Raw genomic sequence first — 57,671 nt, 5'->3', positions numbered from 1 at the left:
GGCGGACCCCGGAGATCCGGAGGCGCTGGCGGCGCACTTCGACAGCGGCGACCACAAGCATCCCGGTGACGAGGGGTACCGGGCGATGGCCGAGGCGGTGGATCTCGCGGCGCTGTGACGGGCGCCGAGGGTACGGGGAGGAGCCGGGGAAGGGCAGGAGTGGGGGCGGCGGCCGCCCCGACCGGTCAATCGGCCGCCGCCACCCCGGATGTTACCCATGAGTCACTTGCTCGGCCATGATCTGCTCGCCGGGCGGGGTGAGGTGTGCGTCACGCCGGACGAGCGCCGCGTAACGGCCGTCGGCGGCGAGCAGTTCGTCGTGGGTGCCGCGTTCGGCGATCCGGCCGGCGTCCAGGACGACGATCTGGTCGGCGTCGCGGACGGTGGAGAGGCGGTGCGCGATGGTGAGGGTGGTGCGGCCGGCGGACAGTTCGTCGATGGCCTGCTGGACGGCGTGCTCGGTGCGGGTGTCCAGGGCACTGGTCGCCTCGTCGAGGACGAGCACCGGCGGGTCGCGCAGGATGGTGCGGGCGATGGCCAGGCGCTGCTTCTCGCCGCCGGAGAAGCGGTAGCCGCGCTCGCCGACGAGGGTGTCGTAGCCGTCGGGGAGGGCGGCGATGTGGTCGTGGATCTGGGCGGCCTTGGCGGCGCGGTGGATCTCGTCGTCGGTGGCGTCGGGTTTGGCGAAGCGCAGGTTGTCGGCGACCGAGGCGTGGAAGAGGTAGGTCTCCTGGGAGACCACGCCGACGGCGTGGGCGAGGGTGTCGAAGTCCAGGTCGCGGACGTCCGTGCCGTCGAGGGTGACCCGGCCTTCGGTGACGTCGTAGAGGCGCGGAACGAGGTAGCTGAGGGTGCTCTTGCCGCTGCCGGTGGGGCCGACGACGGCGAGGCTGCCGCCGGCGGGGACGGTCAGGTCGATGCCGTCGAGGGTGGGCGCGGCGTCCGGGTCGTAGCGGAACCGCACGTTCTCGAAGCGGATCTCGCCGCGCGGCGCCGGGATGCGGACCGGGTCGGCGGGTTCGGTGATGGCGACCGGCAGGTCGAGGTATTCGAAGATGCGCTGGAAGAGCGCGAGTGAGGTCTGCATCTGGACGCCGGTGGACAGCAGGGAGACGGTGGGGCGCAGCAGGCCCTGCTGGAGGGAGACGAAGGCGACCAGGGTGCCTATGGAGAAGACCGGTCCGCCCAGTTGGAGGACGAGGCCGGCGGCCCAGTAGATGAGGGCGGGCATGGCGGCCATGACGATGCCGATGGTGGCCATCCGCCAGCGGCCGGCCATGTTGGCGCGGACCTCCAGGTCGACCAGGCGCTCGGACTCGTCGGCGAAGTTCCTGGTGAGGGAGTCGGCGCGGCCCATGGTGCGGCCGAGCAGGATGCCGCTGACCGAGAGGGATTCGGTGACCATCGCGGACATCGCGGCCATCTGCTTCTGCCGCTGGGTGGTGATCTTCTTGCGTTCGTTGCCGACCCGGCGGCTGATCCAGACGAAGAGCGGGAGCAGCAGGAGGGAGACGACGGTCAGCCGCCAGTCGAGGGCGAGCATGGCGCAGACGGTGGCGATGACCGAGGTGAGGTTGGAGACCAGGGAGGTGGCGGTGGAGGTGACCGTGGCCTGCATGCCGCCGATGTCGTTGGCGATCCGGGACTGGACCTCGCCGGTGCGGGTGCGGGTGAAGAACGCCAGGGGCATCCGCTGGAGCTTGGCGTAGACGGCGGTGCGCAGGTCGTGCATGACGCGCTGGCCGACGGTGGTGGACAGCAGGGTCTGCAGGACGCCGAAGACGCTGGTGGTGACGGCGGTGGCGATCATGCCGAGGGCGAGCAGGGTGAGCAGTCCGGTGCGGCGGCCGGGGATGGCGACGTCGAGGACCTCGCGCAGGAGGAACGGCGAGGCCACGGAGACCAGGGAGGAGGCGCCGACGAGCAGCCCGACGAGGGCGAGCCGGCCGCGGTAGGGGCGGAAGAGGGTGAGGATCCGCCGGAGCTGGACCGGTGCGTCGGGGTCCTTGGGGGGCGGTGTCCATTGGGGTTCGTCGCGGTGCATGGGCTCCTACGAGGGGTGCGGGACAGCGGGATTTCACTGAGCCTAGCTCATTGTTACCTATACTCACAATGAACCAGGTCCTGATACTCTCGGGGCATGCCCTCCCCTGAGCCGACGGTCAGCAGCAACCTCGCCGAACAACTGGTGCGGCTGACCCGCCGGATGCACCGCGCGCAGAAGCGCCACCTGGCGCACCTGGACATCGCCTTCACCCCCGCCCAGTCCCGGGTGCTGCGGATCGTGGACCACTACCGCGACACCCCGCCGCGGATGGCGGACCTCGCCCAGCGGCTGGAGGTCGTCCCGCGGGCGGTGACGACCCTGGTGGACGCCCTGGAGGCGAACGGCGCGGTCCGCCGGGTACCGGATCCGGCCAACCGGCGCGTGGTGCGCATCGAGCTGACCGACACCGGCCGGTCCACGCTGCGCGCGTTGCGCAGCGCGCGCCGGGCCGCCGCGGAGGAGATCCTGGCTCCGCTGACCCCCGATCAGCGCGAGTTGCTCGGGGGCCTGCTGTCCACCCTGGTCGACGGGCCGGGTGACCCGCACTGACCTGACGCCCCCTCATCCGGAGGAGTGCCCGCCATGCCCTTGCTGGAGCCGAAGCCCGGGGCCCTGCGGCCCACCGCCGGCGGCCGGCCGGCGCCCGACCGGGTGGCCGGCCACCTGGCGGCCGGCACCCCCGAGCCGCTGCGCGGTGACCTCATCGCGCTGCTCGGCCCGGAGAAGGTCCTGCACACCGTCTCCGACCTGGTGCGCTACGCCTCCGACGCCAGCCCGTACCGCTTCGTCCCGCAGGTCGTGGTGGTGGCCGAGGACGTCGACGACATCGCGGCGGTCTTCTCCTACGCCCACGGCAAGGGCCGGAAAGTGGTCTTCCGGGCCGCCGGCACCTCCCTCAACGGCCAGGCGCAGGGCGAGGACATCCTCGTCGACGTGCGGCGGCACTGGACCGGGATCGAGGTGCTCGTCGGCGGCGCCCGGGCCCGGATCCGGCCGGGGACGACCGTACTGCGGGCCAACGCGGCCCTGGCCCGGTACGGCCGGCTGCTCGGCCCCGACCCGGCCAGCGCGATCGCCTGCACCCTGGGCGGGGTGGTCGCCAACAACGCCTCCGGCATGACGGCCGGCACCACCCGCAACTCCTACCGGACCCTGGCGTCGGCCACCGTCGTCCTGCCGTCCGGCACGATCGTGGACACCGCGGACCCGGACGCCGACGCGGAGCTGGCGCGGGCCGAACCGGCGCTCTGCGCGGGCCTGTTGGCGCTCAAGGCGGAGATCGAGGCGGATGCCGCGCTGGCGGCCCGGATCCGCGCCAAGTACGCGATCAAGAACACCAACGGCTACCGCCTGGACGCCTTCCTCGACGGTGCCACGCCGGTGGCGATCCTGCGCGGGCTGATGGTCGGCTCCGAGGGCACCCTGGGCTTCCTCGCCGAGACGGTCTTCGACACCCTGCCACTGGACCGGCACACCGCCGGCGCGCTGCTGTTCTTCCGCACGCTCGGCGCCGCGGCCGCGGCCGTACCGCACTTCACCGCGGCCGGCGCGCGGGCGGTGGAGCTGATGGACGGCAACACCCTGCGGGCGTCGGTGCGGGTGGCCGGGGTGCCGGCGGACTGGGCGTCGCTGCCCAAGGAGACCACGGCGCTGCTGGTCGAGTTCCGGGCCCCCGACGAGGCCGCACTGCGGGGGTACGAGGAGGCCGCGGCCCGGGTGCTGGCCGGGCTGGAACCGGTCGCACCGGTCGCCTCCGTCACCAACGCCTTCACCCGGGACCCGCACGTCCTCGGCGGCTACTGGAAGGCCCGCAAGGCGTTCGTGACCGCGGTCGGCGGCTCCCGGCCCGCCGGGACGACGCTGATCACCGAGGACTTCGCGGTGCCGCCGGCGCGGCTGGCCGAGGCGTGTGCGGCACTGCTGGAGCTCCAGGCCCGGCACGGCTTCGACGCCGCGGTCGCCGGCCACGCCGCCCACGGCAATCTGCACTTCCTGCTCGCCTTCGACGCGGCCGAACCGGACGACGTGGCGCGCTACGCGGCGTTCATGACGGACTTCTGCCGGCTGACCGTCGAGCGCTTCGACGGCTCGCTGAAGGCCGAGCACGCCACCGGCCGCAACATCGCCCCGTTCCTGGAGCTCGAATGGGGGCCGCGGGCCACGGAGTTGATGTGGCGGATCAAGGAACTCTTCGATCCGGCCGGCATCCTCGCCCCGCGCGTCCTGCTCGACCGCGACCCGCGGGCACATCTGCGGGGCTTGAAGACCATCCCGCGCATCGAGGCGCTCGCCGACCCGTGCATCGAATGCGGCTTCTGCGAACCGACCTGCCCCAGCAAGGACCTCACCACCACGCCCCGGCAACGGATCGTGCTGCGCCGCGAGATGCTCCGCCAGCCGGCCGGATCGCCGGTCACCGGCGCGCTGCTGGACTCCTACGGCTACGACGCGGTGGACACCTGCGCCGGCGACTCGACCTGCATGCTCGACTGCCCGGTGGGCATCGACACCGGCCGGCTGATGAAGGACTTCCGGCACCGGCGACACTCCCCGCGCGAGGAGCGGCTCGCCGAGCGGACCGCGCGGCGGTTCGGGGCGGTCGAGCGGGCGGCGCGGCTGGCGGTGGCGGCCGCGGACCGGATCGGCGACCGGCCAGCCGCCGCGCTGACCCGGGCCGCCCGCCGGGCCGTGCGGCCCGACCTGGTGCCCGAGTGGCTGCCGCGGCTCCCCGGCCCGGCGGCCCGCCGGCTGCCGGTGACGCGGCGGGCCGGCGCGGCCGCGGTCTACTACCCGGCCTGCGTGAACCGGATCTTCAAAGAGCCCGCGGGGCACCGGGGGCCGTCGCTGCCCGAGGCGGTGGTGGCGGTGTCCGGGCGGGCCGGCCGGCCGGTGTGGATCCCCGGGGACGCACCCGGGACGTGCTGCGCCACGATCTGGCACTCCAAGGGCTATGAGCGCGGCACGGCGGTGATGGCCAACCGCATCGTCGAGGCGGCCTGGGGCTGGACCGCCGGCGGGCTGCTGCCCCTGGTGGTGGACGCGTCCTCCTGCACGCTGGGCCTGGCCCGTGAGGTCGTGCCGTATCTGACGCCGGAGAACCGCGCGCTGCACGCGGAGCTCACCGTCGTCGACTCGGTCGTCTGGGCCGCCGAGGAGCTGCTGCCGCGTCTGACCGTCCGGCGGACGACCGGTTCCGCGGTGCTCCATCCCACCTGCTCCATGCGGCACTTGGGGGACGAGGCGCAGCTGCGGCGGGTCGCCGAGGCGTGTGCGCGGGAGGTGGTGGTGCCGGACGACGCGGGGTGCTGCGCGTTCGCCGGGGACCGCGGGATGCTGCACCGGGAACTGACCGGGGCGGCCACCGCGAAGGAGGCCGCGGAGGTCACCGCGCGCCCCTTCGACCTGCATCTGTCGGCGAACCGGATGTGCGAGATCGGCATGGACCTGGCCACGGAGGGCCGAGGCTACTGCTCGGCCCTCCTGGCCCTGGAGCGGGCGACCCGCCCGGACTGACCGCGTCAGCCGCCGACGTGCAGCGCCACCGCGCTCCTGGCGGGCACGGTGACCTGCGCTTTCCCGTCGTCGCCGACGGTGACCGTGTGCCCGTAGCAGGAGGACGGCGCGGCGTGCACCACGTCGCAGTACGTCCCGGCGGGCAGGGAGGTCGCGAAGGTCCGGGTCAGCGCGGCGTCCCCGTTGTTGAGGGCGACGAAGCCCTTGCCGCTACGGGCGAAGGCGAGGGCGCTGCCGCCGTCGTCCCACCAGTTCGTCAGCCCGGCCGAGCCCACCGCGTTGCGGAAGCCGACCATGCCGGTGATCTCCCGCTTGGCGTGCTCGTCGGTCCAGCCGGTGGTGCCGCTGGGCGGTCCGGCGTCCTTGTCGGTCCACTCGTAGCCGGAGTAGACGTTCGGTGAGCCGTAGGGGAAGGCGAGCATGAAGACGTTGGCGAGGGTGTAGGCGGCGCCGTCCTTGTAGGTGAGCGTGGCGCCGTTGCGTTCGGTGTCCCAGTTGTCGACGAAGGTGCGGGCCTTGTCGCTGCCGAGCTTGCCGTCCGCGACGGACTTCAGCTGGGCGATGTTGCCGCTCTGGAAGGCGCTCTTGAGGTGGGCGCCGTAGCGGAATTCGTCGACGTCGCCGATGCCGGTGTACTCGTCGGGCTGCACCGCCTCGCCGGCGCCGTAGATGACCTCCTGCACCCAGAAGCCGGGGTCCTTCATCTTGCCCTTGACGGCGGCCAGGTCGGTGGCGGAGAGGTGTTTGGCGGCGTCGATCCGGAAGCCGTCCACGCCCAGCGACCGCAGGTCGTCGAGGTACTTGGCGAGGGTGGTGCGGACGTAGTCGCTGCCGGTGTCGAGGTCGGCGAGGCCGACCAGTTCGCAGGTCTGGACGTCGTCGCGGTTGGTGTAGTCGGAGATGCTCTTCCGGCAGCCGTGGAAGTCCTGGTCCTGGTAGAAGCCGGGGTAGTTGTACTTGCTGTACCGGGTGCCGCCGGTGCCGGTGCCGGATCCGGCGGCCATGTGATTGACGACCGCGTCGGCGATGACCTTGACGCCGGCGGCGTGGCAGGCGCCGACCATCGAGGCGAAGGCCTCACGGTCGCCGAGCCGGCCGGCGATCTTGTAGCTGACGGGCTGGTACGAGGTCCACCACTGCCCGCCCTGGATGTGCTCGGAGGCCGGGGAGACCTCCACGAAGCCGTAACCGGCCGGGCCCAGTTGCTCGGTGCAGGCCTTGGCGACGTCCACGTACTTGCGCTCGAAGAGCGTGGCGGTGACGGTCTTCTGACCGGGCGGGGTGGCCTGGGAGGACCACGGCGCGACGGTGGCCAGGCCGACCGCGGCCACTACTCCGGCGAGCGTCCCGCCCAGCACTCGGGAACGATGCTGCATCTTGCGGCTCCTTCGTCATGGGGCACGGCCGTGCCGTACCGCGCCCACGAGAGCAGCCACGCGCCAGGCCGCCATGGGGGGTTGTCCGGTACCGGAGCCTGCCGTTCATGTCATTAACACGTCAAGGCTTTCTGCAAGACATTTCATCGAGTTGCGAAAGATGCTGGCGGCGGCTTCCGCGCCTTTGCGGAGCCACCCGGCCCTCTTGTGCCTCCGCCCGCCGGCCGACAAGGTCCTGACCGAGGTTCACGTATGCCCCGGCGCACCACCGATCCCTGGAGGACCGATGAACGAGGCACGATCGCAGAACCACGACCACGACCACAGCCACGACTTGGCCGGACCGAGCCGCCGTTCCGTCCTGTGGACCGCCGGTGCGGCGGGCGCGGGACTGGGGCTGGGCGGGCTGACGGGGCCTCAGGCCGCGGCGGCCACACCGGGCGCGGCCGGCGCCTCGAACGGTGCCGGCGCAACGCCGGAGGCCAAGGGCAGAACCATGATCGGGGTACCGTTCGAGCGGCGCTCCACCGTCCGCGTCGGCATCGTCGGCCTCGGCAACCGCGGCGGCAGCATGATCGATCTGTTCCTGGCGATGCCCGGCGCACAGGTGGTCGCCCTGTGCGACCCGGTGAAGGAGAAGACCGCCCGGGCCGCCAAGAAGGTCACCACCGCGGGGCAGCCCGCACCCGCCGTCTACACCAACGGCGACCATGACTTCGAGCAGCTCTGCAAGCGCGGGGACGTCGACTTCGTCTATGTGGCCACGCCCTGGGACTGGCACTTCGAGATGGCGAAGACGGCGATGCAGAACGGCAAGCACGTCGGTGTGGAGTGCCCGATCGCGCTCCGCCTGGAGCAGCTGTGGGAACTCGTCGACCTCTCCGAACGCACCCGCAGACACTGCATGCAGCTGGAGAACTGCTGTTACGGCAAGAACGAGATGCGGGTGCTGCGGATGGCGCACGCCGGACTGTTCGGCGAGCTGCTGCACGGCGCGGGGGCGTACATCCACGATCTGCGCGGCCTGATGTTCGACCCCAAGTACTACGAGGGTCCCTGGCGCCGGCTCTGGCACACCCGGTTGCGCGGCGACCTCTACCCCAACCACGGCTTCGGCCCGGTCGCCAACTACATGGACCTCAACCGCGGTGACCGCGCGGTGCGCATCTCCAGCATGGGCTCCCCGGCCCGCGGACTCGCCGCGTACCGCAAGGAGCACATGCCGGCGGACGACCCCAGCTGGAAGGAGTCGTACATCGAGAGCGACCGGACGGTCAGCCTCGTGCAGACCGCCAAGGGACGGGTGATCCGGCTGGAGCACGACGTCTCCACCCCGCACCCGTACAGCAGGATCAACAGTCTCGGCGGCACCAAGGGCCTCTTCGAGGACTACCCGGAGCGGATCTATCTGGAGCCGGACCAGAACAACGACGAGTGGGGCGACTTCGGCACGTACGCGCAGTGGGACCACTGGCTCTGGAAGGAGCACGCCAACCCGCCCGGCGGCCACGGCGGTATGGACTACATGCTGGTCTTCCGGCTGATCCAGTGCATGCGGCTGGGCCTGGTGCCGGACTTCGACGTCTACGACGCGGCGACCTGGACGGCGCCGGTGCCGCTGAGCGACCGCTCCATCAAGGCGAACGGCGCGCCGCAGGAGATCCCGGACTTCACCCGCGGACTGTGGAAGAAGGCCCGGCCGGGGATGGACTCGGAGAAACCGGAGGAGTAGGCCCGGCCGACCCACCGGCCCACCGACCCACGACCCACGACCCACCGGCCCGGCGGAACGGGTGTCCGCCGGGCCGTCCGGCTCAGGTGTCGTGCGTGCTCGGCGCGGCTTCGGCGGGCTGCGTGACGTCGCCGGGCCGGGTGGGGCTGGCCGTTTCGGTGGGCCGGGCGGACTGCGCGGGCTGCTCGCCGTTCAGGACCCGCTTGGCCGTCACCCGGTCCAGTGCGCCCTCCCAGCGGGAGACCGCGAACACCGCGACGCAGTTGCCGAGGAGATTCGTCGCCACCCGCATCGAGTCCATGATCCGGTCGACGCCGAGCAGCAGAGCGACCGCCGCGGCCGGGATGACGCCCAGCGCGGAGGCGGTCGCGGACAGCGCGAGGAACGCCGAACCCGGTACGCCCGCCATGCCCTTGCTGGTCAGCATGAGCACCAGCACCACGGTGATCTGCTGCCCCCACGACAGGTCGACGCCGATGGCCTGGGCGATGAAGAGGGTGCCGATGGAGAGGTAGATCGAGGCACCGTCGAGGTTGAACGAGTAGCCGGTCGGCAGCACCAGGCCCACCGCGTCGTCCCGGCAGCCCGCGGCCCGCAGCTTCTGCATCATCCGCGGCATCACGGTCTCGCTGGACCCGGTGCCCAGCGCCAGCAGCAGTTCCTCGCGGGTGTAGCGGACGAACTTCCAGAGGCTGAGCCCGGTGACGGCCTTCAGCGCCAGGCCGAGGAACACGAGGAAGGCCAGAGCGACGCCGTAGCAGACCGCGATCAGCTTGCCGTAGGTGGACATCGCGCCCAGGCCGTACTCACCGACGAGGTGGGCGGTGGCACCGAGGACCGCGAGCGGGGCGAGCTTCATGAGGTAGCCGACGATGGTGAACACGACCTCCTGGGCCTGTTCGATCAGCGGCAGCAGCTGTGGCACCTTCTCCCGGCCGAGGTGCAGCAACGCGGCGCCCACCAGGCAGGCCAGCACCAGGACCTGGAGCAGCGAGTTCTCGGCGAACGCGCCGACCGCGCTGTTGGGGAGCGATTCCAGGACGAACTGGGCGGCGGACGGCAGATGTCCGCCGCCCGTCTTGGCATCCACCGAGCCCTTGTCCAGGGACGCGGGGTCGACGTGCATCCCGGCGCCGGGCGCGACGACGTTGCCCGCCAGCAGGCCGACGACGAGGGCGATGCTGGTGGCCGCCTCGAACCAGATCAGCGCCTTGACGCCGATGCGGCCGAAGGCCCGCAGATCGCCCGCCTTGGTGATGCCGGCGACGACGACGCAGAAGACCAGCGGCGCGATCATCGCCTTGATCAGCCGGACGAAGCCGTCCCCGAGCGGCTGGAGTGCCGATCCAGCCTGCGGCCACAACCGGCCGACGACGACACCGAGGACAAGGGCGACGAGTACCTGCACGAACAGGCTGGTGCGCAGCAGACGGCCTGCGCGGCGGACGAAAGGTGCGGTGGCGTGCGGCACGGGCACTCCTCCATGGACGAATTTTGTTATGCGGAAGTGGACTTCCGTGATCCGTCACTATGGCCGCTTGGTGTTCCGCACGAAAGAGCTCGCTGCAACTTCCGGGAAAATCTTGGAGCTTGACCCAAGGCGGAACGCCCGGCCGTACGCAATACCGCACGGCCCGTACGCACTTGGGCGGGAGCGACGGCAGCGCCCGCTTCCTCCTGCGGTGCCGCACTCGTCCCCCCGTAACGGCTCAGGGCCGATACCGGGCGGTACCGCTTCCCCGACGGACGGCTCTCAGGCCGCCAGATGCGCCGCGTCCCCCATGACCACCACGGGCCGGCGCGCCGGGTCGAGGGCGCGCAGCAGCGTCTGCATCGCGGACTTCGAGACGCTCACGCAGGCGGAGGTGCCGCTGCCGTGGTCGAGGTGCAGCCAGACCCCGCCGCCCTTGGACTGCCCCTGGGGGCGGGTCGGGTCCAGCGGCGAGGCGCCCTTCACCCGGTTGTAGTTGATCGCGATGACGTAATCGAAGTCATGGCGGGTGTTCTTGGACCAGTACGACGGCGGAGTGAAGGCGGTGGAGTGGGTGTAGGGCAGCTTGGCGCCCGGGTTCGCGAGCACCCCGCCCGCGTCGGTCAGCGTGAACACCCCGACCGGGCTGCGCTTGTCGTCCTCATGGTGGTCCGTCGTCCAGCCGCGCCGGCCGTTGTGCGCCGGCCAGCTGCCTTTGCGGTCCCAGCCCTTGGGGCCCTTCTCGTACAGGACGAGGGTGGCATCGGCGGAGTCCGCCGCCTTGCCGTAGACCGCCACGACCTGACCGGAGCCGGCGGGGATGCGGGACCGGAGGGCGGTGCCGATGCCGGGGATGTTCTTGAGGTGGGTGGTGGCCGACGCGCCGCGGGCCGGGCCGCCGGGGCGCTCCCCCTTGCCCGCCCCGTCGTCCTTGCCGTCCTGACCGCCCCCGCCACAGCCGGCCAGAAGGACCAGTCCCGCCGCGGCCACCGCCGCCCTCCGCATCACACCGCCCGCACGTCGCATGCCCCCATGGTCGCACCACGCGACTGACGTCCGTTCAGCGCCCGCCGCATCGGCGAGCCGCGCCGGACGATTGTCCTGAACACGCGGTCGCAGCGGAAAAATCGATTGAAACCAGCCCACTCCCCGGGCCAGTCTTCCCACACCTTCACCGTCAACGAGACGGGCAACGAGACCGGCAACGAGACCGTTCCGAGGGGCATTTCGCCTGCCGGAAGGGGGCCGCGCGCGCCGGGGCCGAAAACGGCGCGCCCCCCTCCTCGACCGCCCCACCACGACTTCCGCGACCTCGACCACCCCTCGACCACCACTCGACCACTACTTCCGCGACGTCCACGGCTTCCACGGCCTCCATGACTTCCGCGGCTTCCGCGGCCTCCCGCGGTCCCGCGGCTTCCACGGCTTCCACGACTTCCACGGCCGCTCGGCCGCTCGGCCGCTCGGCCACTCCGCCACGACTACTTCGCCTGGGGCATCATGCAGATCCGCGACCTTCCGCATCCCGACCCCGGCGTCCCCGACGTCCGTACGGGCGGTAGCTTCCTCCGCTGGCTCTACAAACAGCAGCTGGGCGGCCAGTTGAAGGCCCTCGCCTGGGGCCTGGTGAACTTCGGCGCCATCGCCTCCTTCCCGCTGCCGGTGGGCATGGCCGTACAGGCCGCGGTCGACCGCGACGGCGGCCGGCTGGCACTGTCCGGCGGGCTGATCCTGGTCCTCGGTGCGCTGATCGCGCTGGGCGGCACCATGCTGCACCGCGCCGCGGTCACCAACTGGATCACTGCCGTCGCCCGGATGCAGCAGTTGCTCGCCCGCAAGACCACGGAGCTGGGTTCGGCCATGACCCGGCAGGTGGCGGCCGGTGAGATCGTCGCCGTCAGCACCGGTGACCTGGAGAAGATCGGCTGGTTCGTCGAGACGATCTCCCGGTTCGGTGCGGCCGCGGTCACCGCGGTCGCGGTCGCGGCCGCCCTGCTCGTCCGGGAACCTCACCTCGGCATCCTGGTGGCGCTCGGCGTCCCCCTCCTGGCGCTGGCCGTACTGCCGTTGTTGCCGCCCGCCGCCCGGCGGGCCGACGCCCAACGCGAGATGGCCGGCCGGGCCACCGAACTCGCCTCCGACACCGTCGCCGGCCTGCGCGTCCTGCGCGGCATCGGCGGCGAGGAGCTCTTCCTCGGCCGCTACCGCGCGGCCTCCCAGGAGGTGCGGCAGGCCGCCGTCCGCAGCGCCCGGATGTGGTCACTGATCGCGGCCCTCCAGGTCGTGCTGCCGGGTCTGCTGCTGATCGCGGTGGTCTGGTACGGCACCCGGCTCGCCCTCGACGGCACGGTCGCGGTCGGCGAACTCGTCATGATCTACAGCGCGGTCACGTTCCTGCTGCTGCCGCTCCGGCACTTCGAAGAGATCGCCCAGGCGCTGTCCTTCGCCCGGCCGTCGGCCCGGCGCACCGCCCGGGTCCTGGCCCAGCACCGGCCGTCCGGCGGACGGAACGGAGACAACCCGGCTCTGCCCAGCGGGGATCTGTACGACCCGGTCAGCGGCCTGACCGCACCGGCCGGCCGGCTGACCGCGGTGGTCTGCGGCGACCCGGACACGGCCGGCCGACTCGCGGAACGGCTGGGCGGTCATGCCTATGGGGGCTGGGCGGGCAGTGCGGAGCCTGCGGGCCATGCGGTCCCCAGAGACTGTGCGAGCCCTGCGGACCATGTGGACTGTGCGGTACCTGCGCAGGGCGACGGGCTCCACAGCGTGTGTGCTGGAGACGGCGCAGACGGCGGGCGCGGTGGAGACGGCGTGCGCGGTGGAGACGGGGCGCGCGGCGGAGATGGCGCGCGCGGCGGCGAGGTTGACGGAGAGGGCACGCACCGCGGCGCGAGTGGCGGTGCGGGGCAGGGCCTGCCGTCGGTCACCCTGGGCGGCCGCCCACTGGACGACCTGCCGCGCGACGCCGCCCGCAGGGCCGTACTCGTACAGGACAAGGACCCGATGCTGCTCTCCGGCACCCTCGGTGAGCTGCTCGACGTGCCGTCCTCCGGGCGGCTGGCCGCCGATGAGGCACTCACCGCCGCCCAGTGCGGCGATGTGCTGACCGCCTTGGCGCAGGCCTCGCTCGACGACTCCGGGGACCCGATGCGCACTCACATCACCGAGCGCGGCCGGTCACTCTCCGGCGGCCAACGGCAGCGGCTGGCACTGGCCAGGTCGCTGGTCACCGACCCGGAGGTGCTGGTGCTCGACGAGCCGACCAGCGCCGTGGACGCGCACACCGAGGCCCGGATCGCCGACGGCCTGCGGAAGGTCCGGACCGGCCGTACGACGGTCGTACTGACCTCCAGCCCGCTGCTCCTGGACCGCGCCGACCAGGTCGCGTTCCTCCACGAAGGCAAGGTCGTCGCCGAGGCCCCCCACCGCGAACTGCTCCACAGCCACCCCGCCTACCGCGCCGTCGTCACCCGGGAGCCAGAACCCGAAGCCGTGGGGGAGACGGAACCCAACGCCGCTCGGGGGACGGAAGCCGAGGCTGCTCGGGTGGCGGAACCCGAAGCCGTGCGGGAGACGGAAGCCGAAGCCGCTCCGGCCCCGGAACCCGAAGTAACGCCGCATACGGACCCGGCCCCAGAAGCAACCCGGGACCAGGACCCCGAACGCGTACTGACGACCGCTCAGGTCGACGAGACCGCGTGATCAAGTTCGATCGAGATCGAGGAGACCCCATGATCGGCCTGGCGCCGCCGGAGCACGATCCGGACGCCCCGCAGACGCTCACCACCCTGCCCGTGGGCTCCCCGGCGACGGTACGGAGCTACGTCGCCGAGCTGATCCGCCGGCACGGCCGGGAGTTCACCGTGCTGGTCGCCGTCAACGCCGCCGCGGTGATCGCCTCGATGGCCGGGCCGTACCTGCTGGGCGGGGTCGTCGAGAAGCTCTCCGCGGGCGATCGCCACCTCCAACTCGGCCGCACCATCGCCCTCTTCGCCCTCGCCCTGATCCTGCAGACGGTGTTCGTCCGCATGGTCCGGCTGCGCGGTGCGATGCTCGGCGAGCGGATGCTGGCGGACCTGCGCGAGGACTTCCTCGTACGGTCCGTGGCGCTGCCGCCGGGCGTCCTGGAACGGGCCGGCACCGGCGATCTGCTGTCCCGGATCACCACGGACATCGACCGGCTCTCCAGCGCGATGCGCGAGGCCGTGCCGCAGCTGTCGATCGGTGTGGTGTGGGTGGCCCTGCTGCTGGGCGGGCTGACCGTGACCGCCCCGCCGCTCGCGCTGTCCGTGCTGATCGCGCTGCCCCTGCTGGTCGTCGGCTGCCGCTGGTACTTCAAGCGGGCGCCGTCCGCCTACCGTTCTGAGGCAGCGGGGTACGCGGCGGTGTCCGCCGTCCTCACCGAGTCCGTGGACGCCGGCCGCACGATCGAGGCGCACCGCCTGGGCGCCCGCCGCATCGCCCTCTCCGAGCGCCGGATCCGCGAATGGACCCAGTGGGAGCGCTACACCCTCTTCCTGAGGTCGGTGCTCTTCCCGGTCGTCGACCTGACGCACGTGGTGCTGCTGGGCGCGGTACTGCTGCTCGGCGGGGCAATGGTGATGCAGGGCTGGCTCACGCCGGGCCAGCTGACGACCGGTGCGCTGCTCGCCCAGATGATGATCGATCCCGTGGGCATGATCCTGCGCTGGTACGACGAGTTGCAGGTGGCTCAGGTGTCCATCGCCCGGCTCGTCGGCGTCCGGGAGATCGAACCCGAGACGGCGGACGCGGAGCGGCTGCCCGACGGCCGCGATGTGCACGCCGATGACGTGAGCTTCGGCTACCGCACCGGCGTCGACGTCCTGCGCGAGGTCTCCCTGCGGATCCGTCCCGGCAGCCGCCTGGCCCTGGTCGGCCCGTCCGGTGCCGGCAAGTCGACGCTGGGCCGGCTGCTCGCGGGGATCTACGGGCCCCGGACGGGCAGCGTGACGCTGGGCGGTGCGGAGCTCTCCGCGATGCCCGCCGAGCGGGTCCGCGAGCATGTCGCACTGGTCAATCAGGAACACCACGTCTTCGTCGGGACGCTGCGCGACAACCTGCTGCTCGCCCGCGCCGACGCCGGTGACGCCGAACTGTGGGCAGCCCTGCGCGCGGTGGACGCGGATGGCTGGGCCCGGGCCCTGGACACGGGCCTGGATACCGAGGTCGGCTCGGGCGGCCACACCCTGACCCCCGCACAGTCCCAACAGATCGCCCTGGCCCGTCTCGTCCTGGCCGACCCGCACACCCTGGTGCTCGACGAGGCCACCTCACTCCTCGACCCACGGGCCGCCCGCCACCTGGAGCGCTCACTGGGCAAAGTGCTGGACGGCCGCACGGTCGTGGCCATCGCCCACCGCCTGCACACCGCCCACGACGCCGATGTGATCGCCGTGGTCGAGAACGGCCGCATCAGCGAACTCGGCACCCACCACGAACTGGTCACCGCAAACGGCCCGTACGCGGCACTGTGGCGATCTTGGCACGGAACGGATAGCTGACGGGTGGTGAAGGGGGAGGGGGAGGGGGAGGGACGGGGCGGTGGGGCGGGTGAGGCCCTGGGGCCGGTGGGACGGGTGAGGCACTGGGGTTGGTGGGACGGGTGAGGCTCTGAGGTTGGTGAGACAGGTGGGGCACAGGGACGGGCGGGGCACTGGAGCCGGTGGGACACGCGAGACGGGCGGGGCACTGGGGCCGGCGGGACAGGCGGGCCGCCCGGCCTCACTCACGGCCCTCACCACCCGGCGGCAACCCGGACCACTCCCCCGCTTCTTCTCCCCCCGCCCCGCCCCCACCCTCCACCCCCACTCCGCCGCACTCAGATGAAGCCGAGTGCCCCCAACCCGCCGAGTCCGCCCAGGAGCATGAACACCGGCATCAGCACCTTCAGTTCCACCCAGCTGCCCGCCTTGAACCGCATGGCCTTGGGCGGGCCGAGCGGGTACCAGCGCTTCCGGCCGATCGGGATCGGCCACAGGATGGGGCAGCCGGACACGGTCAACGCATCGCCGATGTCATGGACCAGCGCACCGAGCACGATCGGCAGGCCCAGCCAGAGGTACTGCTGGCCGGGTTCGGTGAACAGCCAGTGCGCGCCGTTGCCCGGCTGGTCGAGGATGCCGGCCAGGATCCAGGCCGAGGCCGCGCCGAGCAGCCACACCAGCACATCGCTGGAGACCCGGGCGGCCCGCCACAGCAGTCCCTCGATCGCGAGCACCATGTGGACGAAGAGGATGCCGAGCACCGCCCAGCGCCCGCCCCGCATCGCCAGCAGCGCCATGCCGCCGCCGACCAGCACGGCCCACACCCAGGTGTGGGTCAACGTGCGGTGCCCGCCGGAGCGGTTGGCGTCGCCGCGCATCTTGGTCGCCTTGTAGACGGCGTGCGAGATGTTGTCGACGACCTCGCACACCATCCGCGAGAGCGGCCCGAAGGCCCGCGAGATGGTCGCGGACTTGTGGTCGAGGTCCGGGGCGAGCGCCGCTCCGGCACAGATCAGGGCCCCGCAGACGAGCACCGGCCAGGGCATCGGATGTCCCGCGGCTGCGGCCGCCGCGCCCACCCCCAGCCAGGCCGCCGCCCCGGACAGCGAGTGCGCCGGTCCCATCATGGTTGTTCCCCACCCCTTGTTGTCGCCTTGTTGTCGTTGTCCGTGCTCGGTTTCGCCGGCGTTCGGCCCACGCCTCGTGCCCGGCTCACGCCTCGTGCCCAGCTCGTGCCTCGTGCCCGGCACACCTCACCGCGCCCGGCCCGTACGTGGTGCCAGGCCCGTACGGCGTACCCGGCACACCTCCCGCGCCCGGCGCGTACGTCGCACCCGGCAGGTCCGTCATGCCCGGTACAGCCGTCGCGCCCGGCTACTACGTCGCGCTCGTCGGTGGGTCGTACCCGGTCGGTATGTCGCGTCCGGCACGCTCACCGTCCGCGCTGCTGACGTCGGGTCGGCGACTCAGCGTAGCGGGAGATGATCTCCGTCCGGAGGCGGGGCCCGCCCGGCGACCGGCCCGGGGGGAACAACCACGGAAGACGACCGCGGAAGACGACCGCAGAGGACGACCGCGGAAGACGACCGCGGAAGACGACCGCAGAGGATGGCTACAACGGACGACCACGGGCAGTGCCCAGCCGCCTCCCGGACGGCGGGCCGCGGCGCCCTCTGCGCACGGCCCCAGAGGACGGCCACCCCTTACGGAAGGTGAGCGGACGGTGCCGGACCGTCCATGGGGGGTTCAGTTGATCTCCGTATGGGTTACCGGTTCCCTGATCCGGGGTGAAGACAGGCAGTATGGGGGCGTGACCCTCATCGATCATCTGCCGAACGACGCCGACCCCGATGCCCTCTTCGAAGCCTTTTCGGGCTGGGCCGAGCAGCAGGGGATCTCGCTCTACCCTGCCCAGGAGGAGGCGCTGATCGAGGTGGTCTCGGGGGCGAACGTGATCCTGTCCACCCCCACCGGCTCCGGGAAGAGCTTGGTGGCGGCCGGCGCGCACTTCACCGCCCTCGCCCATGATCAGGTCACCTTCTACACCGCCCCGATCAAGGCGCTGGTGTCGGAGAAGTTCTTCGATCTGTGCAAGCTCTTCGGCACCGAGAACGTCGGCATGCTCACCGGCGATGCGTCGGTGAACGCCGACGCCCCGGTCATCTGCTGCACCGCCGAGGTCCTCGCCTCGATAGCGCTGCGGGACGGCAAGGACGCCGACATCGGCCAGGTCGTGATGGACGAGTTCCATTTCTATGCCGAGCCGGACCGCGGCTGGGCCTGGCAGATTCCGCTGCTCGAACTGCCGCAGGCGCAGTTCGTGCTGATGTCGGCGACGCTCGGCGACATGTCGCGGTTCGAGGAGGACCTCAGCCGGCGCACCGGGCGGCCGACGTCGGTGGTGCGCTCGGCGACCCGGCCGGTGCCGCTGTCGTACGAGTACCGCACCACCGCCCTGACGGAGACGCTCACCGAGCTGCTGGAGACCCGCCAGTCCCCCGTCTACATCGTGCACTTCACGCAGGCCGCCGCCGTGGAGCGGGCGCAGGCCCTGATGAGCATCAACATGTGCACCCGGGCGGAGAAGGATCAGATCGCCGAGCTGATCGGCAACTTCCGGTTCACCACGAAGTTCGGCAGGAACCTGTCGCGGTATGTGCGCCACGGCATCGGCGTCCACCACGCCGGAATGCTGCCGAAGTACCGCCGGCTGGTGGAGAAGCTCGCCCAGGCGGGCCTGCTGAAGGTCATCTGCGGAACGGACACCCTCGGCGTCGGCGTCAACGTGCCCATCCGGACGGTGCTGTTCACGGCACTGACCAAGTACGACGGATCGCGGGTGCGGACGCTGCGGGCGCGGGAGTTCCACCAGATCGCGGGCCGGGCCGGGCGGGCCGGCTTCGACACCGCCGGCTTCGTCGTGGCGCAGGCGCCCGAGCACGTCGTGGAGAACGAGAAGGCGCTGGCGAAGGCGGGCGACGATCCGAAGAAGCGGCGCAAGGTGGTCCGCAAGAAGGCGCCGGAGGGTTTCGTCAACTGGGGCGAGAACACCTTCGAGAAGCTGATCGCGTCCGATCCGGAGCCGCTGACCTCGCGCTTCCGGGTGACCCACGCGATGCTGCTGTCGGTGATCGCCCGCCCGGGCAATGCCTTCGAGGGGATGCGCAAGCTGCTCGAGGACAACCACGAGCCGCGCAAGAACCAGCTGCGGCACATCCGGCGGGCCATCGCGATCTACCGGTCGCTGCTGGACGGCGGAATCGTCGAGCGGCTGGACGAGCCGGACGCGGAGGGCCGGATCGTCCGGCTGACCGTGGATCTGCAGCAGGACTTCGCGCTCAACCAGCCGCTGTCGACGTTCGCACTGGCCGCCTTCGACCTGCTCGACCCGGAGTCGCCGTCCTACGCGTTGGACATGGTGTCGGTCGTGGAGTCCACGCTGGACGATCCGCGGCAGATCCTGGCCGCGCAGCAGAACAAGGCGCGCGGCGAGGCGGTGGCCCAGATGAAGGCCGACGGCGTCGAGTACGAAGAGCGCATGGAACGGCTCATGGACGTCGAGTACCCCAAGCCGCTGGAGGAGCTGCTCTTCCACGCCTACGGGCTGTACCGCAAGAGCCACCCCTGGGTGGGCGACCACCCGCTGTCCCCGAAGTCGGTCATCCGCGACATGTACGAACGCGCCATGACCTTCACGGAATTCACCTCCTACTACGAGCTGGCGCGCACCGAAGGCATCGTGCTGCGGTACCTGGCGAGCGCCTTCAAGGCGCTGGACCACACCGTCCCGGACGATCTGAAGTCGGAGGACTTCCAGGACATCATCGCCTGGCTGGGCGAGATGGTGCGGCAGGTGGACTCCAGCCTGCTGGACGAGTGGGAGCAGCTGGCCAACCCGGAGGAGGAGACGGCGGACCAGGCCCAGGAGCGGGCGGATCAGGTCCGGCCGGTCACGGCCAACGCGCGGGCCTTCCGGGTGCTGGTGCGCAATGCGATGTTCCGGCGGGTGGAACTGGCGGCGCTGGACAAGGTCGAGGAACTCGGCGAGATGGACGCCGAGTCGGGCTGGGACGCGGACGCCTGGGGCGAGGCGATGGACGCCTACTGGGAGGAGTACGAGGACCTGGGCACCGGCCCGGACGCGCGCGGCCCGAAACTCCTGCAGATCGAGGAGGACGCCGAGCACGGGCTGTGGAAGGTGCGGCAGACTTTCGCCGACCCGAACGGTGATCACGACTGGGGCATCTCCGCCGAGGTGGATCTGGCCGCCTCGGACGAGGAGGGGCGCGCGGTCGTGCGGGTCACGGACGTGGGTCAGTTGTGAGGCGACGGCTTCGCCCGAGGCCGCCGGGGCATGCGAGGGAGGGCCATCGGCCATGACCAATCCTGCGGAGAGGCTCGTCGACCTGCTGGATCTCGAACGGATCGAGGTGAACATCTTCCGCGGCCGCAGTCCGCAGGAGAGCCTCCAGCGGGTCTTCGGCGGACAGGTCGCGGGCCAGGCGCTGGTCGCCGCCGGGCGGACCACCGACGGTGACCGCCCGGTGCACTCGCTCCATGCGTACTTCCTGCGCCCGGGCCGGCCCGGGGTACCGATCGTGTACCAGGTCGAGCGGGTGCGTGACGGGCGTTCCTTCACCACGCGCCGGGTGGTCGCGGTCCAAGAGGGACGCACGATCTTCAATCTGACCGCCTCCTTCCACAAGCCGGAGCCCGGCTTCGAACATCAGTTGCCTATGCGCCGTGCGGTGCCCGACCCGGAGGGCCTCCCGACGGTCGTGGAGGAGGTCCGCGAGCATCTGGGCGGGCTGCCCGAGGCATTGGAGCGGATGGCCCGCAGGCAGCCGTTCGACATCCGGTATGTCGACCGGCTGCGCTGGGCGCCGGACGAGATCGAGGGCGCGGAGCCGCGCAGCGCGGTGTGGATGCGGGCGGTCGGGCCGCTGGGCGACGATCCGCTCGTGCACACCTGCGCGCTGACCTACGCCAGCGACATGACGCTGCTGGACGCGGTCCGCATCCCGATCGAGCCGCTCTGGGGCCCGCGCGGCTTCGACATGGCCTCGCTCGACCATGCGATGTGGTTCCACCGCCCGTTCCGCGCGGACGAGTGGTTCCTCTACGACCAGGAGTCCCCGATCGCCACCGGCGGCCGGGGCCTGGCCCGCGGGCGGATCTACGACCGCGAGGGCAGGCTGCTCGTCTCGGTCGTCCAGGAGGGGCTGTTCCGGAAACTGGGTGGCTGACCCGGCCGGACGGCCGGCTCCACGGGGGACATCCGGCGGACCCGTCCGGGATCCTCTCTGCGGGCCTCTTCGAGAGCCCGGGCGAGATGGACGCGGTACCACAGGACCTCGTCGAACTCGTCGGCCGTCAGCACCCGTTCGCAGGCTTCCCGGGCCGCCGGGGTGGCGGTGATCATCGTCGCGAGGGTGGGCCGGAGCCGGCGCAGCACGGACCGCTCCAGGGGGTTGCCGACCACCGAGGCCAGCTCCTCCGGGGGCAGGACGGCGGCGATCACCGCGGCCGACTCCCAGGGGTCGTCGGTCTGCCCCATGAGCTGCGCGACCCGGCGGCTGCGCCACTGGCGGGCCCGCCAGTCCTGTCCGCCGTCGAGCATCACCCGCATCGCCGCGGGGGTGTTGCCCCGGAGCAGGTCCGGTTCGCGGTCGGCGAAGTCGGCGACCTCCGCCGCGAGATAGAGCCAGACCACCGCGCCGTAGCGGTTCACGTAGAACCGGACGGGCGCGAAGCAGCCGGCGCGGGTCAGGCGGAGCACCCGGCCCGGTCCGACGCCCATCTGCCGGGCGGCCTCGGTCGTGCCGACCGTGCGGATGCGCTCGCGGAGCGCCTCCGGGAAGCCGGGCTCGGCCTGGAGCCGGGCGATCTCCTCGGCCGGGACCCGGCGCCCGCCGAGGACTCCGGCGCCCGGCGGGCGGTCGGCGCTTCCGGGCGGCACCGTACGGACTTCTCCGAGCTGGACGGCGAGCTCGAACTCGCCGCTGCGCAGCTCCAGTTCATGGGCCGCTCGGCCCTTCGGGAGCGTCTGCTGCCCGTCACACATCACTGTCATGTCGTTCCCCCGCAACTCGGTCGGTCAGCGTCGATCACTGACAGTCACGACTGTAGCCGCAGGCGGTGACAGTGCGTCAAACTCCGCCTCAGACCTGTGGATAACTCTCCGGCCGGCGCACCGCGACGCCCAGGTGCTCGCCGACGCGATGGACCAACAGCGTCATCTCGTAGGCGATCTGCCCGAGGTCGGCGTCCGCGCCGGCCAGCACGCACAGGCAGCTGCCGTCCCCCGCCGCCGTCACGAACAGCACCCCGTCGTCGAACTCGATCATGGTCTGCCGGACCTGCCCGCCACGGAAGTGCAGCGCCGAGCCCTTGGCGAGGCTGTGCAGTCCCGAGGCGACCGCCGCGAGATGTTCGGCGTCCTCCCGCCCCAGGCCCTCGCTCGCGCCGGTCACCAGCCCGTCGTTGGAGAGCACCAACGCGTGCCGTACCTTCTCCACCCGCTTGGTCAGGTCGTCCAGCAGCCAGTCGAGTCCGCTGCTCAATGCCATGTGACGCTTCCTCCCCGTGTCCCCGGCCGCGGTCCTGGCCGGACGGCAGCCCATGGTCCCTCCGCGGACTGCCGTGCCAGCCTGTCCCACCTCCGCCGTCTCGGCAAGCGGCCCACGGCCCGGCGTGCCAGGCGGCGCCCGCGCCGACCCGCGGAGAGGATGTCGGCATGGCACACAAGATGACGAACGACGAGTGGCGCAGGTTCCTCTCCGAGGGCACCCGGACCGGAAAGCTGGCGACCGTGCGGGCGGACGGCAGCCCCCACCTCGCGCCGATCTGGTTCCTCCTGGACGGCGACGAGTTGGTGTTCAACACCGGTGCGGACACGGTCAAGGGACGCAATCTGGCCCGCGACGGCAGGCTCGCCCTGTGCGTCGACGACGACCGGCCGCCGTTCTCCTTCGTGACCGTGCAGGGCTCGGCGGAGATCAGCGACGACCTGGCCGACGTACGGCACTGGGCGACCCGGATCGCGGCCCGTTACATGGGCGAGGACCGTGCGGAGGAATACGGCGCGCGCAACGGCGTGCCGGGCGAGGTGGTGGTGCGGGTCACGATCGACAAGGTCGTCGGACTCGCGGCGGTCGCGGACTGACCCGGTGCGCGGCGCGGGCCCTCCGGTGTCCGCGCCCCGCCCGTCCGCGGGTCATCCCACCGGGGCAGGCGTCCGGGGGGAGTGCTGCCGGCCGGCGTGCTCGACGAGCCGGACCAGCACCTCCTTGCCGGAGTCGCGGTCCCGCGCGTCACAGAGGACGACCGGGGTGCCGCGGGCCAGATCCAGCGCGCGGGCCACCTCGTCCGCCCCGTAGGACCGCGTGTCGGCGAAGCAGTTGACGGCGACCAGGAACGGGATCGCGCGGCGCTCGAAGTAGTCGACCGCCGGGAAGCAGTCCTGCAGCCGGCGGGTGTCGGCGAGGACCACGGCGCCCAGCGCGCCCTCGGAGAGGTCGTCCCACAGGAACCAGAAGCGGTCCTGTCCCGGGGTGCCGAAGAGGTAGAGGGAGAGCCCCTCCCGGATGGTGATGCGGCCGAAGTCCATCGCCACGGTGGTGGTGGCCTTGGTGTCCACTCCCCCGGTGTCGTCCACCCCCTCCCCGGCCTCGCTGAGTCCTTCCTCGGTGCGCAGCGGGCGGATCTCGCTGACCGAGCCCACCAGGGTGGTCTTGCCCACCCCGAAGCCGCCCGCGACTAAGATCTTCAGGGCCAGTTCGGGGCCGGGGCCCGGGGCTGCGCCCTCCGGGGCCCCTGGTGCGGCGTTCATCGGCCGTCTCCTTAAGGATGCGGGTCCTGCGCGTCACGGGGAATGCGGATGCACGGCTCGGCGAGGGGAGCCTTCGGCGGCAGAGCGCCGTCCGAAATCCATGGCGAGGACCGTACCGCCCGCTGATCGGAATGTCCCCGAAATTGCCAAAGCCGCTCAGTCTTGCGATCAGCAAGCCCGGCGGCGCCCGTATTCGTGATAGACGGACCGGGCCGCCACTGCGGGGGCCGGTGCGGGATCATGGCCGCATGACGCAGCAGCAGTCCGAGGAGCGGACCGTACCGTCCGCCGCGGCGGACGTCTCCGCCCGTGCCGTCGAACGCCATGGCATCGATCCGGTACCGGACGCCGAGCGGCACGGCAGCCCCCGGTCGTTGTTCTGGCCCTGGGCCGCGTCCGGCCTCTCCCTGTTGTCCATCGCCTACGGCGTCTACCTCATGGGCCTCGGCCTCAGCCCCTGGCAGGCGATCGCCTCCGGGGCGCTCGGCTATGTGCTCTCGTTCCTCCTGGTCGGGCTGATCTCGATAGCCGGGACGCGCACCGGTGCACCCACCATGGCCATCGGCCGGTCCTCCTTCGGGCGGCAGGGCAACAAGCTGCCCACCCTGTTCAGCTACGTCTCCAACGTCGGCTGGGAGACCGTCCTGGTCGCGCTGTCCTCCTTGGGCGGCGCGGTGATCCTGGCGCGTGTCGCGCCCGGTGTCTTCGCCCGGGCCGACGCACGGACGCCGACAACTACGGCGCAGGCGCTGTGTTTCGCGGTGACGGCGGTCGTGGTCGTGGTGGTCGGCATCTACGGGCATGCCCTGATCATGCGGGTGCAGAAGTACCTGACCGCCGCGATCACCGCACTGACCGTGGTGTACCTGGTGCTGATGGCCGACCGCATCGACCTGTCCGCGCTGGGGCACGGCCGGGTGGCCGGCCTCGGCACGTTCGTCGGCGGCATCGTGTTCGCGATGACGCTGCTGGGCCTGGGCTGGGTCAACTGCGGTGCCGATTACAGCCGTTATCTGCCGCGGACGAGCAGCGGCCGGGCGATCACGGGGTGGACCACGCTCGGCGGGGTACTGCCGCCGCTGGTGCTGCTGGTGTTCGGGGTGGTGCTGAACGCCGGGGATCCGAAGCTGGCCGGGGCGGCGGCCGCCGACCCGGTGGGGGCGCTCGCGGCCGAGCTGCCCACCTGGTTCCTGGTGCCGTATCTGCTCACCGCCATCGGGGGCTTCGCCTCCGGGGCGATCATGGACATCTACAGCTCGGGCATGTCGATGCTGGCCCTGGGCATTCCGATCCGGCGGCATCTGGCCGTTCTGGTGGACGGCGTGCTGATGGCCGTCGGCGGCTGGTACGTGCTGTTCGTTTCGCCCAGTTTCTTCGCGACCTTCCAGGCGTTCCTGGCCGTCATCGGGGTGGCGATGTCGGCCTGGTCGGCGGTGTTCCTGGTGGAGCAGTGGCGCCGCCGCCACACCGGCTTCGACCTGGTGCGGGTGGCGGCCCTGGGCCGGCCGGCGGTGTTCTCGCTCGTCGTGGGCACGGTCGTCGGGCTGGGCCTGATCACCTCCGCCGACCCCCACATCGCCACGGTGGTCGGCTTCCTGCTCACCGACGGCGCCGCGCGGGGCCCGCTGGGCGCCATGAACCTCGGCGTCGTGGTGGCCCTGCCCGTCGCCGGCGTGCTGTACGCCTGCACCGCGTCGCTCGGTGCCCGTCGTCACACCTCTGGAGGAGACCGATGACCGACCACCAAGGTGAGCGGCCGCACGAGGTGCGCGAGTTCTTCGGGCCGCGTGCCGCCGGCTGGGACGCCAAGTTCCCCGACGACGGCCCCGCCTACGCCGCCGGCGTCGCCGAGCTGGGGCTGCGGCGGGGCGAGAGGGTGCTGGACGCTGGCTGCGGCACGGGGCGGGCACTGCCGGCGCTGCGGGAGGCCGTGGGGCCGCAGGGGACGGTGCTGGGCGCCGATCTGACGCCCGAGATGCTGGCGGCCGCCGTACGGGCCGGGCGGGACCGCTGCGCGCCGCTGCTGATCGCTGACGCGACGCGGCTGCCGCTGCCGGACGCCGCGCTGGACGCGGTCTTCGCCGCCGGGCTCATCTCCCATCTGCCGTACCCGGAGGCGGGCTTCGCCGAACTGGCCAGGGTCGTGCGCCCCGGTGGCCGGCTCGCGCTCTTCCACCCCATCGGGCGGGCCGCCCTCGCCGCGCGCAAGGGGCGGGCCGTCACACCCGACGACCTCCGGGCGGAGCCGAATCTGCGGCCCCTGCTCGCCCGCTGCGGCTGGGAGCTGATCCGGTACGAGGACCGGGACGCGCGCTATCTGGCGTTGGCGGTCCGCCAGGATTGAGGCGCGACCCGGACCGCGGTATCCGGGTCAGGAGGCCACCGGGTCCTCCCCGTGCGGGACCGGGCAGCCGCCGAGGCGCCGGGCGGCCGGGAAGGTGCCGAGTTCGGCCACCCGGTAGCCGTTCGGGTAGCCCTTGATCTCGGGGTTCTGGCGGGCGTAGTGCGGGGTGCGGCGGGGCGGCAGCAGCCGGACGGCCTTCGCGCGCAGCTTCAGGGCGCCGCGCACCGTCTTCTGCAGCGCCGGGGCCGGCCGGTCGTAGCGGAAGGCCTCCAACAGCGAGTCGTCCAGGAGGGCCATGCTCGCGCGGCGCACCATCGGGGCGAGCGGGCCGTACCAGCCGGCCATCAGGTCCAAGGTGGCGTCGGAGACCCGTCGTGCGCCCTCGTCCCAGCCGAAGTGCGCCGCCTCGTAGGCGTCGAGGTACTCCTCGAAGTCCTCGTAGGTCCCGGGGAGTTCGGGGATGCCCATGTGACGGCCCAGGGTGCGGTAGTAGGCGGCGACGGCGCGCTGTTCGTGCGGGGTCAGCCGCCGCCAGCCGTAGGCGTCGAGCCAGCGCTTGGGCATCACCACGAACGTGCACAGGACATAGCGCATGTCCTCGTCGGAGATGTCGTAGCTGCGGTGCATCTGGTTGATGCGCCGGATGGCCGTCCGGCCGTCCTCGCCGTCGAAGCCGTGCTCCACTACGGCGTCCAGGAGGAGGGCGGTGTCGTCGTAGCGTTTCTGCGTACGGTCCGTCAGTTCGGCGGTCTCGGCGAGCAGCCGGCCGATGCTCGGTACGGCGTAGGTGCGGTAGAGGGCCAGCTCCAGCGCCCGGGTGAAGTCCCAGGGGAACTCATGGGTGGCGATGATGCGGTAGATCCGTAAGAAGTCGCGCTCGGGGTCGAGCCTGCGGATCTCCTTCAGCCAGTCGTAGCGCCGCACGTGACAACCGTCCTTCCCTCGCCGGAGCGCCCAGTCTAGGAGCGGCCCGGACGGCCCGGCAGAGCGGGCACACCAGCGCTCCGGCCCCTGTAGGAAGGCATAAGCGCAGCGTAGGAGTGGTGACAAGCTCCCGACGGGGCAATTAAGGTGCGCCGACGTACTCCGCAAAGGATGGGAAGGGGAGGTCCGCGTGCCCACGACCGAGAGCGCCGACAACGACCAGTTGTTCGTGCTGACGGCGGTGCTGCTGACGCCCGGGCAGTTCCCGAGCGTGCTCGGCGACGACTACCCCGAGGTGTGCGCGGGCCTCGGGCTCGAACCGTACGCCGAGGGCTACGGGCTGGTCCTCGGGCAGGACGGGGGCGGCGCCCGCTGGACGGTGGTGACCGAGGACGTGTCGCTGGTGGCCTGTGCCATCGCGGCGTGGGACTGCGGGATGGAGTACGACCTCTCCCCCGGGGAGAGCAGCATCGTCGCGGCGCTCCCGGGCTGGCCGCTGGCGCTCGCCGTGTCGGCGCCGGGGGTGCCGGCGCCGCATGATCCGGCGCCGCAGGAGGGGGAGCCGGCGCCTCTCTGCCCCCCGGACGCGGAGGAGTGGGGGCCGGCCCAACGGCGGCTCGGTGCGGACGAGATCGCGCTGCAGTGGGCGATGTGGCGCGAGCAGGTGGACGGTGAGGTGACGTTCGCGGAACCGGGGGACGAGGCGCACGAGGGGGTGCGCCGGGTGCTGAAGGAGGCCCGCGGCTATCTGGCCGAGCCGCCGCCGCCCGGGCGCGTGCGGTCGTCGTTCGCGGCGGGTGAGGCGCGCACGCTGCGGGTCGACGGGCCGGGCTGGAGCATGGTGGCGCGGACGGACGACATCGCCTTCGTGCTGCTGGACGAGGAGCCCGGCGAGGTGCATCCGGTGGGCCGCGGGCCCGAACTGCCCGGACTGCTCTCCTCGCTGGACGAGCTGGCGGCCCGGCCGGTCTGAGCCGGCGCCCGGGCGCACCGCCTACTGCCCGGGCCACCGGGCCGAGCCGCCGGCCGGTCCGGTCCGGTCCCCGGGCATGGGGCATGCCGGCCCACCGGGCCCGCCCGCCCCGCTGCCGGCGTCAGCGTCCCAGCTGTTTGCGGCCGACCCGGCGCAGGCGGCGGCGCTGGGAGGAGTCGAGGGTCAGATATGCGACGACCGGGATTCCGACCATGACCAAGAGGGCCGCCCAGAAGGGCAGCAGCCACAGCAGGACCACTCCCACCGCGACACCGCCGATCGCGACCTTCGCCTGTGTGGACATCCTTCACGCCCCTTCCGCGGCCGGTGCCGCGCTCTGTCGTACTCCATTGAACGCCGATTCCGCGCCGCGGGTTCCCTCTCGTGCCGCACGGGTTGCCGGGTGCGGCCCGGCGCCGCCCATTGGTGCGCGCGTTCCCCGTTCGGGTCCGGCGTCCGGTACCCTCGGGCGCTCCAGGCGCCAGTAGTCAAACTTGAGGAGTTCGGGAACCTGTGACATCCACGCGTGCGGCCACCCCCGCTCAACTCTCCGGGCTCGCCCGCTGCCCGGCGGTCTTCCTGCCGTCGGATCCGCCCCGGGCCGGCCGGATCGCCTTCTGGCGTACCGATGGTGAGCCGGTGGCGGCGGCCCTCACCGAGGAGGGCGCGCCGGACGGGAGCGGGCCCGTGGTGGAGCGGCTGAGCGTCGTACTGCCGGAGGAGGACGGCGGCATCCAGGTCGGCGAGGTGCCGGCGCTGGTGCTGCCGGTGGCCGACGCGGTGCCCGTCCTCACCCGGTTGCGGGCCGGCCGGACCACCCATCCGGCGGCCGCCTTCTGGGGCGCCGCGGCGATCCTCGCCCTCCAGCTGGCCGCCCGGGGACGGCTGCTGCCCGGCGTGAGCCCGAAGGGGTACGACGCCTGGCGGCTGGGCCCGCTCGACGCGGCGGACATCGAACGGCTGCGGGGGCTCGCCGCCGCGATGCCGCCGTACGCGCACGCCACCCCGCTGCCGGGGACGGAGCCGGTGGAGCTGCCCGAGCCGGAGCGGCACCTACGGGCGTTCCTCGACGCGGTGGCGGACGGTCTGCCGCGCTCCCCCGCCGCCGCGCTGGCCACCGGGGCGCCTGCCTTCGCGGCGGCCGCACCGCAGCACATCCCCGAACAGCGGGACTGGGCCGCGGACGTCGCCGCCGGCCATGACGCCGGCGTACGGATCTCCCTGCGGGTGGCGGCGCACGGCCTGGAGGCGGACGCGGCGGTGGGCGGTCCGGTGGACGGTACCGCCCCCACCTCGGCGGGCGAGGTCACCTTCCGCGCGGCCCTCCAGGTGCACAGCCTCACCGATCCGGCCCTGGTGGCGGATGCGGCCGAGGTGTGGGCGGGGGCGTCGACGGCGGGGCAGGCGTTCGGCCCGCGGGCGCGGATGGACACCCTGCGCACGCTGCGCCGGGCGGCCGAGGTCTGGGCGCCGCTCGGCCCGTTGCTGTCGGCGGCGGTGCCCGACGCGCTGGATCTCGCCGACGAGGAGGTCGCCGAACTGCTCGGCCCGGCCTCCCGGGCGCTGGCCGCGGCCGGGGTGCAGGTCCACTGGCCGAAGCAGCTGGCGCGCACGCTGACCAGCCGCGCCGTGGTGGGGCCGCCCGATACCGAAGGCCCGGTGGACGGCCGGGAATCGGGGCTGCCCTCCTTGCTGTCCGCGGACGCCCTGCTCTCCTTCAGCTGGCGGTTCGCGGTGGGCGGCCAGGAGGTGGACCGGGCCGAGCTGGACCGGCTGGCCGAGGCCGGGCGGCCGCTGGTGCGGCTGCGCGACCGGTGGGTGCTGATCGACCCGGAGGCCGTGCGGGCCGCCCGGGACCGGCAGGACCGCAAGGTCACCCCGCTCGACGCGCTCGGCGCCGCGCTCACCGGGAGCGCCGAGGACGGCGCCGGCGACCGGGTGGCGGTGCAGGCGACCGGGTGGCTGGCCGGGCTGCGCGACCGGCTCGCCGACCCGGAGGGCACCGACACCGGTCCCGTCACCCAGCCGCCCGCGCTCCGCGCGACACTGCGCGACTATCAGGTGCGCGGCCTGGGCTGGCTGCACCGGATGACGTCAATGGGACTGGGCGCCTGTCTCGCCGACGACATGGGACTGGGCAAGACGATCACCCTCATCGCGCTGCATCTGCACCGGCAGACCGACCCCGCGTCGGCCGGCCCGACGCTGGTGGTGTGCCCGACGTCGCTGATGGGCAACTGGCAGCGGGAGATCGAGAAGTTCGCGCCGGGCACCCCGGTGCGCCGCTTCCACGCCGGGCGCCGCAGCCTGGCGGACCTGGCGGACGGCGAGTTCGTCCTCACCACCTACGGGACGATGCGGCTGGACGCCGGGAAGCTGGCGGAGGTGCCCTGGGGGCTGGTCGTCGCGGACGAGGCGCAGCACGTCAAGAACCCGTTCTCGGCGACCGCCAAGGCCCTGCGGACCGTTCCGGGCAAGGCCCGGGTGGCGCTGTCCGGCACCCCGGTGGAGAACAACCTGAGCGAGCTGTGGGCGATCCTGGACTGGACGACGCCCGGGCTGCTGGGGTCGCTGGGACGGTTCCGGACGCGGTATGCGCGGATCGTCGAGGGCGGTCCGGCGGCGTCCCCCGAGGCGGCCACGGCGGCCGACCGGCTGGCCCGGCTGGTGCGGCCGTTCCTGCTGCGCCGGCGCAAGTCCGATCCGGGCATCGCGCCCGAGCTGCCGCCCAAGACGGAGACCGACCGTGCGGTGGCGCTGACCACCGAACAGGCCGGGCTCTACGAGGCGGTGGTGCGCGAGGGGCTCGAAGAGATCGCCGGGACGGACGGGTTCGCCCGCCGCGGGCTGGTGGTCAAGCTGCTCACCTCGCTCAAGCAGATCTGCAACCACCCCGCGCAGTTCCTCAAGGAGGAGCAGCCGCGGACCGGCGGCCGCTCGGGGAAGGTCGAGCTGCTCGACGAGTTGCTGGACACGATCCTCGCCGAGGGGGCGAGCGTGCTGGTGTTCACCCAGTACGTACGGATGGCGCGGCTGCTGGAGGGGCATCTGGCGGCGCGCGGCGTGGCCTCGCAACTTCTGCACGGCGGAACGACGGTGGCGCGCCGGGAGGAGATGGTGCGGCGCTTCCAGGACGGCGAGGTTCCGGTCTTCCTGCTGTCGTTGAAGGCGGCCGGCACCGGGCTGAACCTCACCCGGGCGGGCCATGTCGTGCACTTCGACCGCTGGTGGAACCCGGCCGTCGAGGCGCAGGCCACCGACCGTGCGTACCGCATCGGGCAGACCCAGCCGGTGCAGGTCCACCGCATGATCACGGAGGGCACGATCGAGGACCGGATCGCCGGCCTGCTCCTGCGCAAACAGCAGCTGGCGGACGCGGTGCTCGGCTCCGGCGAGGCCGCACTGACCGAACTCAGCGACGCCGAGCTGGCGGACCTGGTCGCACTGCGAGGGAGCGAGCGATGACCGGACGAGGAGCGATGACCGGGCGATTCGAGGACAGCGAAGGCGCCTACGAGGATGGCGCCTACGGGGGCGGCTCCCACGAGGAAGGGATACCCGGGGAGGGCACGCACGAAGACGCCCCGGACGCCGAACGGACCTTCGCCGCGCTGCCGCCCGCCCAGGGCCGGGGCTTCGCCCGCACGTGGTGGGGGCAGGCGTGGCTCAAGGCGCTGGAGGACACCGCCCTGGACGGGCAGCAGCTGAAGCTGGGCCGGCGGCACGCCCGGGCCGGTGCGGTCGGTGCCGTGTCCGTGCGCCCGGGACGGCTGACCGCGGTCGTCCAGGACCGGGACCACACCCGGCACCGGTCCGACGTGCTCCTGCAGCGGCTGGACGACGCCGCATGGGACCGCTTCCTCGATCTCGTCGCGGACCGGGCCGGGCACATCGCGGCACTGCTCGACCGGGACATGCCGCCGGCGCTGGTGGAGGACGCGGCCGCGGCCGGCATCGAACTGCTGCCGGGCATCGGTGACCTGGAGGCGGAGTGCAGTTGCGAGGCGTGGGACCACTGCGCGCATACGGCGGCGCTGTGCTATCAGGTGGCGCGGTTGCTGGACCAGGACCCGTTCGTGCTGCTGCTGGTGCGCGGCCGCGGCGAGCGGGAACTGCTCGGGGAGCTGCAGGCGCGCAGCGCGGCCCGGGCGGGCACTCCCGCGGCGGCCGCGGTCCCGGCCCCCGGGCCCGGCACGGGCGTACCGGCCGCCGAGGCGTACGCGGCGCGCGACATCCTGCCGCCGCTGCCCGCGCCGCCCCCGCCGGTCGACGGGCCGGGCGCCGCTCCGGTGCTCGGCGGCGGCACCCCGCCCGCGCCGGGGGTCGACGTGGCGGCGCTGGAGTTCCTGATCGGGGACGCGGCGGCGCGCGCCCAGCACTTGCTGGCGGACGCGCTCTCCCCCTGGCACGCGGACGCCCCGCCGCCGCCCGCCCTGACGCCCGGTCAGGACGCGGTGCGGCTGGCGGCAGCTGGTCCGGACCAGGTCATATCGGGGCGGCTCGCGGCCGGTTCGGGGCGGGACGCACGCGGCCTGGCGCGGGCCGTACGGGCCTGGGAGCTGGGCGGCACCGCGGGGCTGACGATGCTGGAGGAGGAGTGGGCCCCGGATCCGGCGGCCCTGGCCCGGGCGGCCGATCGGCTCGCGGCCGCCTGGGACGACGACGGGACCCGGCCCCGGCTGCGGGCCGCCGGCAACCGCTGGACGGTGATCGGCGGCGCCGCCCAACTACGGTACGGGCGCGACGGCCGCTGGTGGCCGTACCGCAAGGAGCGCGGTCAGTGGGTGCCGGCCGGCCCGGCCTCGGACGATCCGGCGGCGGCGCTGGCGGAGGCGTCGGCGGAGGCATCGGCGGAGGGCTGAGGCGGGGCCCGGCAGGGGGCGGGCAGGTCAGGTCCCGCCCCCCGAGGGGCCGTTCGCTCCCCGGGCGGCCGGGCCCGCGCGGAGCACCCGGCCACCCGAATCCGGTCATCCGGCTGCGCCGTGCCCCCGCGCGTGATTCGCTGAGGGCGATCCCCCCGACGCCAGGCACGTCGCCCGCAGCAGGAGGACCAGTGACCGGGACGTCCCCGCACCCGCCGCAGCATGCGCCGCACGACCAGCCCCCGCCGACGTCCGGCCGCCGGGCGGAGCCCGCGCCGGGTCGCCCGGGTTCGGCGGACGACCGGCTCCCGTACTACGAGGACCGTTCGCCGGGCCGGGGGGCGTTGCCGCCGCGCGCCTGGTACGCGGCCTCGGATGCGCCGCGGATCTCGCTGCACGGCACCTGGCGGTTCCGTCTCTCGCCGCGCGCCGACGCCGAGGACGAGGCGTTCGCCCGGCCGGACTTCGACGACAAGGAGTGGCACGAGCTGAGGGTGCCCGGCACCTGGGTGCTCAAGGGATTCGGCGCCCCCGTGTACACCAACACCGCCTATCCCTTTCCCGTGGACCCGCCGAGGGTGCCGGACGAGAACCCGACCGGTGACCACCGGCAGGTGTTCGACCTGCCCGAGGGGTGGGGCGAGGGGCCGGCCGTGCTCCACTTCGGCGGGGTGGAGTCCTGCGCCCGGATCTGGCTCAACGGGCAGGAACTGGGGCACTTCAAGGGCAGCCGGCTGCCGCACGAGTTCGAGGTGGGGCAGCTGCTGCGGCCGCACGGCAATGTGCTGGCGGTGCGGGTCCACCAGTGGTCGTCCGGCAGCTATCTGGAGGACCAGGACCAGTGGTGGCTGCCCGGAATCTTCCGGAACGTCTCGGTCCACCGGCGTCCGGAGGGCTCGGTCGCCGACCACTTCGTCCACGCCGGCTTCGATCACCGTACGGGCCGGGGCACGCTGCGCGTGGAGTGCACCCCGGCCGGGCGGGTGACCGTACCGGAGCTCGGGCTGGACCTGGCGACCGGGGAGAGCGCGACGGTGCCGGTGCAGCCCTGGACGGCCGAGGAACCCCGGCTGTACACCGGCGAGTTGATCACCACCGGGGAGACCGTCCCGCTGCGGATCGGGTTCCGTACGGTGTGCGTCGAGGACGGGCTGCTGAAGGTGAACGGCCGGCGGATCCTGCTGCGCGGCGTCAACCGGCACGAATTCCATCCGCGGTACGGACGCACCGTAGGGCCCGAGGTGATGCGCCAGGACCTGCTGATGATGAAGCAGCACAACATCAACGCGGTGCGCACCAGCCACTATCCGCCGCACCCGGCGTTCCTGGACCTCTGCGACGAGCTGGGGCTGTGGGTCGTCGACGAGTGCGACCTGGAGACGCACGGGTTCGGGCAGCAGGGCTGGCGGGACAATCCGGTCGACGACCCGCGCTGGGAGCCGGCGCTGCTGGACCGGGCCCGCCGGATGGTCGAGCGGGACAAGAACCACCCCAGCATCGTGCTGTGGTCGCTGGGCAACGAGTGCGGGACCGGCCGCGGGCTGTCCGCCATGGCCGGGTGGATGCGCGAGCGCGATCCGTCCCGTCCGCTGCACTACGAGGGCGATCGTAGTTGCGCCGACACCGACGTCTACTCCCGGATGTACGCCGATCACGCCGAGGTGACGCGGATCGGCCGGCGCACCGAGGAGCCGCTCGACGACCCCGCGCTGGACACGCGGCGCCGTCAACTCCCGTTCATCCTCTGCGAGTACGCGCACGCGATGGGCAACGGTCCGGGCGGCCTCGGTGAGTACCAGCGGCTGTTCGAGACGTACGAGCGCTGTCAGGGCGGTTTCGTGTGGGAGTGGATCGACCACGGGCTGCGGCAGCGGACGCCGGACGGCGAGGTGTACCACGCCTACGGCGGCGACTTCGGTGAAGAACTGCACGACGGGAACTTCGTCTGTGATGGCCTGGTGCTGCCGGACCGGACGCCGTCGCCGGGGCTGGCCGAGGTGAAGAAGGTCGTCGAGCCGGTGCGGATCGAGGCCGGGCCCGCCGGTGACGACGGCAGGCAGACGGTCCGGATCACCAATCTGTACGACTTCTCCGGGCTCGGGCACCTGTCGTTCCTGTGGTGCTACGAGGTGGAGGGCAATCCGTGCGGCAGCGGGTGGCTGGAGATGCCGACGCCGCCACCGGGCGGGTCGGTCGTGACGGCGCTGCCGGACATGGCGGAGGAGAGGGACGGGGACCGGGAGGCCCTCTGGACGGTGCAGGCCGTACTGGCCGGGGACACCGCCTGGGCACCTGCCGGGCACGAGGTGGCATGGGGCCAGTTCCCGGCCGTACCGCGCCCGCCGTACGTGCCTCCGGTACCCACCGCCACCCCTCGCCGCGGCGGGGGCAATGTGATCGTGCTCGGGCCGGGCACGTTCGACGCCACGGCCGGGACGCTGAACTATCTGGACGGGGTGCGGATCGGCGGCCCCCGGCTGCACGTCTGGCGGGCGCCGACCGACAACGACGAGGCCGCGCCCTGGCAGCCCGGACCGCGGCCGGCCACCGAATGGCGCCGGCTCGGCCTGCACCGGATGCGGCACCGCGTGGACGCCGTCGAACCGGACGGCCCCGCCCTGGTGGTGCAGACCCGGGTGGCCGCGGCCGGTTCCCCGCTCGCGCTGCGCGCGGTCTACCGGTGGACGGCCCGACGCGACCTGCTGCGGCTGGAGTTGGCGGTCGATCCGGAGGGCGACTGGCCGGTTCCGCTGCCCCGGCTCGGGGTGCGGATGGCGGTGTGCGGGAGCCTGGGGCGGGCGGAGTGGTACGGCGGCGGGCCCGGTGAGGGCTATCCGGACACCCGGGCGGCCGTCCGCACCGGCCGCTGGTCGCGGTCGGTGGAGGAGCTGCAGACGCCGTACGTCCGGCCGCAGGAGAACGGTTCCCGGCCCGGTGTGCGCCGGCTCGAACTGACCCGGTCGGACGGTTCGGGCCTCCGGGTCGAGGGGGACCCGGACTTCGCCTTCGCCGCCCGCCGCTGGTCCGACGAGGAGCTGACCGCGGCCCGGCACACCCCGGACCTGCGGCCGGGCGACGTCCTGTGGCTGCATCTCGACCATGCCCAGCACGGCATCGGCAGCCAGTCGTGCGGGCCCGGGGTGCTGCCGCAATACCGGCTGGCGGCGGCTTCGGCGCGGTTCTCGTTCGTGTTCGCCTCGCTGCCCTGAGCGGCCTCGGGCGTCGCCGTCGGCGCAGGTCACGGGCGTTGTCAGTGGGCGGAGCTACGATCCGAAGGAGCTGGGAAAAGGTCCGCCCGGCAGCACACAGGAGGGTTCGCACCATGGTCAGCACGGTCCCGACACTCGCCGACGCCCTCGCCGCGGGGCCGGTGGTCCTCGACGGCGGGCTGTCCAACCAACTGGAGGCCGCCGGGCACGACCTGAGCGACGAGCTGTGGTCGGCGCGGCTGCTGGCCGAGGAACCGGAGGCGGTGCTGCGGGCGCATCTCGCGTACTACGAAGCGGGGGCGCAGGTCGCGATCACGTCCAGCTACCAGGCGACGTTCGAGGGGTTCGCGCGGCGCGGCACCGGCGCCGAGGAGGCCGCGGAGCTGCTCGGGCGGAGCGTCGCGCTGGCCCGCGAGGCGGCCGGCCGGGCGCGGGCGGGCGGCGCCACCGGGCCGCTGTACGTGGCCGCCTCGGCGGGCCCGTACGGCGCGATGCTGGCGGACGGTTCCGAGTACCGCGGCCGGTACGGCCTGTCGGTGGCGGAGCTGGAGCGGTTCCACCGGCCGCGGCTGGAGGTGCTGGCGGCGGCCGGGCCCGATGTGCTGGCGCTGGAGACGGTGCCGGACGCCGACGAGGCCCGGGCGCTGCTGCGGGCGGTGCGCGGGCTGGGCGTGCCGGCGTATCTGTCGTACAGCGTCGCCGGTGGGACGACCCGGGCCGGGCAGCCGCTGGCGGAGGCGTTCGCCCTCGCGGCGGAGGTGGACGAGGTGATCGCCGTGGGGGTGAACTGCTGCGCGCCGGACGACGCGGACCGGGCGGTGCCGCTGGCCGCGCAGGTCACCGGCAAGCCGGTGGTGGTGTATCCGAACAGCGGGGAGCGCTGGGACGCCGAGGCGCGGACGTGGTGCGGCATACCGGAGTTCACCGCCGACCGGGTCGCCGGCTGGGTCGCGGACGGCGCCCGGCTGATCGGCGGCTGCTGCCGGGTCGGGCCGGACGCCATCGCGCAGCTGGCGGCCGGCCTCGGCCGCTGACAGTGGTCGGTCGGGCTGTCGGGCGGTGCTCAGGACAGCGGCTTGGTGAGCTTCCGGGTGTTGCTGCGGTTGCCCATCAGGCTGCAGCTGACGGTCTTGAAGCCGAGCTTGTAGCCCTTGAGGTTGGGGTACTGCACGTAGGTGCCCTCGGCGGTGCCGGAGGGCTGCCGGGACGCCTTGCGCTCCAGCTCGTCCCGGCACAGCGACGACGCCTTGTCCTGGATGTCCGACTCGCTGGTCAGGCCCGCACCGAGGCGGTGGGTGGCGACGACCTCGGCGTCGTGCGGGCTGTTGCAGGAGGTTTCGGTGTTGTTGCCGTGGCCGGCCGGGTCCAGGTCGTAGCAGTCGCCGACCTTCTGCAGGTAGAAGGGGATCGTGCCGGCGGAGGGCGTGGGCGTGCTCTCGGGGTCGCTGCTGGGCGAGGCGTAGGGGTCGTCGGAGGGGGTCGCGGAGGCGCTCTCGGACGGGGTGGCGGAGGTGCTCGCACTGGACGACGGCTGGGCCCGGTTGCTGCCGCCGTCGTCGCTGTTGGCGATCACGATGACGGCGATGACGGCGGCCAGGACGACCGCGCCACCGCCGATGATGGCGGCGATGAGCTTGCCGTTGCCGCCGCCGTTGGGCGGGCCGGGGGGCTGCTGCCAGCCGCCGGGGCCGCCCGGTCCGGGCGGGCCGTAGCCGCCCGCGGGCGGACCGAAGCCACCGGGGGCCTGGTTGCCGCCGGGCGGCGGGCCGTATCCGCCGGCCGGCGGTCCGAACCCGCCCGGGTTGCCGGGGGGCGGCTGGTTCGGCGGGTGCGGCTGGCCGGGCGGCGGGGGCGGAAAGCTCATAACGGAAATGATCGCTTCTTTACTGGGATTCACGGGACGCGGTGACCAACCTGGAACACTTCCGGTCTGAAATGTCCGCCTGCTGGGCACCGTTGGCGACAGGCAGCAAGCCACCCTACGGCCCGGAGGTTCCGCGTGTTCACCGACCTACCCCTGGACGAACTGCGCACCTATCGCCCCCCGTTGCCCGAGCCGCCCGGATTTGACGCGTTCTGGGAGCGCACCCTCGCCGAGGCGCGCGGCCATGACCTGGCCGCGCGGTTCACCGCAGTCGACGCCGGGCTGGCCCTGTTACGCACCTACGACGTGGCGTTCTCGGGCTTCGGCGGGCACCGGATCCGTGGCTGGTTCCTGATCCCGCGGGCGGCCGCCGGGCCGCTGCCGTGCATCGTGCAGTACCTCGGTTACGGCGGTGGCCGGCTGCGGCCGCACGACTGGCTGCTGTGGCCGTCGGCGGGCTACGCCACCCTGGTCATGGACGCCCGCGGCCAGAGCGGCCCGGGCCGACCCGGTGACACCCCCGACCCGGCCGGCTACCGCAACCCGGGCGTTCCCGGCCGGCTGACCCAGGGCCTGCTCGATCCCGACGACTACTACTACCGGCGGCTGTTCACCGATGCGGTACGGGCCGTGGAGACCGCGCGCGGCCACGAGGAGGTGGACGAGGAGCGGATGGTGGTCGCCGGTCACAGCCAGGGCGGGGCGCTCGCCCTGGCGATGACCGGCCTGGTCCCGGGCCTGGCCGGGGCGCTGATCGACGCGCCCTTCCTGACCCACATCCGCCGCGCCGTCGAGATCACCGACGCCGGTCCGTACGGCGAGCTCGCCCGCTACTTCGCCGGCGCCCGGGACCACATCGACCCGGCCCTGCACACCCTGGACCATTTCGACGGGCTGAACTTCGCGGTCCGGGCCACCGCACCGGCGCTCTTCGCGACCGCACTGCGCGACGAGGTGGTGCCGCCGTCCACCGGCTTCGCCGCGTACCACCACTACGCGAGTGAGAAGGAACTGAAGGTGTGGCGGTTCAACGCCCATGAGACCGGCGGCACCGACCAACGCGCCGCCGAACTCGCCTTCGTCCGCACGCTCTTCGACCGACCGGCGGCCTGACCGGCGGCCGGTTCAGGACACGCCGAGCAGATGATCCAAAGCCAGCTGGTCCAGCCGCTCGAAGGCCATCCCACGGGCCGCGGCCACCTCCGGACGGAACGTCTCGTACGCACTGGGATCGGCGAGCAACCCGGCCAGGCCGTCCTCGGCGGTGGGGCGGGCCAACTCGGGCAGGCGGGCGGCGCGCAGCGCGTCCTGGACGGCCGGGTCGGCCCGGAAGGACGCGGCGCGCTCCTTGAGGATCAGGTAGTTGCGCATGCAGCCGGCGGCGGAGGCCCAGACGCCGTCGAGGTCCTCGGTGCGTGGCGGTTTGAAGTCGAAGTGCCGCGGCCCGTCGTAGCCGGCCGTCTCCAGCAGGTCGACGAGCCAGAACGCGGCGCGCAGGTCGCCGGCGCCGAAGCGCAGGTCCTGGTCGTACTTGACGCCGCTCTGGCCGTTGAGATCGAGGTGGAAGAGCTTGCCCTGCCAGAGGGCCTGGGCGATGCCGTGCGGGACGTTGAGGCCGGCCATCTGCTCGTGGCCGACCTCCGGGTTGACGCCGAAGAGGTCGGGGCGTTCGAGGCGCCCGATGAAGGCGAGTGCGTGGCCGACGGTGGGCAGCAGGATGTCGCCGCGCGGCTCGTTGGGTTTGGGCTCGATGGCGAACCGCAGGTCGTAGCCCTGCTCGACGACGTACTGGGCGAGCAGGTCGAAGGCTTCCTTGAGCCGGTCGAGGGCGGCCGCCACGTCCTTGGCGGCGCCTGACTCGGCGCCCTCCCGGCCACCCCAGGCCACATAGGTGCGGGCGCCCAGCTCGGCGGCGAGGTCGATGTTGCGAAGCGTCTTGCGCAGCGCGAAGCGTCGGACGTCGCGGTCGTTGGCGGTGAAGGCGCCGTCCTTGAACACCGGGTGGGTGAAGAGGTTGGTGGTCGCCATCGGGACGACCAGGCCGGTGGCGTCCAGCGCCTGGCGGAAGCGTTTGACGGCCGTCTCGCGCCGGATGTCGTCGGCGCCGAACGGGATCAGGTCGTCGTCGTGGAAGGTCACGCCGTACGCGCCGAGCTCCGCCAGGCGGTGCACGGTCTCGACCGGGTCCAGGGCGCGGCGGGTGGCGTCCCCGAAGGGATCGCGGCCCTGCCAGCCGACCGTCCACAGGCCGAAGCTGAATTTGTCCTCGGGCACCGGCTGACAGCGCATCGCATCTCCCTCGGCCATTTCGTCAAGGCACTTTACAAATTCCGCGGCGGCCAAACTAATATGCGGCGGCACACCGGGGAACCCCCTGGAAGCAGACCGTGCGAGAAGGCTCCGCGGCTTTCGTGGCAGCGGGCCGCCAAGGGAGAGAGCACGATGGGCGCACAGGCAGCGGGACCGCTCGTCCTCGGGGTGGACAGCTCGACGCAGTCCACGAAGACGCTGGTCGTGGACGCGGAGACCGGTGTGGTCGTGGCCCGCGGGCAGGCGCCGCACACGGTCGGCGGCGGCCCCGGCAAGGAGAGCGACCCCCGGCAGTGGTGGCGGGCGCTGGGCGAGGCGCTGGCGCAGTGCGGGGACGCCGCCCGGCAGGTCTCCGCGGTGTCGGTCGCCGGGCAGCAGCACGGGCTGGTCACGCTGGACGCGGCCGGCGAGCCGGTGCGTCCGGCCCTGTTGTGGAACGACGTCCGCGCCGCGGGCCACAGCGAACGGCTGATCGCCGAGCGGGGCGGCGCGCGGGCCTGGGCGGACCGGGTCGGGAGCGTGCCGGGCCCGGCGTTCACGGTGGCCAAGTGGGCGTGGCTGCGGGAGACCGAGCCGTCCGCGGCCGCCGCCACCGCCGCGGTGCGGCTGCCGCACGACTACCTCACCGGGCGGCTGACCGGCGAGGCGGTCACCGACCGCGGGGACGCCTCCGGCACGGGCTGGTGGTCCTCGGCCACCGGGGCGTACGACACGGAGATCCTGGCGCACGTCGGGCTGCCCCCGGAGGCGCTGCCCCGGGTGGCCGGGCCGGGCGAGGCCGCCGGAACGGTGCACGCCGGTGAGCTGCCGCTGCCCCGGGGCGCCCTGGTGGCCGCGGGCACCGGCGACAACATGGCGGCCGCGCTCGGCCTCGGCCTGCGCCCCGGACAGCCGGTGCTGAGCCTGGGCACCTCGGGGACGGTCTACGCGGTCTCCACCCACCGCCCGGCCGATCCGACCGGCACCGTCGCCGGTTTCGCCGACGCCCGGGGCGACTGGCTGCCGCTGGCCTGCACCCTGAACTGCACGCTCGCGGTGGACCGGGTGGCGGCGCTGCTGGCCCGCGACCGGGAGGCCGTGGAGGCGGGCGGCGAGGTGGTGGTGCTGCCGTTCCTCGACGGGGAGCGCACGCCGAACCTGCCCGGGGCCTCGGGCCTGGTGCACGGGCTGCGGCACGACACCACGGCCGGCCAGCTGCTCCAGGCCGCCTACGACGGCGCGGTGTTCGCGCTGCTGCGGGCGCTGGAGCAGGTGCTGGACGCGGACGCCGCGGCCGGGACCCCGCTGCTGCTGATCGGCGGCGGTGCGAAGGGCCGGGCCTGGCGGGAGACGGTCCGCCGGCTATCCGGCCGCCCGGTGGTGGTGCCCGAGGCCCAGGAGCTGGTCGCGCTCGGCGCGGCGGCCCAGGCGGCCGGGCTGCTGCTGGGCGAGGACCCCGCGGCGGTGGCCCGCCGGTGGGGCACCGCGCGCGGCACGGAGTACGAGGCCCAGCCGCGGGACGACGCCGTCCTGCACCGGCTGGCCGCCACCCTCACCGACGCGGACACCCTGCTGCGGCGCTGAAACCCCTGCCCCCCGGACCCCCGCCCGTACGGAGCCGCCCACGCACCCGCCCGCACGGCCCCGCCTCTACACACCCGCCCTGCCGCCCTACGGTGACCTGGGCACCCCTGCCGCCACCCCGGCACCACCCCCGCGCCCGCCCCGCGCCCGCCCGGGAGACTCGGCCCGACACCTACCTCCGAGGAGACCCGTGACCGCGCCCGGCAACGACACCCAGGCCGGCATCCGGCGGCGCAACCTCGCCCGGGTGCTGCGGACCGTGGCGGCGCACGGGCCGCTGTCGCGGCCGGCGGTGGCGGCGCGGATCGGGCTGACCCGGGCGGGCGTGGCGCCGCTGGTGGACGAGCTGCTGCGGGCCGGGCTGCTGGCCGAGTCGGGACCGGCGGCGCCCCGCGGCCGGGGCCGGCCGGGGAACGAACTGGTGGTCAGCGACCGCGGCCCGGCGGGGCTCGGGGCGGAGATAGGCGTGGACCACCTCGCGGTGTGCGCGATCGATCTGCGCGGCCGGATACGCGCCCGGGCGGCGGTCGGCGCGGCGAACCGGAACAGCGCGCCCGGGCCCGTACTGGAGCGGCTCGGGGAGCTGCTCACGGAGGTGACCGGGCGGATCGCCGCGGAGGGGCTGCGGCCCGCCGGGCTCGCGGTGGCGGTGCCGGGGCTGGTGGCCCGCGGCGGGACGACCGTGGTGCACGCGCCCAACCTCGGCTGGCGGGCGGCGGATCTGGCGCCGGGCCTGGCCCCGGTGACGGCCCCGGCGAACTCCCCGGCCGTGCCACTGACCGTGGAGAACGAGGCGAATCTGGGGGCGCTGGCCGAACTGCGGCCGGCCGGTGCGGACGGCGGGCCACCGGGACCGCCGCCGGACTTCGTCCATGTCTCGGCCGAGGCCGGGATCGGCGCGGCGGTCGTGGTGGACGGTCAACTGCTGCGTGGTGCACGGGGGTTCGCCGGTGAGCTGGGCCATGTGCCGGTGTATCCGGACGGCCGCCGGTGCGGCTGCGGCGGACGCGGGTGCCTGGAGCAGTACGCGGGGGAAGAGGCCGTGCTGCGGGCGAGCGGGGCGGTGACCGGGCGGGCGGTGGCCGGGGAGGCGGGGCCGGGGGCCCGGATCGCGCTGCTCGCCCGCCGCGCGGCCGACGGCGACCCGGCCACCGTACGGGCCCTGGAGGAGGCGGGGACGGCGCTCGGCATCGCGCTCGCCGGAGCGGTGAACCTGCTCGACCCGCGGGCGGTCGTCCTGGGTGGTGCGCTGGCCGGGCTCGCGCCCTGGGTCCTGCCGTCGCTGGAACGGGAGTTGACGCTGCGGACGGCCGTGGCGACGGATCCGGCGCGAGCCGGCGGGCCGTCCGTGAGGGTGTCGCGACTGGGGGCGGACGGGCCGCTGCTGGGGGCGGCGCACGCGGCGTTGCGGGCGGTCCTGGACGACCCCCTCCGATCCTGCGCCCCGGCTGACTCTCCCCCGGTCAGAACCCGCTAAACCTTTCCATGGAAAGAGATTTCCATGCCACCCCATCGAGCGATTGTGCCGATAAAAAGCGCACGACTACCGTCGGTTCGGCGGGCTGCCGAGAAACCGCTGCGCAACGCTTCCTGGGCAGTCCCGCATCGCGCCCTCCCATGAGACAGGTGGCATTGTGACGATTGCCGACGAATCACATTCCAGCAGTGCGGAAGAATCCCAGAATTCCAGTCTGAGTACCACCGCCGCACGGAATTTGGCGACCACCACCAAAACCGCGCCGCAGATGCAGGGAATCACGTCCCGCTGGCTGCTGCGATTGTTGCCCTGGGTGCAGGTGTCGGGCGGCACTTACCGGGTGAACCGCCGGCTGACCTACACCGTCGGCGACGGGCGCATCGACTTCGACATCAACGGCGGCGACGTCTCGGTCATCCCGGAGGAACTGCGCGAACTGCCCGCCCTGCGGGACTTCACCGACCACGAGGTGCTGGCGGCGCTCGGCGAGCGGTTCACGCAGACCGAGTACGCGCCCGGCGAGCTGATCGCCGAGGCCGGCACACCGGACGACCGGCTGGTCCTGATCGCGCACGGCCGGGTGGACCGCATCGGCACCGGCAAATACGGCGACGCGACGGTGCTGGAAGCGCTGGCGGGAGGTGACCACTTCGGCACCGGTCCGCTCGACGCCGAGCAAGCGACCTGGGAGTTCAGCTACCGGGCGGTGACCCGGGTGACGGTCATGGCACTGCCGCGCCAGGCGGGACAGGAGGTGATCGACCGCTCCCCCGGGTTGCGCGAGCACCTGGCGACGGCCGACCGGACCGCCTCCCGGCCGGCGAACGAGAGCGGCGAATCGGCGGTCGCCGTGGCGTCCGGGCACCAGGGCGAGCCGGCCCTGCCCGGCACCTTCGTCGACTACGACGCGGCGCCGCGGGAGTACGAACTCAGCGTGGCCCAGACGGTGCTGCGCACGCACAGCCGGGTCGGCGACCTCTACAGCGACCCGATGAACCAGGTCGAGGAGCAGCTGAAGCTCACGATCCAGGCGCTGCGCGAGTGCCAGGAACACGAGATGATCAACAACCGCGAGTTCGGGCTGCTGCACAACGCCGACCTCAAGCAGCGCATCCACACCCGCACCGGGGCGCCCACCCCCGACGACCTCGACGAACTGCTCGCCACGGTCTGGAAGGACCCGGGCTTCCTGCTCGCCCATCCGCAGGCCATCGCCGCCTTCGGCCGGGAGTGCAGTGCCCGCGGGCTGTATCCGACCGCGGTGGATTTCATGGGGCATTCGCTGCCGTCCTGGCGCGGGGTGCCGATCTTCCCGTGCAACAAGATTCCGGTCACCAAGGAACGCACCACCTCGATTCTGCTGCTGCGCACCGGCGAGGAAAAGCAGGGCGTGGTCGGTCTGCAGCAGACCGGAATTCCCGATGAATACGAGCCGGGGCTGTCGGTGCGTTATATGGGCATCGACGACCGGGCGGTCCTCAAGTATCTGGTCAGCGCCTACTTCTCCGCGGCCATTCTCGTGCCCGATGCGCTGGGCGTGCTGGAGGACGTGCAGATCGGCCACTGAACGGCCGCCGCAGGACGAGCACGACAGCACGCGCATCCGCAGGTATCCGCACGTCCGGCAGTACCCGGCACAGCGCAGCACCGACAGAACAGGTGAGCTTCTTCCATGACCACATCGGTGGACCCGACGTCCGGCCCGCAGCCCTCCGAGGTCGAGCAGAATCCGTCCAGCCTGGGCACCGCCGCAGCCCGCAATCTGGCGACCACGACCAAGACCGTGCCGCAGATGCAGGGGATCTCCTCCCGCTGGCTGCTGCGCATCCTGCCGTGGACACAGGTCTCCGGCGGCACCTACCGCGTCAACCGCCGGCTGACGCACACCCTCGGCGACGGGCGGATCGAGTTCGTCTCGACCGGCACCGACGTCCGGGTGATCCCGGCCGAGCTGCGCGAACTGGCGCCGCTGCGCGGCTATGACCACGCCCCGACCCTGGAGACGCTGGCCGGCCGCTTCGTACAGCGGGAGTTCGCACCCGGCGATGTGCTGGCCCGCAGGGGTGGCCCGACCGACCGGGTCATCCTGATCGCGCACGGCAAGCTGGACCGGCTCGGCGCCGGCAAGTACGGCGACGAGACGTCCCTGGGCACGCTGGCCGACGGCGATGCCATCGGCGCTGCGGCGCTGCTGTCCGCGGACGCGGAGTGGGAACACTCCGTGCGGGCGGTGACCCGGGTGACCGCACTGACCCTCTACCGCAGCGACTTCGAGGCGGTGCTCGGCGATTCCGATTCCCTGCGGGCGCACATCGAGGCGTTCCGCACCGCGCTGGCGCCCGCGCAGAACAAGCACGGTGAGGCGGCCATCGAGCTGGCCGCCGGCCATGTCGGCGAGCCGGTGCTGCCGGGCACCTTCGCGGACTACGAACTGACGCCGCGGGAGTACGAACTCAACGTCGCGCAAACGGTGTTGAAGGTGCACTCGCGGGTCGCCGACCTCTACAACGGGCCGATGAACCAGCTGGACCAGCAGTTGCGGCTGACCGTGGAGGCGCTGCGCGAGCGCCAGGAACACGAGATGATCAACAACCGCGAGTTCGGGCTGCTGCACAACGCCGACCTCAAGCAGCGCATCCACACCCGCACCGGACCGCCCACCCCCGACGACCTCGACGAGCTGATCTCCCGGCGCCGCAAGACGCAGTTCCTGCTGGCCCATCCGCGCACCATCGCCGCCATCGGGCGGGAGTGGAACGCCCGGGGGATCTACCCCTGCACCGTCCCGTTCGAGGGCGGGGAGGTGCGGGCCTGGCGGGGCATCCCGCTGCTGCCCTGCAACAAGATCCCGATCACCCCGGACCAGACCAGCTCGATCCTGGCCCTGCGCGTCGGCGAGGAGAACCAGGGCGTGATCGGGCTGCACCAGACCGGCATCCCGGACGAGTACCGGCCCGGCCTGTCCGTCCGCTTCATGGGCATCAACGACCAGGCGGTCATCAACTACCTGGTCAGCGCGTACTTCTCGGCGGCCGTGCTGGTGCCGGACGCGCTGGGCGTCCTGGAGGACGTCGAGATCGGTCACTGACCGGCGGCGCACCACCGTCCGTGCCGCGTCCGTGCCGCGTCCGGGTCCGTCCCTTCAGGGGCCCGGGCGCGGCACCCGGGTGACGGCCGATCAGGTGCGTCCCGGCTCGTGACCTGCGTCGTTGCCGCCTTTGGTCGAGCCATTGGCGGCCCGGCCATGCCCTTGGCAGGACCTGCCCGGTTGCGCATGATGAACGCATCGCATGTGCGTGACATGTACGCGACCACCCTCGGTCCTTGTCAGGAGTTCACATGGAGCCCCGCCACCCCCGCCCCGCCCGCCGGCATCTGCTCACCGGCACGGCCGCACTCGTCGCGGCCGCCGCCCTCGCCCCGCTCACCGCGTCCACCGCCCTCGCCGCCCCGCACCCCCGGACACCGCACGGCGGCAAGGGCTACCCCCCGGTCGAATGGATCCCGGCCAGCAGGTCCAACTTCACCACCGCAAACCGCCCGGACCAGTACCCGATCGAGATGGTCGTGATCCATGTGACGCAGGAGACCTACGAGGACACCCTCCGGCTGTTCCAGAGCCCCGCGCACAAGGCCGCCGCCCACTACGTCGTCCGCTCCTCCGACGGTCACCTCGCCCAGTGCGTCAGCGAGCGCAACGTCGCCTGGCACGCCGGCAACTGGGACTGCAACACCCGCAGCATCGGCATCGAGCACGAGGGCTGGATCGACGACCCGACGTGGTTCACCGACACCCTCTACGAGCACTCCGCCCGGCTCACCGCCGCCGTCTGCGACCGCTACGGGATCCCCAAGGACCGCGAGCACATCATCGGCCACATCGAGGTCCCCGGCTCCACCCACACCGACCCGGGCGAGTACTGGGACTGGGCGCGCTATCTGCAGCTGGTCACCGAGTCCTCCTGGCGGCACCGGAGATGACCCGGCGCGCGCCAGGCGGTCCGTAGAAGCGCTCCAGGCCGACGCCCGGCGACACGACGGCCGTTCTGCGGGTGTACGGATTCATGACATTTCCAGGTCATAGTGAGCGGTCCATAGTGGGGCGTGGCGCGGTGAACGTCTCCGGTACCCGGTGCAGTTGACGTGACGTCAGGGGCAATCGTGAAGCAGCGATTCGGTCGGGTTCGCGCGGTACTGACGGTGCTGGTGGTGTGGGGCGTGCTGGCCGGCGGCGGGATGGCGGGCGGGGCCCCGGCCACCGCAGCGGGCACCCCCCTGAGCCGCTCCGATGCGGTGCCGCTGGCGCCCGGTGTGGCGTACGGCGAGTTCCGGATGACGCTGCCGCGCGGGGTGGTGCACGGGCATCTGCTGACGGTCGATCTGGGCGATCCCCGGGTGTCGGTGGACCTGCTGTATCCGGGCGTGGTCGGGGCCCGGGCGCCGGTGTCCCGGCTGGCCGCGGCGCGGGGTGCGGTGGCGGCCGTCAACGGGGACTTCTTCCACATCACCGAGACCCAGCATCCGGGCGTGGAGGTCACCGGCGCCCCGGACGGACCGGCCGTGGTCTCCGGCCGGCAACTGAAGGCGGCGGTCCCCGACGGGCAGCGCTTCGGTCCCGTACTGCCGCCGGGCGCCAGCGCCGAGGACGTCCTCGGCGTGGGCTACGACCGCCGGGCGCGGCTGGACCGGCTCACCCTGCACGGCGCGGCACTGACCCCCGAGGGCGGGCTGCCGCTGCGCGGGCTCAACCAGTACGCGCTGCCGGTGGACGGCATCGGCGCGTACACCCCGCAATGGGGGCCGGCGTCCCGGGAGCGGGCCGTCTGCGGGACGGACACCGAGCGGGCGGCGCCGTGCAGCACGGACACCGCGGAGGTGACGGTCCGGTACGGCCGGGTGACGGCGATCGAGGACACTCCGGGCGCCGGCGGGGTGGCCGCGGGAAGCGTGGTGCTGGTGGGCCGGGAGGAGGGCGCGCGGCAGTTGCGCAAGCTGCACCTCGGCGAGCCGCTGCGGGTGGGCTACCGGCTGGCCGGCGAGGGGCCGGTGCCGCTGCGGTTCGCGGTGGGCGGTTTCCCGATCGTCCGGGACGGCCGGCCGGTGGCCGGGCTGGACACCGTCGCGGTGGCGGTGCGGACCGCCGCGGGGATCGCACCCGACGGGCGGGTGCTGTATCTGCTGGCGCTGGACGGCGCGCGCGGTCAGACCGGGCTGACGGTGAGTGAACTCGCTGCCCTTATGGCCGAGTTGGGGTCCGAGGAGGCGATGAACCTGGACGGCGGCGGGTCCTCGACGCTGGTGACCGACGACGGCACCGGCGACGGGGTCGTGGTGCGCAACCATCCGTCGGGCGGGGCGGAACGGCCGGTGGCGAACGGCGTGGGGATCTTCTCCTTGGGGTGAGCGGCGGGCCGCCGCGCCCGCCCGGCCCGCCCGACGCTCACATCCTCCCGGCGCGCCCGGCCCCCGCGGTGCGCATGCGGCCGGCGGCGTACACGCAGCCGGCCAGCGCCAGGTCGGAGAGCAGCATGAAACCGATCGAGTAGCTGCCCTTGGCGCTGTAGACGGCACCCATGACCAGCGGTGGGACGAAGCCGCCGAGGCCCCCGGCGGCGCCGACGATGCCGGTGACGGTGCCGACCCTGGCCTGTGGTGTCACCCGGGAGACGAGCGCGAAGACCGAGCCGCCGGCCGCGCCGAGGCCGGCCGCCATGGCGAGGAAGCCGACGGTGCCGACCGGGTCCAGCGGTGGGTCGAAGGCCTGGACGACGGCGAGCACGGCGACCGTGCCGAGCGCCCAGGCGGTGACCACGGCCGGGTGGACCCGGTCCGCGCACCAGCCGCCGACCGGCCGGAAGGCCACCGTGACCAGTGCGAAGCCGGCCGCCTTGGTGCCCGCGTCGGCGGCGTCGAGGTGGTACCAGGTCTGCAGGTACGTCGGGAGGTAGACGCCGAACGCGACGATGCCGCCGAAGCCGATCGCGTACAGCGCGGCCAGCTCCCAGGTGACGCGCAGCCGGCCGGCCCGGACCAGCCGGGTGGCGAGCGAGGTCTCGGGCACCGGCCGGCCCGGGTGGTCGTTGATCATCAGGGCGCCGACGACGGCGAAGAGGGCGAGGCCCACGGCGACGACGAGGTAGGGCAGGTTCTCGTCGTAGCGGTGGATGCGGGGGGTCAGATAGCCGGAGAGGGCGATGCCGCCCATGCCCATCCCGAAGATCCCCAGGGCCAGCCCCCGTTTGCGGGGTGGGAACCAGGCGTTGACGAGCGGGATGCCGATGGCGATGGTGGTGCCGCCCAGGCCGAGCAGGAAGCCGGTGCCGAGCATGGCGGCGTAGGAGTGCTTGGCGGGGATCAGCAGCAGCACGGGCACGATGGTCAGCGTCGAGACCAGCGGGAACATCACCCGGGCGCCATAGCGGTCGGTGAGCGCGCCGACCGGAACCCCGCCCAGGGAGCCGACCAGCACCGGCACCGCCACCAGGGCCGACACCTGGAGGGGGGTCAGGTCGAGGCTGCTCTTGAAGGCGTTGCCGAGCGGGGAGATGAGGTTCCACGCCCAGAAGGTGATCGTGAAGCCGAGGGTGGCGACCGCGAGGTTCCGGTAGGCCGCCAGGGTCACGGGCGCACGCTGCTCACCACGTCGGCGGCGCCGGCCAGTCCCTGGTGGATGTCCGGGGCCAGGCTGCTGTTCGCGAGGTAGAAGCCGAGCAGTGCGCACACGAGGGCGTGCGAGAACTTGAGCTTTCCGCTGCGCAGGAAGATCACGGTCAGGGTCAGCAGCAGCAGCACGACCGAGATTGAAATAGCCATGGGACGCACACCTCCTCAACCGCCGCCCGAACGGACGGCAAGGGGTGGCCAGTTTGGCGTATTTCAGGGTATGTCCGGTTCGCGGCCCGATGCTCCATCCGGGTGTTCACTGCGGGTCACCGGGCAGGAAGGACACCCGGCCACCGTGACGTGGATCACCTCACTCCCCGCAACGGAGTCGCGGCATTGCCCGTCTTAGCGGCCGACATCTCCGCCCTCCCTCACCTTCCGACGGACCACCCATGCCCCTTCGCCCCTCCCTCCGCCGCAGGCCCTGGCGCACCGGACTCGCGCTGGCCGGGGTGGTCGGCGCGGGCACGCTCACCGCATGCGGCGGCGCGGCGCCGGGCACCCAGGGCGCTTCGGTGCGGGTGACGCTGGGCGCGGCGAACGGGACCCGGACCGTCCAGGCCGGCGACCGGCTGCGGGTGACCGCGGAGGGCGGGGTACTGACCGAGGTGACGGTCTCCGATCCCCGGGGGCGGCGGCTGCCCGGCGGTCTCGGCAGCGGCGGAACCGTCTGGACCGCCCGCGCGCCGGCCGCGCCGGACACCCGGTACTCGGTCCTCGCGCGGACCAAGGACGGCCGGGGCGGCCTGGGCGCGGCCAAGGAGTCACTGACCACGGCGACGGCGGCCCGGCTCGACGCACCGGTGGTCGCGCCGGACGGGGTGGGCTCCGGGGGCGGCCGGGACCTCGCGAAGGACCGTCACCTGAACTTCACAAGCGGCCGGACATGCACCGACTCGGCTCCGGAGCGGGATTGTGGCAAGGTCCGGGTGGGTGAACCCAGTACAGTCACCGCATCCTCCGTACGAGGGAAAGACGATAGGACCATCGGGATCGGAGACTGCAGTGCCGAGCCCGTGCCCGGTGGGCGGGGAACCGCACCCTCGCGTCGAGCAGCTGACCCCTTTCAGAGCCTAGTGTGACGGAATGAGCACCGTGCAGGACCAGGATCAACTCACGGGGTGGCGGCGCTTCCGGCGCCGCGTCCCGAACGGCTTCGCCATCATCTTCAGCGTGCTGGGGCTCTTCTGCGCCCTGACGGCGCTGATCGGGCCCCTCCGGCGCGGACTCCATCCGGTGATCTACTGGCTGGACACGCTCACCATCCCGGTGCAGCCCAACTTCGCCTACGCGGTGTTCCTCTTCCTCCTGGCCGCGGCGATGACCGCGCGCAAACGCGTGGCCCTGTGGTTCGTCGTCGCCTACATGGTGCTGGTCACCCTGGCCGACGCCCTGTTCCTGGCCGCGGGCTACTGGGAGTTCGCCTTCTCGCTGGTGCTGTGCGCCGGCGCGCTGGTGCTGCTGCTGGTCTCGCACCGCGAGTTCTACGCGATCACCCGGCGCGGTGCGTTCCTGCGCGCCATCGGGGTGCTGATCGGCGGGCTCGTGGTGGCGGTGCTGATCGGCTGGGGTCTGGTGACGCTGGCGCCCGGCAGCCTGGAGGCCGGCGGCGGCAACCGCCTGCTGTGGGCGGCGAACCGGGTCTGCGGCGGGCTGGTCGGCGGCCGGCTGATCGAGGGCCATCCGCCGCACTGGACCAGCACCGTCCTCGGCCTGCTGGGTGCGCTGGCGCTGCTGAACGCGGCCCTGACGCTGTTCCGTTCGCAGCGCATGGAGGCCGCGCTGCACGGTGACGAGGAGGCCCGGATCCGGGCGCTGCTGGAGCGTTACGGCAGCCAGGACTCGCTCGGCTACTTCGCCACCCGCCGCGACAAGGCCGTGGTCTTCTCCCCCAGCGGCAAGGCCGCCGTCACCTACCGCGTCGAGGCCGGCGTCTGCCTGGCCAGCGGTGACCCGGTCGGTGACCGGGAGGCGTGGACGCAGGCGATCGAGGCCTGGCTGGAGGTCGCCGGACGGTACGGCTGGCAGCCGGCCGTGATGGGCGCGAGCGAGAGCGGCGCCAAGGCGTTCGCCCGCAGCGGGCTGGGCGCGCTCCAGCTCGGCGACGAGGCGATCCTGCACGTGAAGGACTTCGACCTGGACGGCCGGGAGATGCGGGTGACCCGCCAGGCCGTCAACCGCGTCGAGCGGACCGGCGCGAGCTTCCGGGTGCGCCGGCACTCCGCGCTGACCGACGAGGAGATGCAGGAGGTCATCCACCGGGCGGACGCCTGGCGGGACACCGAGACCGAGCGCGGCTTCTCGATGGCGCTGGACCGGCTCGGCGACCCGGAGGACGGGGACTGCCTGCTGGCCGAGGCGTTCGACGGCGACGGCAACATGATCGCGCTGCTGTCCTTCGTCCCCTGGGGCCCGGACGGCATCTCGCTGGACGTGATGCGCCGCGACCGCACCGCGCCCAACGGCGTCATGGAATTCATGGTGGCCCGGCTGTGCGCCCAGGCCGGGTCTTTCGGGGTGCGCCGGATCTCGCTGAACTTCGCGGTGTTCCGCTCCGCCTTCGAGGAGGGCGCGCGGATCGGTGCCGGCCCGGTGCTGAAGTTCTGGCGCCGGCTGCTGCTGTTCTTCTCCAAGTGGTGGCAGCTGGAGGCGCTGTACCGCTCCAACGCCAAGTACAACCCCGAGTGGTACCCGCGGTTCCTGTGCTACGCGGACGCCGGCGCACTGGCCCGGATCGGTCTGGCCTCCGGTATCGCCGAGGGCTTCGTGGCCGTACCGAGCCTGGGCAAGCTGTGGGGCAAGGGCCACAAGAAGCGGATGCTGGCCCCGGCGAGCACCGCCGGCCTGCCGTCGCTGGACGAGCTCGGGCTGGTGCAGGCGCCGCCGGCCACCGAGGAGGAGCTGCACGAGCGGGAGCTGGCCGCGCTGCCCGAGCAGGTGCGGGTCAGGCACCGCAAGCTGGAGCGGCTGCGGGCGGACGGCACCGACCCGTACCCGGTGGGCGTGGTGCGCACGCACACCCTGGGCGAGGTCCGCGCCGAGTACCCGGAACTCGCGGCCGGGGTCCGGACCGGCAAGTCCGTCAGCATCGCCGGCCGGGTGCTGCGCACCCGCGACCACGGCGGTGTGCTCTTCGCCGAGCTGCGTGACTGGTCCGGCGATCTGCAGATCGCGCTGACCCGGGACGGCACCGGCAAGGAGCTGCTGGACCGGTTCGGGTCGGACATCGACCTGGGCGACCACATCGAGGCCGAGGGTGAGATCGGCGCCAGCGACCGCGGTGAGCTGACGGTGTTCGTCACGCAGTGGCGGCTGACCGCCAAGTGCCTGCGGCCGCTGCCGGACAAGCGGCGAGGGCTGTCCGACCCGGAGGCCAAGGTCCGCCAGCGCTATGTGGACCTGGTCGTCTCGCCGGATGCCCGGGAGACCGTACGGGCCCGCAGCACGGCCGTGCAGGCGCTGCGCCAGGGGCTGATCGACCGGGGTTACCTGGAGGTCGAGACGCCGATGCTCCAGCAGATCCACGGCGGCGCCAACGCCCGCCCGTTCCACACCCACATCAACGCCTACGACCTCGACCTGTATCTGCGCATCGCCCCCGAGCTGTACCTGAAGCGGCTGTGTGTGGGCGGTATGGAGAAGGTCTTCGAGATGGGGCGGACGTTCCGCAACGAGGGCATCTCGTACAAGCACAACCCCGAGTTCACGATGCTGGAGGCGTACCAGGCGTTCGCCGACTACGACGTGATGCTCGACCTGACCCGGGAGCTGATCCAGGGTGCCGCGATCGCCGCGTTCGGCAGCGCCACCGCCCGCAAGGCGGACGCGAACGGGCGGCTGGTGGAGCACGACATCTCGGGAATCTGGCCGGTCAAGACCGTCTATGGCGCGATCTCCGAGGCGCTCGGCGAGGAGGTCGACGCGGACACCGAAGTGGAACGGCTGCGCCGGCTGTGCGGTGCCGCGGCGGTGCCGGTGAAGCCGGAGATGGGCCGCGGCGACATCGTGCTGGAGATGTACGAGCGCCTGGTGGAGGAGAAGACCCAGCTCCCCACGTTCTACAAGGACTTCCCCACCGACGTCTCGCCGCTGACCCGGCAGCACCGCAAGGACCCGCGGCTCGCCGAGCGCTGGGACCTGGTCGCGTTCGGCACCGAACTGGGCACCGCCTACTCGGAGCTGACCGACCCGGTCGAGCAGCGGCGGCGGCTGACCGCGCAGTCGCTGCTGGCGGCCGGCGGTGACCCGGAGGCGATGGAGCTGGACGAGGACTTCCTGCAGGCCCTGGAGTACGCGATGCCGCCGACCGGTGGTCTGGGCATCGGCGTGGACCGGCTGGTGATGTTCCTGACCGGTCTGTCGATCCGCGAGACGCTGCCGTTCCCGCTGGTGCGGCGGCGCTGAGCCGGACCCGGCGAGGAAGCACGCGAGAAGGCCACCACCCGTGAGGTGGTGGCCTTCTCGCATGCCGTGCGGGTCCTCAACTGCCCTGGGATACCTCGGGGTTGGCGCAGTGCGCCAGCGGTTCGCCGCGCAGGTGGCGGCCGACCTCCTCGGCGACGATCCGGGCCGCCTTGTGCGCGACCTCCTGGCTGCCGCCCGCGATGTGCGGGGTGAGCACCACGCCGGGGGCGGTCAGCAGCCGGGAGCCGGCCGGCAGCGGCTCCTCGGGGAAGACGTCGAAGGCCGCGCCGGCCAGCTGTCCGGCGTCCAGGGCGTCGCACACCGCGTCGTAGTCGAGGAGCGCGCCGCGGGCGCAGTTGACCAGGATCGCGCCGCGGCGCATCGCGGCGATCTGCTCGCGGCCGATCATGCCGCGGGTCTCGTCGGTGACCCGGGCGTGCAGGGAGACGATGCGGGAGCGGCCGAGCAGTTCGTCGAGGGTGACCTGCTCGGCGACGCCGGCCAGCGCCTCGGGACGGACGTACGGGTCGTGGACCAGGACGTGGGCGCCCATCGCGGTGAGGACCTTGGTGACCCGGCTGCCGATGGCGCCGTAGCCGATCAGGCCGACGGTGGCGCCGTCGATCTCGATGCCGCAGCGGTCGTAGTCGTAGTAGTCGCCGCGCCAGACGCCGCGGCGCAGGTCGGTGTGGGTGTCGCCGACGCCGCGGGCGGCGGCCAGCAGCAGGGTGAGGGTGTGCTCGGCGGTGGCGGTGGCGTTGCGGCCGGGGGCGTGGCAGACCGGGACGCCGTGCCGGGTGGCGGCCGCGAGGTTGACGTTGACCGGGCCGCCGCGGCTGGTGCAGAACAGCTTGAGGTCGGGGCAGTGGGCGAGGATCCGTTCGGTGAGCGGGCCGTGCTCGGTGACGCAGATCTCGACGCCGCGCAGTGCCTCGATCATCTCGTCCTCGCTGCCGGAGGCCTCGATGACCTCGCCGACCGGGCCGAAGGGGGTGTGCGGCCAGTCGTAGCGCAGCTCGCGGATGTCCAGCGGGGTGTCCCCGGCGGCCGCGCGCACGGCCTCGGCGAACAGGCCCGGGCGGATGAAGTGGTTGCCGGCGGCGAGGACGGTGGTGCTCATGGGGTCTTCTTCTCCTGGGGCGGTGGGCGTACGGCAGGTGGTCAGTACAGGGCGGGGGCCTGGGCGAGCGCCGGGGCGTTGAGGCTCAGCAGCGCGGTGCGGCCGTGCCCGTGGCGGATCTCGGTGAGGGCGCCGTTGTGGAGCCGGGGGAAGACCCGGCGGTAGTCGGGGAGCGGGATGCCCAGCAGGTGGCACAGGAGGATCCGCAGCAGGGTGGAGTGGGCGACGACCAGGATCCGGCCGTCGGGGTGGGCCCGGGCGAGGTCGGCCAGGCAGTCGGCGGCGCGTTCGGCGGCGTGCCGCGGGTGTTCGCCGTCGGGCAGGTGGTGGGCGACCGGGTCGGCGAGGAAGGCGTCGACCCGCTCGGGGAAGCGGGTGCGCATCTCGTCCCGGGTCAGGCCCTCGCCCTGGCCGAAGTCGAGCTCGGAGAGCCGTTCGTCGACGTGCGGGGTGAGCCCGCAGGCCGCGGCGGCGGGAGCGGCGGTCAGCCGGGCGCGGGAGAGCGGGGAGCTCCAGATTCCGGTCAGGTGGGCGGTGGTGGCCCAGGTGGCGAGGGTCGCGGCTTGTTCGCGGCCGAGGTCGGTGAGCGGCACGTCGGTGCGGCCGGCGTAGCGGTTCTCCGCGTGCCAGACGGTTTCGCCGTGGCGTACGAGGATGAAGTCGGTCACGGTGCGGCCCTCCTGCGGGCGTGGTCGGCCACGGCCTGGCCGAGCCAGCCACGGCGGGTGAGTTCGTCGACGAAGCGGAGGTAGACGGGGAGGCGGCGGGCGGTACGGAGCGGGTTCGGGCGGATCTCGCGGTCGATCCGGACCATCGCGGCGGCGGCGTCGGCCAGGCGGGTGCCGTCGGCGGTGGCGGCGAGCACGGCCATCCCGACGGCGCCCTCGGCCTGCTCCGGCAGCCGTACCGGACGGCCGAGGACATCGGCGCGCAGCCGGCACCAGTAGGCGTTGCGGGCGCCGCCGCCGGTGAGGGTGAGCGGCCCGTCGACCGGTGCGCCGAGGTGGTCGAGGTAGTCGAAGCAGAGCCGTTCGAGGCAGGCCACGCCGAGCAGGTGGGCGTGGAACTCCTCGGCGCGGGTGGCGGGCCGGCCGAGGAGGAAGGGCTCGGCGTCCGGTGCGCGGAAGGGGAAGCGTTCGCCGCCGGTGGAGACCAGGGGGTAGGCGACCGCTTCCGCGGCGTCCGGGTCGAGGGCGGCGGCCCGGGTGGTGAGGGCGTCGAGGTCCTCGCCGGGGAAGTGCCGGGTGAGGGCGCCGGCGCCGCTGCTGGAGGCGCCGCCGGGCAGCCAGGTGTCGTCCGGGCCGCGGTGGCAGTAGACGACGCCGGCCGGGTCGCGGACGAGGTGCCCACTGGTGCCCTTGAGGACGAGGGTGGTGCCCAGCACCGCGTTCCAGGCGCCCGGTGCCAGTGCCCCGGCGCCGATCTGTGCGGCGCAGCCGTCGGTCATGCCGGCGACGAGCGGGGTGCCTTCGGGGATGCCGGTGGCCGCGGCGGCCCGGGCGCAGACCGTGCCGAGCACCGTGCCGGGGCGGACGACGTCCGGCAACAGGCCGAGGGGGACGCCGAGTTGCCGCATGACCTCGTCCGGCCAGCGTTCCTCGACGAGGTGGTAGCCGGTCTTGAGGGCGTGGCTGGCGTCGCTGGCGACCTGGTGGCCGGCCAGCCGCCAGGTGATCAGGTCGACCTGGTGCAGCAGCCGGGCGCCGGGCGGCAGGGCGGGGCCGTGCTCCAGCAGGGCGACGAGTTTGGGCAGTGCCCAGGAGGGCTGCATGCTGCGGTAGCCGAGTTCCTGCCAGACCGCGGCGCCGGCGGTGTTGACGGCGGTGGCCTGGTCGGCGGCGCGGCCGTCGTCGTACATCAGCCCCGGGGTGAGCGGGGTGCCGTGGGCGTCGGCGAGCAGGAGGGTGCCGGAGGTGCCGTCGATCGCCAGGCCGCGGATCCGGCGGGGGTCGAGGCCGGTCAGTGCCTCCCGGCAGGCCGCGGCGAGCGCCTGCCACCACTCCTCGGGGTCCTGTTCGTGCCGGTTGCCGTCGCGCCGGCCGGTCAGCGGGCGGGCGGCGGTGGCCAGGACCCGTCCGGTGCCGTCGACGGCGGCGCAGCGGGCGCTCTGGGTGCCGAGGTCGAGGCCGAGCCAGACGCCGTCGGGGTCGGGGGCGGTGGCCGGGGCGCGGCCGGTGGGGTGCGGGTCAGACAAGGGTGCCTCCAGGGGCGGCGTCGGGCGTGCCGGCGGGGCGGGCGGGGGCCTCGGTGGGGCGGCCGGGGGCCTCGGCGCGGCGGGTGGTGCTGCCGTGCCAGGCCGCGGTGCCGCGCCAGCCGGCCCCGCGGGTCAGCTCGCGCCAGCGCAGGAAGTCCTCGTACAGCGCGGCGTAGAACTCCGCGCGCTCCGGCTCGGGCTCCCAACTCCGTTGCATCCGGACGTACTTGGCGGCGGCGCTGTGCATGCTGGTCTCGGCGCCGGTGCGGACCAGACCGGTGAGGAAG

General features: G+C 73.0%; 43 protein-coding genes (2 of these 43 running past the window's edge). 25 read left to right on the top strand and 18 right to left on the bottom strand.

Annotated features, from left to right (window positions below; genetic code table 11):
• Window positions 1–118, top strand: partial view of an SGNH/GDSL hydrolase family protein gene (locus tag ACZ7MX_RS18790; RefSeq protein WP_472133460.1) — the end only. 1,163 nt of this gene lie to the left of the window's left edge; the window shows 118 of its 1,281 coding nt (coding positions 1,164–1,281); its start codon lies off the left edge, out of view; its stop codon occupies window positions 116–118.
• Between the two features lie 93 nt (window positions 119–211).
• Here the strand turns inward: ACZ7MX_RS18790 and ACZ7MX_RS18785 are convergent, their stop codons facing one another.
• Entirely contained in the window at window positions 212–2,044 is a 1,833-nt protein-coding gene (locus ACZ7MX_RS18785; RefSeq protein WP_472133459.1) for an ABC transporter ATP-binding protein, read from the bottom strand.
• Window positions 2,045–2,140: 96 nt separating this feature from the next.
• Between ACZ7MX_RS18785 and ACZ7MX_RS18780 the strand changes: the two genes are divergently transcribed.
• Complete coding sequence (locus tag ACZ7MX_RS18780) at window positions 2,141–2,596, top strand: MarR family winged helix-turn-helix transcriptional regulator (RefSeq protein WP_472133457.1); 456 nt, start codon at window positions 2,141–2,143, stop codon at window positions 2,594–2,596.
• 33 nt (window positions 2,597–2,629) lie between these two features.
• Window positions 2,630–5,560: an FAD-binding and (Fe-S)-binding domain-containing protein gene (locus ACZ7MX_RS18775; protein ID WP_472133455.1), complete on the top strand. Its 2,931-nt coding sequence runs from the start codon at window positions 2,630–2,632 to the stop codon at window positions 5,558–5,560.
• 5 nt (window positions 5,561–5,565) lie between these two features.
• Here ACZ7MX_RS18775 and ACZ7MX_RS18770 read toward each other — a convergent pair whose 3' ends face one another.
• Window positions 5,566–6,936 (bottom strand): alpha-amylase, encoded by a 1,371-nt coding sequence (locus ACZ7MX_RS18770; protein ID WP_472133453.1) that lies wholly within the window; start codon window positions 6,934–6,936, stop codon window positions 5,566–5,568.
• Between the two features lie 286 nt (window positions 6,937–7,222).
• On the opposite strand from ACZ7MX_RS18770, the gene ACZ7MX_RS18765 reads away from it, so the two are divergent.
• Window positions 7,223–8,668: a Gfo/Idh/MocA family protein gene (locus ACZ7MX_RS18765; RefSeq protein WP_472133451.1), complete on the top strand. Its 1,446-nt coding sequence runs from the start codon at window positions 7,223–7,225 to the stop codon at window positions 8,666–8,668.
• Between the two features lie 82 nt (window positions 8,669–8,750).
• Here ACZ7MX_RS18765 and ACZ7MX_RS18760 read toward each other — a convergent pair whose 3' ends face one another.
• Both ACZ7MX_RS18760 and ACZ7MX_RS18755 read right to left on the bottom strand, forming a co-directional pair.
• The gene (locus ACZ7MX_RS18760; protein ID WP_472133449.1) at window positions 8,751–10,139 is read right to left on the bottom strand and encodes a cation:dicarboxylate symporter family transporter; all 1,389 of its coding nucleotides are present in this window, start codon (window positions 10,137–10,139) and stop codon (window positions 8,751–8,753) included.
• A gap of 282 nt (window positions 10,140–10,421) precedes the next feature.
• Window positions 10,422–11,165 carry a hypothetical protein gene (locus ACZ7MX_RS18755; protein ID WP_472133447.1) on the bottom strand — a complete coding sequence of 248 codons (744 nt, stop codon included), beginning with the start codon at window positions 11,163–11,165 and terminating at the stop codon, window positions 10,422–10,424.
• Between the two features lie 474 nt (window positions 11,166–11,639).
• Between ACZ7MX_RS18755 and ACZ7MX_RS18750 the strand changes: the two genes are divergently transcribed.
• Together ACZ7MX_RS18750 and ACZ7MX_RS18745 are read left to right on the top strand one after the other, a co-directional pair.
• On the top strand, window positions 11,640–13,844 hold the full coding sequence (locus tag ACZ7MX_RS18750; protein WP_472133445.1) for an ABC transporter transmembrane domain-containing protein: 2,205 nt from the start codon (window positions 11,640–11,642) through the stop codon (window positions 13,842–13,844).
• 29 nt (window positions 13,845–13,873) lie between these two features.
• Entirely contained in the window at window positions 13,874–15,664 is a 1,791-nt protein-coding gene (locus ACZ7MX_RS18745) for an ABC transporter ATP-binding protein (RefSeq protein ID WP_472133443.1), read from the top strand.
• A gap of 317 nt (window positions 15,665–15,981) precedes the next feature.
• Here the strand turns inward: ACZ7MX_RS18745 and ACZ7MX_RS18740 are convergent, their stop codons facing one another.
• A complete protein-coding gene (locus ACZ7MX_RS18740; protein WP_030810261.1) occupies window positions 15,982–16,773 on the bottom strand; it encodes a metal-dependent hydrolase in 792 nt (263 codons plus the stop codon).
• A gap of 683 nt (window positions 16,774–17,456) precedes the next feature.
• On the opposite strand from ACZ7MX_RS18740, the gene ACZ7MX_RS18735 reads away from it, so the two are divergent.
• Window positions 17,457–19,970, top strand: coding sequence for a DEAD/DEAH box helicase (locus ACZ7MX_RS18735; RefSeq protein WP_472133441.1), 2,514 nt, complete (start codon window positions 17,457–17,459; stop codon window positions 19,968–19,970).
• A gap of 52 nt (window positions 19,971–20,022) precedes the next feature.
• Window positions 20,023–20,892 carry an acyl-CoA thioesterase gene (locus tag ACZ7MX_RS18730; protein WP_472133439.1) on the top strand — a complete coding sequence of 290 codons (870 nt, stop codon included), beginning with the start codon at window positions 20,023–20,025 and terminating at the stop codon, window positions 20,890–20,892.
• Here the strand turns inward: ACZ7MX_RS18730 and ACZ7MX_RS18725 are convergent.
• Window positions 20,823–21,719 (bottom strand): DUF6397 family protein, encoded by an 897-nt coding sequence (locus tag ACZ7MX_RS18725; RefSeq protein ID WP_472133437.1) that lies wholly within the window; start codon window positions 21,717–21,719, stop codon window positions 20,823–20,825. The genes ACZ7MX_RS18730 and ACZ7MX_RS18725 overlap by 70 nt on opposite strands.
• Window positions 21,720–21,807: 88 nt before the next feature.
• Window positions 21,808–22,215: a roadblock/LC7 domain-containing protein gene (locus tag ACZ7MX_RS18720; RefSeq protein WP_362138278.1), complete on the bottom strand. Its 408-nt coding sequence runs from the start codon at window positions 22,213–22,215 to the stop codon at window positions 21,808–21,810.
• 167 nt (window positions 22,216–22,382) lie between these two features.
• On the opposite strand from ACZ7MX_RS18720, the gene ACZ7MX_RS18715 reads away from it, so the two are divergent.
• Complete coding sequence (locus ACZ7MX_RS18715; protein ID WP_472133435.1) at window positions 22,383–22,811, top strand: PPOX class F420-dependent oxidoreductase; 429 nt, start codon at window positions 22,383–22,385, stop codon at window positions 22,809–22,811.
• Window positions 22,812–22,862: 51 nt separating this feature from the next.
• Here the strand turns inward: ACZ7MX_RS18715 and ACZ7MX_RS18710 are convergent, their stop codons facing one another.
• Entirely contained in the window at window positions 22,863–23,477 is a 615-nt protein-coding gene (locus tag ACZ7MX_RS18710) for a GTP-binding protein (protein WP_472133433.1), read from the bottom strand.
• 248 nt (window positions 23,478–23,725) lie between these two features.
• Between ACZ7MX_RS18710 and ACZ7MX_RS18705 the strand changes: the two genes are divergently transcribed.
• On the top strand, window positions 23,726–25,213 hold the full coding sequence (locus ACZ7MX_RS18705) for a purine-cytosine permease family protein (protein WP_472133431.1): 1,488 nt from the start codon (window positions 23,726–23,728) through the stop codon (window positions 25,211–25,213).
• Window positions 25,210–25,821 (top strand): class I SAM-dependent methyltransferase, encoded by a 612-nt coding sequence (locus ACZ7MX_RS18700; protein WP_472133429.1) that lies wholly within the window; start codon window positions 25,210–25,212, stop codon window positions 25,819–25,821. Before ACZ7MX_RS18705 ends, ACZ7MX_RS18700 begins: the two co-directional genes overlap by 4 nt.
• A 27-nt stretch (window positions 25,822–25,848) precedes the next feature.
• Here ACZ7MX_RS18700 and ACZ7MX_RS18695 read toward each other — a convergent pair whose 3' ends face one another.
• On the bottom strand, window positions 25,849–26,745 hold the full coding sequence (locus ACZ7MX_RS18695; protein ID WP_472133427.1) for an oxygenase MpaB family protein: 897 nt from the start codon (window positions 26,743–26,745) through the stop codon (window positions 25,849–25,851).
• A gap of 190 nt (window positions 26,746–26,935) precedes the next feature.
• Here ACZ7MX_RS18695 and ACZ7MX_RS18690 point away from each other — a divergent pair, with 190 nt between their 5' ends.
• Window positions 26,936–27,718 carry a hypothetical protein gene (locus ACZ7MX_RS18690; RefSeq protein ID WP_472133425.1) on the top strand — a complete coding sequence of 261 codons (783 nt, stop codon included), beginning with the start codon at window positions 26,936–26,938 and terminating at the stop codon, window positions 27,716–27,718.
• A 121-nt stretch (window positions 27,719–27,839) separates the two neighbouring features.
• Here the strand turns inward: ACZ7MX_RS18690 and ACZ7MX_RS18685 are convergent, their stop codons facing one another.
• On the bottom strand, window positions 27,840–28,022 hold the full coding sequence (locus ACZ7MX_RS18685) for a hypothetical protein (protein ID WP_472133423.1): 183 nt from the start codon (window positions 28,020–28,022) through the stop codon (window positions 27,840–27,842).
• A gap of 209 nt (window positions 28,023–28,231) precedes the next feature.
• Here ACZ7MX_RS18685 and ACZ7MX_RS18680 point away from each other — a divergent pair, with 209 nt between their 5' ends.
• The 4 genes from ACZ7MX_RS18680 to mmuM all read left to right on the top strand — a co-directional run bounded on the left by ACZ7MX_RS18680 (window position 28,232) and on the right by mmuM (window position 36,823).
• Window positions 28,232–31,183, top strand: a complete 2,952-nt coding sequence (locus ACZ7MX_RS18680; protein WP_472133421.1) for a DEAD/DEAH box helicase — start codon at window positions 28,232–28,234, stop codon at window positions 31,181–31,183.
• Window positions 31,180–32,580 (top strand): SWIM zinc finger family protein, encoded by a 1,401-nt coding sequence (locus ACZ7MX_RS18675; protein WP_472133419.1) that lies wholly within the window; start codon window positions 31,180–31,182, stop codon window positions 32,578–32,580. Before ACZ7MX_RS18680 ends, ACZ7MX_RS18675 begins: the two co-directional genes overlap by 4 nt.
• Before the next feature lie 191 nt (window positions 32,581–32,771).
• On the top strand, window positions 32,772–35,789 hold the full coding sequence (locus tag ACZ7MX_RS18670; RefSeq protein ID WP_472133417.1) for a glycoside hydrolase family 2 TIM barrel-domain containing protein: 3,018 nt from the start codon (window positions 32,772–32,774) through the stop codon (window positions 35,787–35,789).
• A gap of 113 nt (window positions 35,790–35,902) precedes the next feature.
• The gene (mmuM, locus tag ACZ7MX_RS18665; RefSeq protein WP_472133415.1) at window positions 35,903–36,823 is read left to right on the top strand and encodes a homocysteine S-methyltransferase; all 921 of its coding nucleotides are present in this window, start codon (window positions 35,903–35,905) and stop codon (window positions 36,821–36,823) included.
• A gap of 29 nt (window positions 36,824–36,852) precedes the next feature.
• Here mmuM and ACZ7MX_RS18660 read toward each other — a convergent pair whose 3' ends face one another.
• On the bottom strand, window positions 36,853–37,653 hold the full coding sequence (locus ACZ7MX_RS18660; RefSeq protein WP_472133413.1) for a hypothetical protein: 801 nt from the start codon (window positions 37,651–37,653) through the stop codon (window positions 36,853–36,855).
• A 135-nt stretch (window positions 37,654–37,788) separates the two neighbouring features.
• Here ACZ7MX_RS18660 and ACZ7MX_RS18655 point away from each other — a divergent pair, with 135 nt between their 5' ends.
• The gene (locus ACZ7MX_RS18655; RefSeq protein ID WP_472133411.1) at window positions 37,789–38,766 is read left to right on the top strand and encodes an acetylxylan esterase; all 978 of its coding nucleotides are present in this window, start codon (window positions 37,789–37,791) and stop codon (window positions 38,764–38,766) included.
• A 12-nt stretch (window positions 38,767–38,778) separates the two neighbouring features.
• Here the strand turns inward: ACZ7MX_RS18655 and xylA are convergent, their stop codons facing one another.
• Window positions 38,779–39,942 (bottom strand): xylose isomerase, encoded by a 1,164-nt coding sequence (gene xylA / locus ACZ7MX_RS18650; RefSeq protein ID WP_472133409.1) that lies wholly within the window; start codon window positions 39,940–39,942, stop codon window positions 38,779–38,781.
• Between the two features lie 153 nt (window positions 39,943–40,095).
• Between xylA and xylB the strand changes: the two genes are divergently transcribed.
• The 6 genes from xylB to ACZ7MX_RS18620 all read left to right on the top strand — a co-directional run bounded on the left by xylB (window position 40,096) and on the right by ACZ7MX_RS18620 (window position 48,406).
• Window positions 40,096–41,526 carry a xylulokinase gene (gene xylB, locus ACZ7MX_RS18645; protein ID WP_472133407.1) on the top strand — a complete coding sequence of 477 codons (1,431 nt, stop codon included), beginning with the start codon at window positions 40,096–40,098 and terminating at the stop codon, window positions 41,524–41,526.
• Between the two features lie 190 nt (window positions 41,527–41,716).
• Window positions 41,717–43,003 (top strand): ROK family protein, encoded by a 1,287-nt coding sequence (locus ACZ7MX_RS18640; RefSeq protein WP_472133405.1) that lies wholly within the window; start codon window positions 41,717–41,719, stop codon window positions 43,001–43,003.
• A gap of 154 nt (window positions 43,004–43,157) precedes the next feature.
• Window positions 43,158–44,570, top strand: coding sequence for a family 2B encapsulin nanocompartment shell protein (locus ACZ7MX_RS18635; protein WP_472133968.1), 1,413 nt, complete (start codon window positions 43,158–43,160; stop codon window positions 44,568–44,570).
• 105 nt (window positions 44,571–44,675) lie between these two features.
• A complete protein-coding gene (locus ACZ7MX_RS18630) occupies window positions 44,676–46,091 on the top strand; it encodes a family 2B encapsulin nanocompartment shell protein (RefSeq protein WP_472133403.1) in 1,416 nt (471 codons plus the stop codon).
• 251 nt (window positions 46,092–46,342) lie between these two features.
• Entirely contained in the window at window positions 46,343–46,984 is a 642-nt protein-coding gene (locus ACZ7MX_RS18625) for an N-acetylmuramoyl-L-alanine amidase (RefSeq protein WP_472133401.1), read from the top strand.
• A 180-nt stretch (window positions 46,985–47,164) separates the two neighbouring features.
• Entirely contained in the window at window positions 47,165–48,406 is a 1,242-nt protein-coding gene (locus tag ACZ7MX_RS18620) for a phosphodiester glycosidase family protein (RefSeq protein WP_472133399.1), read from the top strand.
• Between the two features lie 37 nt (window positions 48,407–48,443).
• On the opposite strand, the gene ACZ7MX_RS18615 is transcribed toward ACZ7MX_RS18620, so the two are convergent.
• Window positions 48,444–49,625 (bottom strand): MFS transporter, encoded by a 1,182-nt coding sequence (locus tag ACZ7MX_RS18615; protein ID WP_472133397.1) that lies wholly within the window; start codon window positions 49,623–49,625, stop codon window positions 48,444–48,446.
• The gene (locus tag ACZ7MX_RS18610; protein ID WP_030412106.1) at window positions 49,622–49,816 is read right to left on the bottom strand and encodes a hypothetical protein; all 195 of its coding nucleotides are present in this window, start codon (window positions 49,814–49,816) and stop codon (window positions 49,622–49,624) included. The genes ACZ7MX_RS18615 and ACZ7MX_RS18610 overlap by 4 nt, the downstream gene beginning before the upstream one ends.
• 242 nt (window positions 49,817–50,058) lie before the next feature.
• Here ACZ7MX_RS18610 and ACZ7MX_RS18605 point away from each other — a divergent pair, with 242 nt between their 5' ends.
• Window positions 50,059–50,748, top strand: a complete 690-nt coding sequence (locus tag ACZ7MX_RS18605) for an Ig-like domain-containing protein (RefSeq protein WP_472133395.1) — start codon at window positions 50,059–50,061, stop codon at window positions 50,746–50,748.
• Between the two features lie 4 nt (window positions 50,749–50,752).
• Entirely contained in the window at window positions 50,753–54,070 is a 3,318-nt protein-coding gene (lysX, locus tag ACZ7MX_RS18600; protein ID WP_472133393.1) for a bifunctional lysylphosphatidylglycerol synthetase/lysine--tRNA ligase LysX, read from the top strand.
• Window positions 54,071–54,146: 76 nt separating this feature from the next.
• Here lysX and ACZ7MX_RS18595 read toward each other — a convergent pair whose 3' ends face one another.
• The 4 genes in view from ACZ7MX_RS18595 to ACZ7MX_RS18580 are tightly spaced (at most 41 nt apart) and all read right to left on the bottom strand, a layout consistent with a single transcriptional unit that may run on beyond the window.
• Complete coding sequence (locus ACZ7MX_RS18595) at window positions 54,147–55,190, bottom strand: 2-hydroxyacid dehydrogenase (RefSeq protein WP_472133391.1); 1,044 nt, start codon at window positions 55,188–55,190, stop codon at window positions 54,147–54,149.
• Window positions 55,191–55,231: 41 nt separating this feature from the next.
• Window positions 55,232–55,858: a histidine phosphatase family protein gene (locus ACZ7MX_RS18590; RefSeq protein ID WP_472133389.1), complete on the bottom strand. Its 627-nt coding sequence runs from the start codon at window positions 55,856–55,858 to the stop codon at window positions 55,232–55,234.
• On the bottom strand, window positions 55,855–57,384 hold the full coding sequence (locus ACZ7MX_RS18585) for an FGGY family carbohydrate kinase (RefSeq protein WP_472133387.1): 1,530 nt from the start codon (window positions 57,382–57,384) through the stop codon (window positions 55,855–55,857). Before ACZ7MX_RS18585 ends, ACZ7MX_RS18590 begins: the two co-directional genes overlap by 4 nt.
• Window positions 57,377–57,671, bottom strand: partial view of an FGGY family carbohydrate kinase gene (locus ACZ7MX_RS18580; RefSeq protein WP_472133385.1) — the end only. 1,289 nt of this gene lie beyond the right edge of the window; 295 of the gene's 1,584 nt are visible here — the last part of the coding sequence; its start codon lies off the right edge, out of view; the stop codon is at window positions 57,377–57,379. Before ACZ7MX_RS18580 ends, ACZ7MX_RS18585 begins: the two co-directional genes overlap by 8 nt.

This window comes from Streptomyces sp. NPDC107765 (assembly GCF_055657085.1).
The sequence above is the reverse complement of the archived record's forward strand: the minus strand, read 5'-3'. Positions and strand labels throughout refer to the sequence as shown.

Excerpts from the sequence above, each read along its gene's own strand:
- ACZ7MX_RS18785 (WP_472133459.1), bottom strand. The coding sequence starts at position 2,044 with ATGCACCGCGACGAACCCCAATGGACACCGCCCCCCAAGGACCCCGAC.
- ACZ7MX_RS18780 (WP_472133457.1), top strand. The coding sequence starts at position 2,141 with ATGCCCTCCCCTGAGCCGACGGTCAGCAGCAACCTCGCCGAACAACTG.
- ACZ7MX_RS18775 (WP_472133455.1), top strand. The coding sequence starts at position 2,630 with ATGCCCTTGCTGGAGCCGAAGCCCGGGGCCCTGCGGCCCACCGCCGGC.
- ACZ7MX_RS18770 (WP_472133453.1), bottom strand. The coding sequence starts at position 6,936 with ATGCAGCATCGTTCCCGAGTGCTGGGCGGGACGCTCGCCGGAGTAGTG.
- ACZ7MX_RS18765 (WP_472133451.1), top strand. The coding sequence starts at position 7,223 with ATGAACGAGGCACGATCGCAGAACCACGACCACGACCACAGCCACGAC.
- ACZ7MX_RS18755 (WP_472133447.1), bottom strand. The coding sequence starts at position 11,165 with ATGCGACGTGCGGGCGGTGTGATGCGGAGGGCGGCGGTGGCCGCGGCG.
- ACZ7MX_RS18750 (WP_472133445.1), top strand. The coding sequence starts at position 11,640 with ATGCAGATCCGCGACCTTCCGCATCCCGACCCCGGCGTCCCCGACGTC.
- ACZ7MX_RS18745 (WP_472133443.1), top strand. The coding sequence starts at position 13,874 with ATGATCGGCCTGGCGCCGCCGGAGCACGATCCGGACGCCCCGCAGACG.
- ACZ7MX_RS18740 (WP_030810261.1), bottom strand. The coding sequence starts at position 16,773 with ATGATGGGACCGGCGCACTCGCTGTCCGGGGCGGCGGCCTGGCTGGGG.
- ACZ7MX_RS18730 (WP_472133439.1), top strand. The coding sequence starts at position 20,023 with ATGACCAATCCTGCGGAGAGGCTCGTCGACCTGCTGGATCTCGAACGG.
- ACZ7MX_RS18725 (WP_472133437.1), bottom strand. The coding sequence starts at position 21,719 with ATGACAGTGATGTGTGACGGGCAGCAGACGCTCCCGAAGGGCCGAGCG.
- ACZ7MX_RS18720 (WP_362138278.1), bottom strand. The coding sequence starts at position 22,215 with ATGGCATTGAGCAGCGGACTCGACTGGCTGCTGGACGACCTGACCAAG.
- ACZ7MX_RS18715 (WP_472133435.1), top strand. The coding sequence starts at position 22,383 with ATGGCACACAAGATGACGAACGACGAGTGGCGCAGGTTCCTCTCCGAG.
- ACZ7MX_RS18710 (WP_472133433.1), bottom strand. The coding sequence starts at position 23,477 with ATGAACGCCGCACCAGGGGCCCCGGAGGGCGCAGCCCCGGGCCCCGGC.
- ACZ7MX_RS18705 (WP_472133431.1), top strand. The coding sequence starts at position 23,726 with ATGACGCAGCAGCAGTCCGAGGAGCGGACCGTACCGTCCGCCGCGGCG.
- ACZ7MX_RS18700 (WP_472133429.1), top strand. The coding sequence starts at position 25,210 with ATGACCGACCACCAAGGTGAGCGGCCGCACGAGGTGCGCGAGTTCTTC.
- ACZ7MX_RS18685 (WP_472133423.1), bottom strand. The coding sequence starts at position 28,022 with ATGTCCACACAGGCGAAGGTCGCGATCGGCGGTGTCGCGGTGGGAGTG.
- ACZ7MX_RS18675 (WP_472133419.1), top strand. The coding sequence starts at position 31,180 with ATGACCGGACGAGGAGCGATGACCGGGCGATTCGAGGACAGCGAAGGC.
- mmuM (WP_472133415.1), top strand. The coding sequence starts at position 35,903 with ATGGTCAGCACGGTCCCGACACTCGCCGACGCCCTCGCCGCGGGGCCG.
- ACZ7MX_RS18660 (WP_472133413.1), bottom strand. The coding sequence starts at position 37,653 with ATGAGCTTTCCGCCCCCGCCGCCCGGCCAGCCGCACCCGCCGAACCAG.
- xylA (WP_472133409.1), bottom strand. The coding sequence starts at position 39,942 with ATGCGCTGTCAGCCGGTGCCCGAGGACAAATTCAGCTTCGGCCTGTGG.
- xylB (WP_472133407.1), top strand. The coding sequence starts at position 40,096 with ATGGGCGCACAGGCAGCGGGACCGCTCGTCCTCGGGGTGGACAGCTCG.
- ACZ7MX_RS18630 (WP_472133403.1), top strand. The coding sequence starts at position 44,676 with ATGACCACATCGGTGGACCCGACGTCCGGCCCGCAGCCCTCCGAGGTC.
- ACZ7MX_RS18625 (WP_472133401.1), top strand. The coding sequence starts at position 46,343 with ATGGAGCCCCGCCACCCCCGCCCCGCCCGCCGGCATCTGCTCACCGGC.
- ACZ7MX_RS18610 (WP_030412106.1), bottom strand. The coding sequence starts at position 49,816 with ATGGCTATTTCAATCTCGGTCGTGCTGCTGCTGCTGACCCTGACCGTG.
- ACZ7MX_RS18605 (WP_472133395.1), top strand. The coding sequence starts at position 50,059 with ATGCCCCTTCGCCCCTCCCTCCGCCGCAGGCCCTGGCGCACCGGACTC.
- lysX (WP_472133393.1), top strand. The coding sequence starts at position 50,753 with ATGAGCACCGTGCAGGACCAGGATCAACTCACGGGGTGGCGGCGCTTC.
- ACZ7MX_RS18595 (WP_472133391.1), bottom strand. The coding sequence starts at position 55,190 with ATGAGCACCACCGTCCTCGCCGCCGGCAACCACTTCATCCGCCCGGGC.